The organism is Phenylobacterium sp., assembly GCF_025351295.1.
GTDB lineage: Bacteria > Pseudomonadota > Alphaproteobacteria > Caulobacterales > Caulobacteraceae > Phenylobacterium.
Genome location: NZ_JANXWD010000008.1, coordinates 1 through 55,719, shown reverse-complemented (window position 1 = coordinate 55,719; position 55,719 = coordinate 1). Strand labels below are relative to the sequence as shown.

Annotated in this window: 48 protein-coding genes and 3 pseudogenes (1 of these 51 only partly in view); 26 read left to right on the top strand and 25 right to left on the bottom strand. The window is 70.1% G+C overall.

Features of this window, described 5'->3' with window-relative positions; genetic code table 11:
* Positions 1 to 507: the end of a DNA ligase D gene (gene ligD / locus Q0R13_RS01150; protein WP_293898195.1), read on the top strand. The gene continues 2,007 nt to the left of window position 1, outside the view; 507 of the gene's 2,514 nt are visible here — the last part of the coding sequence; its start codon lies off the left edge, out of view; its stop codon occupies positions 505 to 507.
* A 41-nt stretch (positions 508 to 548) separates the two neighbouring features.
* Here the strand turns inward: ligD and Q0R13_RS01145 are convergent, their stop codons facing one another.
* The 4 genes from Q0R13_RS01145 to Q0R13_RS01130 all read right to left on the bottom strand — a co-directional run bounded on the left by Q0R13_RS01145 (position 549) and on the right by Q0R13_RS01130 (position 4,208).
* On the bottom strand, positions 549 to 842 hold the full coding sequence (locus Q0R13_RS01145; protein ID WP_293898192.1) for a DUF1330 domain-containing protein: 294 nt from the start codon (positions 840 to 842) through the stop codon (positions 549 to 551).
* 43 nt (positions 843 to 885) lie between these two features.
* Positions 886 to 1,719, bottom strand: a complete 834-nt coding sequence (locus tag Q0R13_RS01140) for a Ku protein (protein ID WP_293898190.1) — start codon at positions 1,717 to 1,719, stop codon at positions 886 to 888.
* Positions 1,720 to 1,827: 108 nt separating this feature from the next.
* The gene (locus Q0R13_RS01135) at positions 1,828 to 3,339 is read right to left on the bottom strand and encodes a carboxylesterase family protein (protein WP_293898187.1); all 1,512 of its coding nucleotides are present in this window, start codon (positions 3,337 to 3,339) and stop codon (positions 1,828 to 1,830) included.
* Between the two features lie 152 nt (positions 3,340 to 3,491).
* On the bottom strand, positions 3,492 to 4,208 hold the full coding sequence (locus Q0R13_RS01130) for a GGDEF domain-containing protein (RefSeq protein ID WP_293898184.1): 717 nt from the start codon (positions 4,206 to 4,208) through the stop codon (positions 3,492 to 3,494).
* 152 nt (positions 4,209 to 4,360) lie between these two features.
* Here Q0R13_RS01130 and purE point away from each other — a divergent pair, with 152 nt between their 5' ends.
* The 3 genes from purE to Q0R13_RS01115 all read left to right on the top strand — a co-directional run bounded on the left by purE (position 4,361) and on the right by Q0R13_RS01115 (position 9,011).
* The gene (purE, locus tag Q0R13_RS01125; RefSeq protein WP_293898181.1) at positions 4,361 to 4,840 is read left to right on the top strand and encodes a 5-(carboxyamino)imidazole ribonucleotide mutase; all 480 of its coding nucleotides are present in this window, start codon (positions 4,361 to 4,363) and stop codon (positions 4,838 to 4,840) included.
* A 9-nt stretch (positions 4,841 to 4,849) separates the two neighbouring features.
* On the top strand, positions 4,850 to 5,929 hold the full coding sequence (locus tag Q0R13_RS01120; protein WP_293898178.1) for a 5-(carboxyamino)imidazole ribonucleotide synthase: 1,080 nt from the start codon (positions 4,850 to 4,852) through the stop codon (positions 5,927 to 5,929).
* A 67-nt stretch (positions 5,930 to 5,996) separates the two neighbouring features.
* A complete protein-coding gene (locus Q0R13_RS01115; RefSeq protein WP_293898175.1) occupies positions 5,997 to 9,011 on the top strand; it encodes an adenylate/guanylate cyclase domain-containing protein in 3,015 nt (1,004 codons plus the stop codon).
* A gap of 80 nt (positions 9,012 to 9,091) precedes the next feature.
* Here Q0R13_RS01115 and Q0R13_RS01110 read toward each other — a convergent pair whose 3' ends face one another.
* The 6 genes and pseudogenes from Q0R13_RS01110 to ccmA all read right to left on the bottom strand — a co-directional run bounded on the left by Q0R13_RS01110 (position 9,092) and on the right by ccmA (position 12,200).
* Entirely contained in the window at positions 9,092 to 9,388 is a 297-nt protein-coding gene (locus tag Q0R13_RS01110; protein WP_293898172.1) for a hypothetical protein, read from the bottom strand.
* Between the two features lie 26 nt (positions 9,389 to 9,414).
* Complete coding sequence (locus Q0R13_RS01105) at positions 9,415 to 9,930, bottom strand: redoxin family protein (protein WP_293898169.1); 516 nt, start codon at positions 9,928 to 9,930, stop codon at positions 9,415 to 9,417.
* On the bottom strand, positions 9,927 to 10,064 hold the full coding sequence (gene ccmD, locus Q0R13_RS01100; protein WP_293898166.1) for a heme exporter protein CcmD: 138 nt from the start codon (positions 10,062 to 10,064) through the stop codon (positions 9,927 to 9,929). The genes Q0R13_RS01105 and ccmD overlap by 4 nt, the downstream gene beginning before the upstream one ends.
* A 3-nt stretch (positions 10,065 to 10,067) precedes the next feature.
* Entirely contained in the window at positions 10,068 to 10,796 is a 729-nt protein-coding gene (ccmC, locus tag Q0R13_RS01095) for a heme ABC transporter permease CcmC (protein ID WP_293898164.1), read from the bottom strand.
* Between the two features lie 73 nt (positions 10,797 to 10,869).
* Positions 10,870 to 11,535, bottom strand: coding sequence for a heme exporter protein CcmB (gene ccmB, locus Q0R13_RS01090; RefSeq protein WP_293898161.1), 666 nt, complete (start codon positions 11,533 to 11,535; stop codon positions 10,870 to 10,872).
* A gap of 69 nt (positions 11,536 to 11,604) precedes the next feature.
* Positions 11,605 to 12,200, bottom strand: a pseudogene (gene ccmA / locus Q0R13_RS01085) (heme ABC exporter ATP-binding protein CcmA).
* Positions 12,201 to 12,399: 199 nt separating this feature from the next.
* On the opposite strand from ccmA, the gene acnA reads away from it, so the two are divergent.
* Both acnA and Q0R13_RS01075 read left to right on the top strand, forming a co-directional pair.
* Positions 12,400 to 15,093, top strand: a complete 2,694-nt coding sequence (acnA, locus tag Q0R13_RS01080) for an aconitate hydratase AcnA (protein ID WP_293898158.1) — start codon at positions 12,400 to 12,402, stop codon at positions 15,091 to 15,093.
* A gap of 283 nt (positions 15,094 to 15,376) precedes the next feature.
* Positions 15,377 to 16,063, top strand: coding sequence for a thioredoxin family protein (locus Q0R13_RS01075; RefSeq protein WP_293898156.1), 687 nt, complete (start codon positions 15,377 to 15,379; stop codon positions 16,061 to 16,063).
* Between the two features lie 21 nt (positions 16,064 to 16,084).
* Here the strand turns inward: Q0R13_RS01075 and Q0R13_RS01070 are convergent, their stop codons facing one another.
* From Q0R13_RS01070 to Q0R13_RS01055, 4 genes are all read right to left on the bottom strand, one after another.
* Positions 16,085 to 16,852: a methyltransferase gene (locus tag Q0R13_RS01070; RefSeq protein ID WP_293898153.1), complete on the bottom strand. Its 768-nt coding sequence runs from the start codon at positions 16,850 to 16,852 to the stop codon at positions 16,085 to 16,087.
* A gap of 5 nt (positions 16,853 to 16,857) precedes the next feature.
* Entirely contained in the window at positions 16,858 to 17,367 is a 510-nt protein-coding gene (locus Q0R13_RS01065; protein WP_293898150.1) for an FKBP-type peptidyl-prolyl cis-trans isomerase, read from the bottom strand.
* A gap of 23 nt (positions 17,368 to 17,390) precedes the next feature.
* Positions 17,391 to 18,599 (bottom strand): threonine ammonia-lyase, encoded by a 1,209-nt coding sequence (locus Q0R13_RS01060; protein ID WP_293898147.1) that lies wholly within the window; start codon positions 18,597 to 18,599, stop codon positions 17,391 to 17,393.
* 212 nt (positions 18,600 to 18,811) lie between these two features.
* Positions 18,812 to 20,632 carry a dipeptide ABC transporter ATP-binding protein gene (locus tag Q0R13_RS01055; protein WP_293898144.1) on the bottom strand — a complete coding sequence of 607 codons (1,821 nt, stop codon included), beginning with the start codon at positions 20,630 to 20,632 and terminating at the stop codon, positions 18,812 to 18,814.
* 92 nt (positions 20,633 to 20,724) lie between these two features.
* Here Q0R13_RS01055 and Q0R13_RS01050 point away from each other — a divergent pair, with 92 nt between their 5' ends.
* Positions 20,725 to 21,255: an HAD family hydrolase gene (locus Q0R13_RS01050; protein ID WP_293898141.1), complete on the top strand. Its 531-nt coding sequence runs from the start codon at positions 20,725 to 20,727 to the stop codon at positions 21,253 to 21,255.
* 10 nt (positions 21,256 to 21,265) lie between these two features.
* On the opposite strand, the gene Q0R13_RS01045 is transcribed toward Q0R13_RS01050, so the two are convergent.
* Both Q0R13_RS01045 and Q0R13_RS01040 read right to left on the bottom strand, forming a co-directional pair.
* Entirely contained in the window at positions 21,266 to 22,888 is a 1,623-nt protein-coding gene (locus Q0R13_RS01045; RefSeq protein WP_293898139.1) for a cisplatin damage response ATP-dependent DNA ligase, read from the bottom strand.
* A 36-nt stretch (positions 22,889 to 22,924) separates the two neighbouring features.
* On the bottom strand, positions 22,925 to 23,935 hold the full coding sequence (locus Q0R13_RS01040) for a ligase-associated DNA damage response exonuclease (RefSeq protein WP_293898136.1): 1,011 nt from the start codon (positions 23,933 to 23,935) through the stop codon (positions 22,925 to 22,927).
* An 87-nt stretch (positions 23,936 to 24,022) separates the two neighbouring features.
* Here Q0R13_RS01040 and Q0R13_RS01035 point away from each other — a divergent pair, with 87 nt between their 5' ends.
* Complete coding sequence (locus tag Q0R13_RS01035) at positions 24,023 to 24,454, top strand: PaaI family thioesterase (RefSeq protein WP_293898133.1); 432 nt, start codon at positions 24,023 to 24,025, stop codon at positions 24,452 to 24,454.
* A gap of 4 nt (positions 24,455 to 24,458) precedes the next feature.
* The gene (locus tag Q0R13_RS01030) at positions 24,459 to 24,878 is read left to right on the top strand and encodes a PaaI family thioesterase (protein WP_293898130.1); all 420 of its coding nucleotides are present in this window, start codon (positions 24,459 to 24,461) and stop codon (positions 24,876 to 24,878) included.
* 12 nt (positions 24,879 to 24,890) lie between these two features.
* On the opposite strand, the gene Q0R13_RS01025 is transcribed toward Q0R13_RS01030, so the two are convergent.
* Positions 24,891 to 25,082: a hypothetical protein gene (locus tag Q0R13_RS01025; RefSeq protein WP_293898127.1), complete on the bottom strand. Its 192-nt coding sequence runs from the start codon at positions 25,080 to 25,082 to the stop codon at positions 24,891 to 24,893.
* A gap of 168 nt (positions 25,083 to 25,250) precedes the next feature.
* Between Q0R13_RS01025 and Q0R13_RS01020 the strand changes: the two genes are divergently transcribed.
* The 3 genes from Q0R13_RS01020 (at position 25,251) to Q0R13_RS01010 (ending at position 27,728) form a co-directional block, all read left to right on the top strand.
* The gene (locus tag Q0R13_RS01020; protein WP_293898124.1) at positions 25,251 to 25,667 is read left to right on the top strand and encodes a rubrerythrin family protein; all 417 of its coding nucleotides are present in this window, start codon (positions 25,251 to 25,253) and stop codon (positions 25,665 to 25,667) included.
* A gap of 100 nt (positions 25,668 to 25,767) precedes the next feature.
* A complete protein-coding gene (locus Q0R13_RS01015; RefSeq protein ID WP_293898121.1) occupies positions 25,768 to 27,135 on the top strand; it encodes a heterodisulfide reductase-related iron-sulfur binding cluster in 1,368 nt (455 codons plus the stop codon).
* Positions 27,135 to 27,728: a DUF3501 family protein gene (locus Q0R13_RS01010; RefSeq protein ID WP_293898118.1), complete on the top strand. Its 594-nt coding sequence runs from the start codon at positions 27,135 to 27,137 to the stop codon at positions 27,726 to 27,728. The genes Q0R13_RS01015 and Q0R13_RS01010 overlap by 1 nt, the downstream gene beginning before the upstream one ends.
* A 188-nt stretch (positions 27,729 to 27,916) precedes the next feature.
* Here the strand turns inward: Q0R13_RS01010 and Q0R13_RS01005 are convergent, their stop codons facing one another.
* Positions 27,917 to 29,980 (bottom strand): PQQ-dependent dehydrogenase, methanol/ethanol family, encoded by a 2,064-nt coding sequence (locus Q0R13_RS01005; protein WP_293898115.1) that lies wholly within the window; start codon positions 29,978 to 29,980, stop codon positions 27,917 to 27,919.
* Positions 29,981 to 30,161: 181 nt separating this feature from the next.
* Between Q0R13_RS01005 and Q0R13_RS01000 the strand changes: the two genes are divergently transcribed.
* On the top strand, positions 30,162 to 30,776 hold the full coding sequence (locus Q0R13_RS01000) for a YceI family protein (protein WP_293898112.1): 615 nt from the start codon (positions 30,162 to 30,164) through the stop codon (positions 30,774 to 30,776).
* A 53-nt stretch (positions 30,777 to 30,829) separates the two neighbouring features.
* On the opposite strand, the pseudogene Q0R13_RS00995 reads toward Q0R13_RS01000, so the two are convergent.
* Together Q0R13_RS00995 and Q0R13_RS00990 are read right to left on the bottom strand one after the other, a co-directional pair.
* Positions 30,830 to 31,261: pseudogene (locus Q0R13_RS00995) on the bottom strand (acetyl-CoA C-acyltransferase); the annotation flags it as partial.
* A gap of 149 nt (positions 31,262 to 31,410) precedes the next feature.
* Positions 31,411 to 33,495, bottom strand: a complete 2,085-nt coding sequence (locus Q0R13_RS00990; protein ID WP_293898109.1) for a 3-hydroxyacyl-CoA dehydrogenase NAD-binding domain-containing protein — start codon at positions 33,493 to 33,495, stop codon at positions 31,411 to 31,413.
* Positions 33,496 to 33,675: 180 nt separating this feature from the next.
* On the opposite strand from Q0R13_RS00990, the pseudogene Q0R13_RS00985 reads away from it, so the two are divergent.
* From Q0R13_RS00985 to Q0R13_RS00970, 4 genes and pseudogenes are all read left to right on the top strand, one after another.
* Positions 33,676 to 34,455: pseudogene (locus Q0R13_RS00985) on the top strand (SDR family oxidoreductase).
* A gap of 193 nt (positions 34,456 to 34,648) precedes the next feature.
* Entirely contained in the window at positions 34,649 to 37,645 is a 2,997-nt protein-coding gene (locus tag Q0R13_RS00980; RefSeq protein ID WP_293898106.1) for a YdbH domain-containing protein, read from the top strand.
* A 13-nt stretch (positions 37,646 to 37,658) separates the two neighbouring features.
* Entirely contained in the window at positions 37,659 to 37,832 is a 174-nt protein-coding gene (locus Q0R13_RS00975; RefSeq protein ID WP_293898103.1) for a YnbE family lipoprotein, read from the top strand.
* Positions 37,833 to 37,850: 18 nt separating this feature from the next.
* Positions 37,851 to 38,204 carry a YdbL family protein gene (locus Q0R13_RS00970; RefSeq protein ID WP_293898100.1) on the top strand — a complete coding sequence of 118 codons (354 nt, stop codon included), beginning with the start codon at positions 37,851 to 37,853 and terminating at the stop codon, positions 38,202 to 38,204.
* Positions 38,205 to 38,223: 19 nt separating this feature from the next.
* Here Q0R13_RS00970 and Q0R13_RS00965 read toward each other — a convergent pair whose 3' ends face one another.
* From Q0R13_RS00965 to Q0R13_RS00955, 3 genes are all read right to left on the bottom strand, one after another.
* Positions 38,224 to 40,059, bottom strand: a complete 1,836-nt coding sequence (locus tag Q0R13_RS00965) for an NF038122 family metalloprotease (RefSeq protein ID WP_293898097.1) — start codon at positions 40,057 to 40,059, stop codon at positions 38,224 to 38,226.
* Between the two features lie 134 nt (positions 40,060 to 40,193).
* On the bottom strand, positions 40,194 to 42,347 hold the full coding sequence (locus Q0R13_RS00960) for a malate synthase G (RefSeq protein WP_293898094.1): 2,154 nt from the start codon (positions 42,345 to 42,347) through the stop codon (positions 40,194 to 40,196).
* Between the two features lie 72 nt (positions 42,348 to 42,419).
* Complete coding sequence (locus Q0R13_RS00955; RefSeq protein ID WP_293898091.1) at positions 42,420 to 44,012, bottom strand: isocitrate lyase; 1,593 nt, start codon at positions 44,010 to 44,012, stop codon at positions 42,420 to 42,422.
* Between the two features lie 148 nt (positions 44,013 to 44,160).
* Here Q0R13_RS00955 and Q0R13_RS00950 point away from each other — a divergent pair, with 148 nt between their 5' ends.
* On the top strand, positions 44,161 to 45,573 hold the full coding sequence (locus tag Q0R13_RS00950) for a short-chain fatty acyl-CoA regulator family protein (RefSeq protein WP_293898088.1): 1,413 nt from the start codon (positions 44,161 to 44,163) through the stop codon (positions 45,571 to 45,573).
* Positions 45,574 to 45,685: 112 nt separating this feature from the next.
* Positions 45,686 to 46,918 (top strand): TetR/AcrR family transcriptional regulator, encoded by a 1,233-nt coding sequence (locus tag Q0R13_RS00945; RefSeq protein WP_293898085.1) that lies wholly within the window; start codon positions 45,686 to 45,688, stop codon positions 46,916 to 46,918.
* A gap of 191 nt (positions 46,919 to 47,109) precedes the next feature.
* Here Q0R13_RS00945 and rpmE read toward each other — a convergent pair whose 3' ends face one another.
* The gene (rpmE, locus tag Q0R13_RS00940; RefSeq protein ID WP_293898082.1) at positions 47,110 to 47,334 is read right to left on the bottom strand and encodes a 50S ribosomal protein L31; all 225 of its coding nucleotides are present in this window, start codon (positions 47,332 to 47,334) and stop codon (positions 47,110 to 47,112) included.
* 115 nt (positions 47,335 to 47,449) lie between these two features.
* Here rpmE and Q0R13_RS00935 point away from each other — a divergent pair, with 115 nt between their 5' ends.
* Positions 47,450 to 49,294, top strand: a complete 1,845-nt coding sequence (locus tag Q0R13_RS00935; protein WP_293898079.1) for an ABC transporter transmembrane domain-containing protein — start codon at positions 47,450 to 47,452, stop codon at positions 49,292 to 49,294.
* An 84-nt stretch (positions 49,295 to 49,378) separates the two neighbouring features.
* On the opposite strand, the gene Q0R13_RS00930 is transcribed toward Q0R13_RS00935, so the two are convergent.
* On the bottom strand, positions 49,379 to 50,029 hold the full coding sequence (locus tag Q0R13_RS00930; RefSeq protein WP_293898076.1) for a COQ9 family protein: 651 nt from the start codon (positions 50,027 to 50,029) through the stop codon (positions 49,379 to 49,381).
* A gap of 161 nt (positions 50,030 to 50,190) precedes the next feature.
* Between Q0R13_RS00930 and rpsU the strand changes: the two genes are divergently transcribed.
* From rpsU to folP, 6 genes are all read left to right on the top strand, one after another.
* The gene (gene rpsU, locus Q0R13_RS00925; RefSeq protein ID WP_293898210.1) at positions 50,191 to 50,427 is read left to right on the top strand and encodes a 30S ribosomal protein S21; all 237 of its coding nucleotides are present in this window, start codon (positions 50,191 to 50,193) and stop codon (positions 50,425 to 50,427) included.
* 186 nt (positions 50,428 to 50,613) lie between these two features.
* Positions 50,614 to 52,503 carry an ATP-dependent zinc metalloprotease FtsH gene (ftsH, locus tag Q0R13_RS00920; RefSeq protein WP_293898073.1) on the top strand — a complete coding sequence of 630 codons (1,890 nt, stop codon included), beginning with the start codon at positions 50,614 to 50,616 and terminating at the stop codon, positions 52,501 to 52,503.
* A 126-nt stretch (positions 52,504 to 52,629) separates the two neighbouring features.
* Positions 52,630 to 53,034: a GntR family transcriptional regulator gene (locus tag Q0R13_RS00915; protein ID WP_293898070.1), complete on the top strand. Its 405-nt coding sequence runs from the start codon at positions 52,630 to 52,632 to the stop codon at positions 53,032 to 53,034.
* On the top strand, positions 53,027 to 53,899 hold the full coding sequence (locus Q0R13_RS00910; RefSeq protein WP_293898067.1) for an SPFH domain-containing protein: 873 nt from the start codon (positions 53,027 to 53,029) through the stop codon (positions 53,897 to 53,899). Before Q0R13_RS00915 ends, Q0R13_RS00910 begins: the two co-directional genes overlap by 8 nt.
* A 22-nt stretch (positions 53,900 to 53,921) precedes the next feature.
* Positions 53,922 to 54,542: a hypothetical protein gene (locus Q0R13_RS00905; protein ID WP_293898064.1), complete on the top strand. Its 621-nt coding sequence runs from the start codon at positions 53,922 to 53,924 to the stop codon at positions 54,540 to 54,542.
* A gap of 279 nt (positions 54,543 to 54,821) precedes the next feature.
* On the top strand, positions 54,822 to 55,619 hold the full coding sequence (folP, locus tag Q0R13_RS00900) for a dihydropteroate synthase (RefSeq protein ID WP_293898207.1): 798 nt from the start codon (positions 54,822 to 54,824) through the stop codon (positions 55,617 to 55,619).
* Positions 55,620 to 55,719: the final 100 nt, after the last annotated feature.

Sequence of the window (55,719 nt, the reverse complement as noted above, 5' to 3'; positions counted from 1 at the left end):
CCCGACGAGGCGATCCCGTTCGAGCGGGTGATCGAGGCGGCCAGGGAGGTGAAGGCGCGGCTGCAAAGCCTGGGCCTGGAGGCGTTCTGCAAGACCACCGGCGGCAAGGGGCTGCACGTGGTCACGCCCCTGAAGGACAGGCAGGACGGGCCCGACTGGAAGGCCGCCAAACAGTTCGCCCGGGACCTCTGCCTGGCCATCGCCGCCGACCAGCCGGACCGCTACGTGGTCGCCATGTCCAAGGCCAGGCGGGTGGGCCGCATCTTCCTGGACTACCTGCGCAACGACCGCATGGCGACCGCCGTGGCGCCGCTGTCACCTCGCGCGCGGCCGGGCGCGCCGGTGTCGTTCCCGCTGACCTGGACCCAGGTGAAGACGGGCCTCGACCCCAAGGCCTGGACCGTCCGCACGGCCCCGGCCCTGTTGGCCAGGACCAAGGCCTGGGCGGACTACTGCGACGCCGAGCGCCCCCTGGCCGACGCGATCCGCAGGCTGAAGGCGCGCTGAGGCCCTTCTCCCAACGGCTGTCGTCGCGCTCCCAACGCGCATCATCCGCCATACCCGTCGACGATGTAGACCGTGCTCGTCGAGGTCGCCTCGCGGATCGGCAGGATGGCCAGATACTCCGGCGAATTGCGCCAGCGACGCGCGGCCTCGCGGCTGGCGAACCGCAGGACCACAAGGCGGTCCGGCGGCGCGGGGCCGTCGACCCGTTCCGGCTGGCCGCCGCGCACCACGTACTCGCCGCCATAGGCCGCCAGGATCGCCGGCACCTGGTCGGCGTAGGTCTGGAACCGCGTGGGGTCGGTGATGACGATCTCGTTGATCACATAGGCGGCCATGGGCCCTCCGGACTGGCGCCCCACGTTAGTCGTCCGGGCCGGGCTAAGCCCGCTTCTTCGCCGGCGCCTTGCGAACGGGCGCCTTGGCCGCCGTCTTGCGCGCGCCGCTGTCGCCCAGGCTGCGCTTCAGCGCCTCCATCAGGTCGATGACCTGGGCTTCCTTGGGTTCCTCGACCTTCTTCACGCCGTGGCCCCTTTCCTTTTCCTTGATCAGCGCCCGCAGCGCGTCCTCGTAGCGATCGTTGAACATTGAAGGATCGAACGGTCCCTCCTGCTGGCCGATGATCCTGGCGGCGATCTCGACCATGGCAGGCGGCGGCTTGTGGGCCGGGATGTGGCCGAACACCTCGCTGGCGTCCTTGACCTCGCGGTTGGAGCGCAGGGACCAGGCGACGATGCCCTTCTCGCGCGGCTCCAGCGCCATCAGTCGCTCGCGCTGGTGCATGACCAGCCGGCCCAGGGCGATCTTGCCGGCCTTGGCCATGGCCTGGCGGATCACGGTGAAGGCCTCGACCGCCATGTCGCCGTCGGGGGCCAGGAAATAGGGGTCGTTCCAGTACAGCCGGTCGATGTCGTCGGCGTCCACGAACCGCTCGATGTCCAGGGTCCGGGTGGTCTCCAGCCGGACGTTCTTGATCTCCTCATCGGTGACCACGACGTAGTGGCCCTTCTCGACCTCATAGCCTTTGACGAGGTCGGCGCGGTCCACCGGCCCGGTCTCGGGGTCGGTGGGAACCATCTTGATCCGGTTGTGGGTCTGCTTGTGCAGCATGTTGAAGCTGACATCGCCGCTCCGCTGGGTCGCGGTGTAGAGCGCCACCGGGCAGCTCACGAGCGAGAGCCGCAGGTAGCCCTGCCAGGTGGGACGGGTGGCCATGGGGTCGGACTCCGGAACGCGCGGAGTCGGAAACGCGGCGAAGGCCGAATCGGTTCGCCGACCTCGGCTTGGGTCCCCCGGATCGCTGCGGGACCGTGGGATGACGGGTTATTTCGCTAGCTTCAGGCTTGGCAACGCCGCCGTCTGCTGCGCGTCCAGCTGGACCTTGCGGAAGTTGGTCCGTACGCCGCTGCTCGCGCCGAATTCCATCAGCCGGTCCGTCCTGGGGTCATAGGCCGGCCACGCCGTGCTGCCGCACACCGGCGTCCCGGTCTTCGCGAAGCTGACCCAGCAGGCGTGCATCAGGGCGGCCATGGCCTTGTCCTCGTCGGTGACCACGCTCATCGGCGTGCGGCGGCCCCAGTATTCCCAGACGTACTGGATCTCGGCGGCGTGGGTGGCCCGGGTCATGGCCGGCCGGAACCGGCCGCCGACGTAGGAGAAGTGGTAGAGCCAGGCCGGCTGGCCGCCGGAGGCCTGCGCCGCCACCCAGCGGGCCGGCCCGCCCATGAAGCGGTCGGTGAACATGGCGCGCGCCAGCCTGTCGTCGTCGCCGGCGTCGGCCGGGTAGGCCGCCTTCATGGCATCGGTGACGCCCAGGCGCGCGAAGCTCGCGGACGTCGCCTTGGCCGGTCCCAGCAGCGAGTCCTCGCCGGAGTTGGAGCCGATGATCAGCGGCACGTCGGCGGCGTGTCCGCGCGCCAGGGCCTGCGACGGCGTCTCGGTCATCAGCTTGCCGTCGGTGAAGGGGCCATACTCCGCATCGATGGCGACCAGCTTCTCAACCGGGATGGCCCGCAGGTCGTCGATGGCGGCGGTCTCCGGGACGCCGATCGCGGCCAGCGCCGCGGCGCCCTCCTGCTCCTTGGCGGCCAGGGTCGTGGGCTTGAACCAGCCGGCGCCGCTCTCCACGATGGCCTTCTGGTAGAGCCCCTTGGCCGAGGGCGTGGCGAGCAGGGCCAGGGTGCTCATCCCGCCGGCGCTCTCGCCGAACACGGTGACGTTCTTCGGGTCGCCTCCGAACGCGGCGATATTCCGCTGCACCCATTTCAGCGCCGCGATCTGGTCCATCAGGCCGAAGTTGCCGGTGGGCTGCCCGCCCGCGGCCTTGGTGATCGCCGGGTGGGCGAAGTAGCCCAGGGCGCCCAGGCGGTAGTTGATGGTGACCACCACCACCCCGTCGCGGGCGAAGGCCTGTCCGTCGTAGATCGAGCCGGCGCCGGTCTGGTGGCCGCCGCCGTGGATCCAGACCATCACCGGGGCGCCCTTGGCCGCCTTGGGCGCAAAGACATTGAGCTGCAGGCAGTCCTCGGACTGGGCGCCGTTGGCCCCGCCGCTGTTGGGCGCGCCGTTGGCGTTCATCGGCTGTGGGCAGGAGGGGCCGGGATAGGCGGTCTCGCGAGGCGCGGTCCACGGCGCCACCGGCTGCGGCGGGGCCCAGCGCAGCAGGCCCACCGGCGGGGCGGCGAAGGGGATGTCGCGGAACACATTGGCGGTCTCGTGCACGACGCCGACGATCGGGCCGGAGTCGATCCGGGCGCTCACCAGCGGCAGGCGCGCGCCGCCGGGGTCCTGGGCCCGCGCCGAAACTCCGGCGGCCAGGGCCGCCGCCAGAGCCATCGCTCCGCAAAGGATGGAAACCCGCCGCCGCATGCCCGCCTCCGATCTGGTCCGGCCGCGATTAGCCCGCCTTTTCGTCCGCGCGACAACCGCGCACAGCCGTGTGCCGATCCGGCCGTCAGAACGCGGCCGTTACAAACTTGAGCCCCCGGTCACCCCGCCTTGCGTTGCCGCTTGGCGGTGAACATGGCCGTGTCGGCGGAGGCGATCAGGGCCTCGATATCGGCGTTCGGGGCGATTTCGGCGACGCCGTAGCTCAGCCGCACGCCGATGCGCGCGCCGGCCAGGTCGAGGGGTTCGCGTTCGATGATGTCGGCCAGGGCGGCGGCCTTGGCCTCGGCCGCGGCCCGGTCGGCCTGGAGCAGGACGACGGCGAACTCATCGCCGCCCATGCGGCCGACCACATCGGTGTCGCGCACATTGGCGATCAGGCGCGCCGCCACCTGCTGCAGGGCCGCGTCGCCGGCGGGATGGCCCAGGCGGTCGTTGATCGCCTTGAAGCCGTCGAGGTCGAAATAGACCAGGCTGGCCGCGCCGCCATATCGCTGGGACAGCGAGCTTGCCCGGCCCAGCTCGCGCACGAAGGCGCGGCGGTTGAGCAGCGGGGTGAGCGCGTCGCGGTCAGCCAGGCTCTCGGCCTCGTTCAGGCGCGTCTTCAGCCGGCCCACCTCGCCGCGCAGCTCGTCGAGCTCGCCCAGCAGGGTCCGGATCGCCGCCTTGACCGCCGGGGTCATCTCGACCTCGGGCACCCCCAGGAACTCGGCGGAGTCGACCCGCGCGGCGGCGGCGGCCCCGCGGCTGCCCGTGGGCGCAAGCGCGCGCCGTCGGACGGCCGCAACGGGCTCAGTGCGTGTGCCCCCGATCTTCATTGCCTCAGAGCCCTCCCCGCAAGGTTAACGGCACTCGACACCAAGGCGGTTAACGGATTCTAACCGGCGTCGGTTGTGCGCGCAAAGGCGGCGCCTATACTCCGCCGCCTTCACGACCACTTTCAGCCGAAGTCGACGGGATTCACGAGGATATGAGCGCGCCTGTCGCCATCATCATGGGCAGCCGGTCCGACTGGCCCGTGCTGCGCCATGCCGCCGACATGCTGGACGGGCTGGGCGTGGCCTATGAGGCCAAGGTGGTCTCCGCCCACCGCACGCCGGAGCGGATGTACGCCTTCGCCAAGGGCGCCAAGGCGGCGGGGTTCCAGGTGATCATCGCCGGCGCGGGCGGCGCGGCCCACCTGCCGGGTATGACCGCCTCGCTCACCGACCTGCCGGTGCTGGGGGTGCCGATCGAGTCGAAAGCTCTGAAGGGGATGGATAGCCTGCTGTCCATCGTCCAGATGCCCGGCGGCGTTCCGGTGGGGACCCTGGCGATCGGCGAGCCGGGGGCCAGGAACGCGGGGCTGATGGCGGCCCGGATCCTGGCCCTGGCCGATCCCGCCCTGGCCGAGCGGGTGGCGGCCTTCGCCGCGCAGCAGACCGCCAGCGTGTCCGAGGCGGTCGAGTAGGACGTGGCGATGCCGCAGTTTCCGCTTCCGCCCGGCTCGACCCTCGGCATCCTGGGGGGCGGGCAGCTGGGCCGCATGCTGGCCCTGGCCGCCGCGCGCCTGGGGTTCGACGTGGCCGTGCTGGAGCGCGACGCCGACAGCCCGGCCGGGCGCGTCGCCGCCCACTGCATCGTCGGCGCCTACGCCGACCCCGCCGCGCTGGCGCAGCTGGCCGCCCTGGCCAACGTCGTCACCTATGAGTTCGAGAACGTGCCGGCTGAGGCGGTGCTGACCCTGCAGTCGCTTGGCGTGGTCGTCGCTCCGGGCCCGGAAGCCCTGGCCGTGGCCCAGGACCGGGTGGCCGAGAAGCAGTTCCTGAACGCGAGCGGCGCACCCACCGTCGCCTTCGCCTCCGCCGCCAGCGCCGAGCAGGCCGTGGCCGTGGCCGCCGAGATGGGCCCGCCCGTGCTGATGAAGACCCGGCGCGAGGGCTATGACGGCAAGGGCCAGCGCTGGGTGGAGCACGCCCCGGACGCCGCCGCCGCGTTCAAGGCCCTGGGCGGCGTGCCGGTGATCCTGGAGGCGCCGGCCGACTTCGTGCGCGAGCTGTCGATCATCGCCGCCCGCGGCCGCGACGGCGCGACGGCCATCTATCCCCTGGCCGAGAACCACCATGAGGGCGGCATCCTGCGCCGCAGCCTGGCCCCGGCCACCGTTTCCCCGGCCCTGGCCGACCAGGCCGAGCGGATCGCCGCGCGCATCCTGCAGGGCCTCGACTATGTGGGCGTGGTGGGGATCGAGCTGTTCGAGATGCGCGATGGCCGCCTGCTGGTCAACGAGATCGCGCCGCGCGTCCACAACACCGGCCACTGGACCCAGGACGGCTGCGAGGTCGACCAGTTCGAACAGCACATCCGCGCCGTCGCCGGCTGGCCGCTGGGGCCGACCGCCGCCCACCACCGGGTGGAGATGCTGAACCTGCTGGGCGATGAGGCCGACGCCTGGCCCCGCCTGGCCCATGAGCCGGAGACCCGGCTGCATCTCTACGGCAAGCGCGACGCCAAGCCCGGGCGCAAGATGGGGCATGTGAACAAGCTGAAGCCGTTGTGAGACCTCGCCAGCGCGACGGTGACATCGCCGGAAACCGCATGCGATAGTCCCGGGGGGGGAAATTCGCATGTCGTCGCAGGCCCGCCAGGCCGCAGCTGTCCGGGGATCGGCGGGGCGAACCCAGGGCCGCCGGCTTGGCCTCGCCATCCTGGTGCTGATCGCGCTCTGCGGCGTCTGCGCGCCGTTCTTCGTCGACCTTATCGACCACAGCGCGCCGAAGGCGCGGGACGGGGTGGTCAGCTATGCCGGCCGGGGTCCGCTCAAGGCCCCGGTCGAGCTCGACGGCGACTGGCGGGCGATCTGGCGCTCGGGGCCGGCGGCCGGCGCGCACCTGGTGCTGCCGGTCCCCGGCGGATGGGCCGGGGTCAAGGTCGGCGGCCACACGCTGACGGAGAGCGGCGCGGCGTCCTATTTCCTGCGCCTTCGCGACCTGCCCGCCGGCAGCTACACCCTCTTCGTCCCCAAGGCCTACGCCGGCCTGCGGGTGTTCGTGAACGGGCGGCTGGTGTCGGAGCGCGGGGACTTCGGCGTCACCGCGGCGACCAGCCGCTACTACAGCCGCGCCCAGAACCTGCCGATCATGACGGACGGCGGGGACCTGAACCTGCAGATCGACGCCTCGACCTTCCACCACAAGGACAACGGCATGCCGGAGGCGCCGGTGTTCGGCCTGGCCGATCCGGTGAGCCACTGGCTGCTGTTCGACTGGCTGCGCAGCCTGCTGCTGGCGACGTCGCTGCTGCTGCTGGCCTGCCTGGGGGCGGTGGTGTTCGTGTTCCGGACCGAGGACCGGGCCTCGCTCTACCTGGCCTCCGGCTGCGCCCTGCTGCTGCCGCTGGTGGCCACCATGAGCCACGACAACCTGCTGCTGGTCGCCATGCCGAACCTCGACTTCGGGGTGATGATGGTGGTGCAGTACCTGACAGCCGCCGCGGCCCTGACCATGGCCCTGGCCTATACCCACGAGCTGTTCCCGCAGGAGAGCCCCAGGCTGCCCTACATCGCGCTGCAGGCGATCAACGCCGTGCGGTTCGCGATCTACGCGATCATCGGCGTGACCGGCGACATCCTGCTGCTGTCGCACTATTCGCAGGCCGCGGTCGTGTTCCGCACGATCCTGCTGATCTACATCGTGGGCGTGGTGACCGCTGCCTGCTTCCGCCGCCGCGACGGGGCGATCCTGTTCCTGTTCGGCCTGGGCGCGATGGTGGCCAGCATCATCTACACCGACCTGGTCAGCAACGTCGGCTTCCCGCAGATCTTCGGCCTCAACCTGCTGCCGATCGGCATGCTGCTGCTGCTGTTCTCGCAGCTGGTGATCCTGGCCGAGCGCTGGAGCGTGGCGATCAAGACCGAGGCCCAGGCGAACGGCGACCTGCGCCGCCTGCTGGACGTCAACATCTCGATCACCAGCGAGATGCAGCTGGAGGCGCTGCTGGCCAAGGTGGTCGAGGTCACCTCCAAGGTGATCCGCGCCGACCGCGGCTCGCTGTTCCTGCACGACGCCAAGACCGGTGAGCTGTGGTCGGTGGTCGCCGAGGGGCTGGACGAGCGGCAGATCCGCTTCCCGTCGACCGAAGGGCTGGCGGGCTGGGTGTTCACTCACGGCGAGGCGGTGAACCTGTCGGACGCCTATGAGGACGCGCGCTTCAACCGCGATGTGGACGCCGCCACCGGCTATCGCACCCAGGGCGTGCTGACGGTCCCGGTGACGGCCCGCGACGGCCGCCGCCTGGGGGTAATGCAGGCCCTGAACCGGCTGGACGGCGGGCGGTTCGACACCGCCGACCTGGAGCGGATGAGCGCGTTCGCCGCCCAGGCCGCCGTGGCCATCGACAACGCCATCCTGTTCTCGGAGGTGGCGGCCGAGCGGAACTATAACCAGAGCATCCTGCGCTCGATGTCGAGCGGCGTGGTCACCCTCGACCGGGAGGTGCGCGCGGCCAAGCTGAACCCGGCCGCCGCGCGGATCCTGGAGGCGCCGGTCGACAGCCTGGATGGCGTCGACGTGCACGCCTGGCTGGAGGCCAGCAATCCCGGCCTGCTGGCCGAGATCCAGGCCGTGGGCGTCAGCGGCCGGCCCAAGACCCTGCTGGACGCCGACGTCCGCACGGCGGCCGGCGAGACGATCTCCGCCAACCTCTCCATCGTGCCGCTGGTGGGCGATCAGGGCCCGGCCGGCGTGCTGATCCTCATCGAGGACATCAGCGAGGGCAAGCGCATGCAGGCGGCCATGCGCCGTTTCATGAGCCAGAAGGTCGTCGACCAGGTCATGGAGCACGACGAGGACGAGCTGCTGTTCGGCACCGCCTGCCGCGCCAGCGTCCTGTTCGCCGACATCCGCAACTTCACCTCGCTGGCCGAGACCCTGCAGCCGCGCGAGACGGTGGACATGCTCAACGAGATCTTCACCGACCTGGTCGAGGCGGTGTCCGCCAGCGACGGCGTGCTGGACAAGTTCCTGGGCGACGCGGTGATGGCCGTCTACGGCGCGCCGCTGCCGAGCGCCCGCGACCCGCAGAACGCCGTGGAGAGCGCGGTCAGCATGATGCGCATGGTCGCCGCCCTGAACGTGCGCCGCCGCCACCGCGGGCGCGAGGAGCTGACCCTGGGGGTCGGCATCGCCAGCGGCGAGGTGGTGGCCGGCACCATCGGCTCGCTGAAGCGGATGGACTACACGGTGATCGGCGACAGCGTGAACCTGGCGTCGCGCCTGCAGCAGCTGACCAAGCTGTACCAGGTGGGGGTGATCGTCTGCGAGGCGACCGCCCGGGCCCTGGACGGCGCCGTGCCGCTTCGCGAGCTGGATACCCTACGGGTGCGTGGCCGCCAGCGGCCGGCCAAGCTGTTCCAGGTGCTTACCGACGAGACGCCCTCGCCGGCGCTGGAGCCCTATGGCCGGGGCCGCGACCTGCTGGCGCGCCGGCGCTGGCGCGAGGCGATCGCTGCGTTCCGCGAGGCGGTGGCGGCCGATCCCACCGACCGGCCCTCGGTGCTGATGCTCGAGCGCGCCCAGGACCTGGCCCGCCGGCCGCCGCCGGCCGACTGGGACGGCGTCTGGGGCCTGCCGGACGCGGCATGAGCTTCGACAGCCAGGCGCGGCCGGTGCGCGGGTCGGAGACCTGGCGGGGACAGCTTGGCTGTGGTCCCCGCGTCCGGGCCTCAGACCCGGATGTCGAACAGCGAGCCGGGCCGCATGATCTTCTGCGGCGGCTCGGCCGGCTGGACGGCGGCGCGCATCACGGCGCGGACCGCTGGGGCGGCCGCCTGCGGGGCGGCGGCCTGGGCGACGGCGGCTGGTTGGGCCTGGCCCGACACCATCGCGAAGAACGCCCTCTGGGCGGCCAGCTTGGCGGCGTCCTGGGCCGGGCCGGCCATGGGGGTCAGGCTGGTCGGCGGCTGGGCGGAGGGGCGGATCGGGTTCACGGCGCGCCGAACATGGTTAACTTGCGGGCTCAACTTGACCCTCCCAGCTCAATGCCCGGTTAACGCGCCAGTTTCGCCAGCACATCGGCCTCCGGCTCGGTGAGCGGGCCGGTGTGCTTGGCCAGCACCTTGCCGCCGCGCCCGATGACATAGGTCTCCGGCACGCCGGTGACGCCGAACTCCACCCCGGCCCGGCCGTCGCGGTCCACCAGGGCCTGGACGTAGGGGTCGCCCAGCCGGGTCAACAGCGCCTGGGTGTTGGGCGGGGCGTCCTTGTAGGCGACGCCGACCAGCCGGACCTTCTCGCCCTTCAGGCCCATCAGCACCGGATGCTCGATCTCGCAGGGGGCGCACCAGGAGGCGAAGAAGTTGACGATGATCGGCCCGTCGGCCACGGCCTCGCGCAGCCGCACCGGCCGGCCGCCGGCCAGGTCCGGGAGGGTGAGGTCGGGGATCTCGCGGCCCACCAGGGTCCTGGGCTGGTAGTGCGGGTCGTGCCGCAGGGCGAAGAAATAGAACAGCGCGCCCAGCGCCAGCAGCGCGACAAGCGGCAGGGCGGCGATCCAGCGGCTCACTTTCTGGACAGCTCCTCGTAGCGCTTGCGCCAGCGCCGGGCGTGGTTCAGCGACAAGCCGATCATCGCCACGAAGACCACGGCGGTGACCACGAAGGCCGGGACGATGAACTCGGCGTACTTGAAGGCGAACATGCCTCAGGCCTTCGCCGCGCGCAGCGCCGCGGCCTCGGCGCGCCGGCGCCAGACCTCGCCGCGGATGCCCACCAGCCACAGCGAGCCGAACGCCGAGAGATAGGCCAGGCCCATGATCAGCAGCGGATGCAGGAACACCGGGGCCAGGCTCGATCCGCCCTTTTTGAACACCGAGGCGCCCTGGTGCAGGGTGTTCCACCAGTCGACGCTGTAGTGGACGATCGGCAGGTTGACCGCGCCGACCAGGGCCAGGATCGCCGCGGCGCGGGCGGCCTTGGCCTCGTCGTCCATCGAGGCCCGCAGCGCGATGTAGGCGACGTACAGCAGGAACAGCACCAGCACCGAGGTCAGCCGCGCGTCCCACACCCAGAAGGCGCCCCACATCGGCCGCCCCCACAGCGAGCCGGTGACCAGGGCCAGCAGGGTGAAGGCCGCGCCCAGCGGGGCGGCGGCCTGGGCGGCGGCGTCGGCCAGGGCATGGCGGAAGATCAGCGACAGGAAGCTGGCCACGCCCAGGCAGAGGTAGATGAAGCTGGCCAGCCAGGCGGCCGGCACATGGATGAACATGATCCGCACGGTCTGGCCCTGCTGGTAATCCTCCGGAGCGGTGAAGCCCAGGTAAAGGCCGACCACGGCCAGCACGGCAGCGATGACGCCGAACAGCGGGGCCGCCCAGCGCGAGAACGCCATGAAGCGCTCGGGATTGGCGAGGAAGGCGGGCGCCCAGTTCATGCGTCTCGCATAGAGTTCGCGCGCCCGCCGGGCAAGCCGCCCGCACATGCCACAGCCGGGCGGGGCGGTGGCGTCACGACAGCGCGTTCCGGCACGCGGCCGCCATCGCCAGGGGCCCCAGCGCCACCGCCAGGGCGGCATAGGCGCCGAGCAGGGCGAAGCCGGAGACCCACGGCAGGCCGCTGGAGAAGGCGTCCAGGGCGCCGCCGCCGAAGATCACCGGGGGTACGAACAGCGGCAGCACGATCACCGCGGTCAGCAGGCCGCCGCGCCGCGCGCCCAGGCTGAGCGCCGCCCCGATCCCGCCCACGAAGGCGAAGGCCACGCCGCCCAGCAGGGCGCAGGCGAAGATCAGCGGGGCGAGGTCGGGCTTGGCGCCCAGCGCGATGGCGGCGATGGGCGCGGCGACCGCCAGCGGCGCGCCGGTCGCCAGCCACTGACCGACGCACTTGATAAAGCAGGTCAGCTCGAGCGGGGTGGGCGACAGGGTCAGCAGGTCCAGCGCCCCATCCTCGTAGTCGCGCTCGAACAGCCGCTCCAGGGACAGCAGCGACGCCAGCGCCAGGGCCACCCAGGCCGCGCCGGGCGCGATGGCGGCCAGCCGCGCCGGCTCCGGCCCGATCGCCAGCGGCAGCAGGGTGGCGACCCCGGCGTAGAAGCCCACCGCCACCAGCGGCCCGCCGCCGCGGCCCCAGGCCAGCGCCGTCTCGCGCGACAGCAGGGCGGAGAGCCGGCTCATCCTACTTCGCTCCCTTCAGGAGCTTCGAAAGACGCATGTTTGCCCTCCGAAGCCTTGGCGTAGGAGGGCTCACGCCGAGAGCTCCAGGCGCTTGGCGGCGATCGGCAGCGGGTCGTGGACGGCGGCGACGATCATGCCACCCCCGGCCAGATGCCGGGCCATCAGGACGCCGAACCCCTCGCGCCAGCGGGCGTCCAGTGGGCTCAGCGGCTCGTCCAGCAGCACAGCGGCCGCGGCGCAGCCAGCAGCCGAGCCAGGGCCAGGCGCCGTCGCTGCCCCGCCGACAGCCGCCGCACCTCAAGGTCCAGCAGGGTGGTCAGTTCCAGCGCCTCGGCCGCCTCGCCGATCGCCCCGCCGCCGCACCACCGGCTCCAGAACGCCAGTTCCTCGCGCGCCGTCCGGGCCGCCTTCAGCCCGTCGGCGTGACCCACCAGGTGCAGGCCGTCCCCGCGCGCCTCGGCCGGATCCATGGCCCCGAACCCGATCTCCCCGGCCTCCAGCCGCACCAGTCCGGCCACCGCGCGCAGCAGGCTGGTCTTGCCCGATCCGTTGGCCCCGGTGAGCGCGCAGGCCTCCCCCGCGGCCAGCTCCAGGTCCACGCCGTCGAACAACAGGCGCCCGCCGCGGCGGATGGCGCAGCCCTTGAGCACAAGCTGCGTGATCAAGCGCTGGCCCAACCTTTTGGAAAGCTTCGCAGTGCGGCGCATGGACGCGGCAGAACCACGGGTCTATGAACGAAGCGGCTGCCGCTGCCGGGGGGTATCAACGCCGCGCGGAGACGAACGCTGTGTGTCCGTCTCTGATGGAGCGCGCGATCCGTCCGGGGGGCTTTGGCGGCAGGGAACAGAGAAAGGATCTCCAAAGATGGCGTCCGTGGACACCCTTAAGACCCGCCGTATGCTGACGGTGGGCGACAAGACCTACGCTTACTACAGCCTCCCCGCCGCCGAGGAAGCCGGTCTGACCGGTATTTCGACGCTGCCGATCTCGATGAAGGTGCTTCTCGAGAACCTGCTCCGCAACGAAGACAACGACACGGTGACCGCCGACGACCTAAAGGCGGTCGCCGCCTGGGCCGTGAACCGAGGCTCGGTCGAGCACGAGATCAGCTTCCGGCCCGCCCGGGTGCTGATGCAGGACTTCACCGGCGTACCGGCGGTGGTCGACCTGGCCGCCATGCGCGACGCCATGACCGCGCTGGGCGGCAACCCGGACCTGATAAACCCGCTGAACCCCGTCGACCTGGTCATCGACCACTCGGTGATGGTGGACTTCTTCGGCAACGCCAAGGCGTTCGGCGCGAACGTCGACCGCGAGTACGAGCGCAATATCGAGCGCTACAACTTCCTGCGGTGGGGCTCCTCGGCCTTCAACAATTTCCGCGTCGTGCCGCCCGGCACAGGGATTTGTCACCAGGTGAACCTGGAATACCTGGCCCAGACGGTGTGGACCAACGCCGATGAAGGCCAGGAAGTGGCCTACCCCGACACCGTGGTCGGCACCGACAGCCACACCACCATGATCAACGGCCTGGCGGTGCTGGGCTGGGGCGTGGGCGGCATCGAGGCGGAAGCGGCCATGCTGGGCCAGCCGATCCCGATGCTGATCCCCGAGGTGATCGGCTTCAAGCTGGACGGTGAGCTGAAGGAAGGCACGACGGCCACCGACCTGGTGCTGACCGTCACCCAGATGCTGCGCAAGCGCGGCGTGGTCGGCAAGTTCGTCGAATTCTACGGCCCTGGCCTGGCGAAGATGACCCTGGAAGACCAGGCGACGATCGCCAACATGGCCCCGGAATATGGCGCCACCTGCGGCTTCTTCCCGGTGACGCAAGCCACCATCGACTACCTGGCCGCCACCAACCGGGCGCCCGAGCGGGTCGCCCTGGTCGAGGCCTACGCCAAGGCCCAAGGCATGTGGCGCGAGCCGAGCGATCCGGATCCGGTGTTCACCGACACCCTTGAGCTGGACATGGCGACCGTCGTGCCGTCGATGGCCGGCCCCAAGCGCCCGCAGGACCGGGTGGAGCTGACCTCCGCCGCCGCCGAGTTCAAGGGCGCGATGGAAGGCGAGATGTTCGGCAAGCCGGGCACCCTGACCGATCGCTTCAAGGTCGAGGGCGAGAACTACGACATCGGCAACGGCGACGTGGTCATCGCGGCCATCACCTCCTGCACCAACACCTCCAACCCCGGCGTGCTGATCGCCGCGGGCCTGGTGGCCAAGAAGGCCCTCGAAAAGGGCCTGACCGTGAAGCCTTGGGTCAAGACCTCGCTGGCGCCTGGATCGCAGGTGGTCACCGACTATCTGAAGTCCGCCGGCCTGACCAAGTCGCTGGATGCGCTGGGCTTCAACCTGGTGGGCTACGGCTGCACCACCTGCATCGGCAACTCCGGCCCGCTGGCCGTGGCGATCTCCGAGTCGGTCCAGAAGAACGACGTGGTGGTCTGCTCGGTCACCTCGGGCAACCGCAACTTCGAAGGCCGCGTGAACCCGGACACGCGAGCCAACTACCTGGCCTCGCCGCCGCTGGTGGTGGCCTATGCGCTGGCCGGCTCGATGAACATCGACCTGACCACCGAGCCGCTGGGTGAGGGCAAGGACGGCAAGCCGGTCTACCTGAAGGACATCTGGCCGACGACGGCCGAGGTGACCGCGCTGCAGCGCAAGAACGTCACCAGCAAGATGTTCGCCACCCGCTACGCCGACGTCTTCAAGGGCGACAAGAACTGGCAGGGCATCAAGGTCAAGGGCGGCCAGACCTACGACTGGGACATGACCTCGACCTACGTCGCCAACCCGCCGTACTTCGAGGGGCTGAAGATGGAGCCGACGCCGGTCGTCGACATCGTCGAGGCCCGCGTCCTGGGGGTGTTCGGCGACTCGATCACCACCGATCACATCTCGCCGGCGGGCTCGTTCCGGGCCAATACCCCGGCCGGCGCCTATCTGATCGACCGCCAGGTGCCGGTGTCGGACTTCAACGGCTATGGCGCCCGGCGCGGCAACCACAACGTGATGATGCGCGGCACCTTCGCCAACATCCGCATCCGCAACCGGATCACCCCTGATGTCGAAGGGGGCGTGACCAAGCACTTCCCGTCCGGCGACCAGATGTCGATCTATGACGCGGCCATGCGCTACCAGGGCGAAGGCCGTCCGCTGGTGATCTTCGCGGGCAAGGAATACGGCACCGGCTCGTCGCGCGACTGGGCCGCCAAGGGCACCAAGCTGCTGGGCGTCCGCGCCGTGGTGGCCGAAAGCTTCGAGCGCATCCACCGCTCGAACCTGGTGGGCATGGGCGTGCTGCCGCTGCAGTTCCTGCAGGAAGGCTGGCACAAGCTGGGCCTGACGGGCGAGGAGATCGTCACGATCCGCGGTCTGACAGAGCTGGCGCCCCGCAAGCAGCTGATCGTCGAGATGTACCGCCCCTCGGACGGCCGCATCGCCCGCTTCCCGGTCCGCTGCCGCATCGATACGCCGATGGAGCTCGAGTACTTCAAGAACGGCGGCGTGCTGAACTACGTGCTCCGCAGCCTGGCCAAGCCGGCGGCCTAGCCCGCCGGCGCGTTCGACATGACGGGGGCGGCCGCAGCGATGCGGCCGCCCTTTTCGTTCGCTCCTCCCCTGTCCCGAAGGGGATGGGGGAGGTGGCGGCGAAGCCGACGGATGGGGCGCGAGGCCTCAGGCTCCGCGGATGGAGCTTCGCGCCCCCTCCGTCGCGTGCTGCGCCGAGCCACCTCCCCCGAACTCTACGGTTCGGGGGAGGAGAGGGGGGGCGGAGTCGGAAATATCGCCCTGGGGGCGTAACCTCGCCGCGGTCTGCCGCGAACTAGGTCCCATGAACCTGCACCGCACCCTTCTCAGCGCCGCCGCCGTGATGGCCCTGGCCGCCGCCGCCCAGGCCCAGCCCGCGCAGCCCACCGTGGTCGAGCTGTTCACCAGCCAGGGCTGCTCGTCCTGCCCGCCGGCCGACGTCGCGGTGGCCAAGGTCGCCGACCGGCCGGACGTGATCGCGCTCAGCTTCAACGTCACCTACTGGGACCACCTGGGCTGGAAGGACACCTTCGCCCGCCCCGAGTTCACCGACCGCCAGGTGGCCTACGCCAAGGCCCTGGGCGGCGGGGCCTATACGCCCGAGGTGGTGGCCGGCGGCCGGTCGGCCGGGGTGGGCAACACGCCCCGCGCCGTCGACGACCTGATCGCCCGGGGCCGCACCCAGCCGACCGCCACGGTGACGGCGGCGGCCGGCCAGGTCAGCATCAGCGCGGGCATCGCGCCGCGCCGCGGCGCCGACGTCTGGCTGGTCAGCTACGATCCGCGCGTCATCCAGGTGCCGGTGAAGGCCGGCGAGAACGGCGGCAAGACTCTGCCGCAACGCAATGTCGTCCGCACCCTGAAGCGCCTGGGCAGTTGGACCGGAACGGCGGCCACCTTTGCCGCGCCCGCCGGCGACCCCTCGCTGAAGCGCGTCGTGCTGGTCCAGGGCGCGGGCGGCGGGCCGATCCTGGCGGTGGGGCGGTTGTAGAGCCCGGCCGGCGGGGGTCGCTCAGCGCGCGGTCTTCGGCTTGCGGAACTTGAAGGCGAACTGGTCGGTCTTGCCGCGGATCGCCTTATCGAACACCAGCAGGGTGCGGGCGTCTTCCGGGTTGCGCAGCACCGGGCTCTCGCCGACGAACTCGAAGCCGGCGGCCAGTACCTGGGCCTTTACCGTGGCCTCGTCGATCCGGTGCAGGGTCTCGGTGTCGCGCAGTCCCGAGCCGACCTGGGCGGCGTGGTCGACGATCACGAACAGCCCGCCCGGTTTCAGCGCCTTGTAGACCGCCGCGTTCAGCAGCTTGGGGTCGGTCGGGCCCATGAACTTGTCCGGGTAGTCGTGGTAGTTCTGCGAGGTCCAGACCATGTCCAGGCGCTCGGGCGCGGCGAAGGCGGCGGCCGGTTCGACGATGACAATGATGTTGGCCCACTTGGGATCGGCCGCCTGGGCCTGCAGTTTCTTGACCTCGCCGTCCCCCTCGCTGAGGTATTCCTTCGGGAACACCGCATAGACCTTGCCCTTGGGCCCCACGACCTTGCTCAACAGGCGGGTGAAATAGCCGCCGCCGGGGATCAGGTCGGCGACCTTCTGGCCCGGCCTCACCTCCATGAAGCTCAGCAGTTCGGCGGCATGGCGCAGCCCGTCGCGGGCGACGTCCTCGGCGCGGGACGGATCGGCCAAGGCCTGGGCGATGGGGGCCTGGGCGATGGGGGCCGGCGTGGCGGCCTGGGCGGTGAGGGCGATGCCCATCAACGCGGCGGCGAGGAACAGACGCTTCATCGGAGTCAGCCTTGCTGGATGCGCCCGGGCCCGGGCAGGACGTCGATCAGTTCGATGCGAAAGGTCAGCGGCGCGCCGGGCGGGATCGTGCCGCCGGCCCCGGCGTCGCCATAGCCCAGGTTGGACGGCACATAGAGGATCCACTCGTCGCCGGGGCGCATCAATTGCAACGCCTCCTCCCAGCCGGGGACCAGGTGATCCAGCGGCATCGCGGCCGGCTGGCCGCGCTCATACGAGCTGTCGAACACCGTGCCGTTCTCCAGCTTGCCCTCGTAGTGCACCTTGATCTCGTCGCCCTTGTGCGGGTGCAGCCCGGTGGCCGGGCCGGTGTGGACGATCTTGTAGGCCAGGCCGGACGGCAGGACCGTGACGCCGGCCTGCTTGTCCATCTTCGCCATGAAGGCCTTGCTGGCCTCCGACTGCGCCACGGGCGCGCCGGGCGCCGCCGGCTTGGGCTTCGGGTGGCAGGCGCCCAGCGCCAGGGCCGCCGCCAACAGGACTGCCAAACGCTTCATGGTCGCTCTCTCAGACAACGGGTTCACACGACTCGGGGCGGATAGCCGCGGTCGCGCAGGGCGTCCATGACCTCCTGGGTGTGCTGGGCGTCGCGGGTCTCGATCATCACGTCGAATTCGGCGCCCTTGGCCGGCACGTCCAGGGCCAGGCGGTTGTGCGCCACCTCGATGATGTTGGCGCCCATCTGGCCGATGATCATCGAGACATTGGCCAGCAGGCCCGGCCGGTCGTCGCCGATGATCCTGAGCGAGACGATCCGGCTCTCGCGCACCAGTTCGCGGGTGAGCACCGAGGCCAGTAGGCGGGTGTCGATATTGCCGCCGGTGATCACCAGGCCGCATTTCTTGCCGCGGAACTTGTCCGGATAGGCCAGCAGCGCCGCCAGCGACGCGGCCCCGGCGCCCTCGGCCACGGTCTTCTCGACGTTGCAGTAGAGGGCGATGCCGCGCTCGAAATAGGGCTCCTCGATCAGCAGCACCTCATCGATCAGCGGCCGCGCGACGGCATAGGTCAGCTCGCCCACCGACTTCACAGCGATCCCCTCGGCGATGGTCGAGGCGCCGCCGTTTTGCGCCGTCTTCACGCCGCGCATCTTGGCGGTGAACGAGGGGATGATCGCCGGCTCCAGGCCGATGATCCGGATGTCCTTGTTCAGGTGCTTGGCCGCCGTCGCCATGCCGGCGATCAGCCCGCCGCCGCCGATCGGGATCGGCAACACCTCCAGGTCCGGCACGTCCTCCAGCATCTCCAGCGCCACCGTGCCCTGGCCGGCCATCACGTCCAGGTCGTCGAACGGGTGGACGAAGGTCAGTTCGCGCTCGTCGCAGATCGACCGCGCCTTGGCAGCAGCCTCGTCATAGCCGTCGCCCTCGATCACCACCTCGGCCCCGTGGGCGCGGGTCTGCTGCACCTTCATGAACGGCGTCGCCTTGGGCATGACGATGGTCACCGGGATGCCCAGCCGCGCAGCGTGGTAGGCCAGCCCCTGGCTATGGTTGCCGGCCGAGGCGGCGATCACCCCGCGGGCCTTCACATTGTCGCCCAGTTGCAGCAGCTTGTTCAGCGCGCCGCGCTCCTTGTAGGCCGCCGTGAACTGCAGGTTCTCGAACTTCACCCAGACCTGGGCGCCGGTGATCTCCGACAGGGTGCGGGAGTACCGGCAGGGCGTTCGCTCAATATGACCCTTCAGCCGCGCTTGGGCGGCGAGGATGTCGTCGAAGGCGAGGGTCATGGGAGAGGCCGGGGTTCCAGAAGGCGCGCAACCTAACGGCGCCGGTTCGTCGGGGCAATCTTCGCTTCCTCTCCCCCCGCGAAGCGGAGAGGGAGAGGGTCGGCTGAGCGTCTGAATCTCTCCCGTTGGCAGCCCAAGGATCCGCCGTGGCGCCGTGATGGGATCTTGGCTGGACCAACGGCGGATCACGTTCTCACGCGCCGGCCCTCTCCCTACCCTCTCCCTCTCGCTTCGCGGGGGAGAGGAGACTCGGCGTCGAACTCCGAGACCAGGTGCCCGGCCGCCACCTCGCGCAGGGCCGGCGCCTGGCCGCCCGCCCGCCGCGAGGGCGCGAACCGGAACGCGGCGTCCGGGTCCATCGAGCTGGGCGGCTCGCCGGTGAGCTTCAGCCGCACCCGCGTGCGTTCGACGGCCGGGTCGGGGATCGGGGCGGCCGACAGCAGGGCCTTGGTGTAGGGGTGCTGCGGCGCCTGCCAGATGGTGTCGCGGTCGGCCAGCTCCATCACCCGGCCCAGGTACAGCACCAGCACCCGGTGGCTGATCTCGCGCACCACCGCCAGGTCGTGGCTGATGAAGATCATCGCCAGGCCCATCTGCGCCTGCAGCTGGATCAGCAGGTCGATGATCTGGGCGCGGATCGAGACGTCCAGCGCCGACACCGCCTCGTCGCAGATCACCAGTCGGGGCCGCAGGATCATCGCCCGGGCGATCCCCACCCGCTGGTTCTGGCCGCCCGACAGCTCGTGCGGATAGCGGTTGATCAGCGCCGGATCCAGCTCCACCCGCGCCATCGTCGCCCTCACCTCGGCTTCGCGCGCCGCGCCGTTCAGCTCGGGCCGGAACGCGGTCAGCGGCTCGGCGATCGACGTGCCGACGGTCATCCGCGGGTCGAGGCTGGCCAGCGGGTCCTGGAACACGATCTGCAGATCTTTCCGGGCCGCCCGCATCGCCTCGCGCTCGGCGTGGGTGATGTCGCGGCCCATCAGCGTCACCGCCCCGGCCGTGGCCGGCAGCAGGTTCAGCACCGCCCGCGCCAGGGTGGACTTGCCCGACCCGCTCTCGCCGACCACGCCCAGGGTCTCGCCCTGCCGCACCGCGAACGACACGCCGTCGACCGCCCGCAGCATCCGCGGATGGCCGAACCAGCCGTCGCGGACGGGAAAATGCACCTTCACGTCGCGCCCCTCGACCACCGTCGGCGCATCGGCCGCCACCGGCGCGATCTGCGGCCGTCCGCCCCGGTCGGCGCGGTCCAGGCGCGGGATCGCCGCCAGCAGGGCGCGGGTATAGTCCGTCCGCGGCCGGGCGAAGATGTCCCCCACCGGCCCAGCCTCCGCATAGGCGCCGTCCTTCATCACACAGACCCGGTCGGCCAGCCGCGCGATCACGCCCATGTCGTGGGTGATCAGCACCATGGCGGTCCCGGTGTCGCGCTGCAACTCGGCCATCAGGTCCAGGATTTCGGCCTGCACCGTGACGTCCAGCGCGGTGGTGGGCTCGTCGGCGATCAGCAGTTCGGGTCCCGGCGCCATGGCCGCGGCGATCATCACCCGCTGGCGCATGCCACCCGACAGCTCGTGCGGGTACTGCCGCATGCGCCGGCGCGCGTCGGGGATGCGCACCTTCTCCAGCCATTCGAGCGCCTGCGCGTCGGCCTGCGCGCGGCCGAGCCCCAGGTGCAGGCGCAGGGGCTCGGCGATCTGCTCGCCGATCCGCACGTGCGGGGTCAGCGCGGTCAGCGGGTCCTGGAAGATCATGGTCATCTTCGAGCCGCGCAACCGGTTGAGCTCGCGGGTCTTCAGTCCCAGCAACTCCTGGCCATGCAGCGTCGCCGAGCCGGAGGCGCGGCCGTTCTGGGCCAGCAGGCCCATCACCGCCATGAAGGTCTGGCTCTTGCCCGACCCGCTCTCGCCGACCACCCCCAGGGTCTCGCCGCGCCCGACCGAAAGGGACACGCCGCGCACCGCGCGCACCGCCCCGTCATGGGTCTCGAAGTCGACCTTCAGGTCGTGCAGCGTCAGGACGTCGGCCAACCGGACCTCGCGGTGATGGGGCCCGCGAGTCTTGGCGCAGAATTCGCGCTTTTGAAATCCGTCCCCTCGCCGCCAGCCGCTATAGTCCGGCGGTGCCCGCTTCCCCGACGGACCCGATCCAGCGCCCGGCGCTCTTCCTCGACCGCGACGGCGTGCTGAACGAGGACCAGGGCTATGTCTACCGCTGGGAGGACTTCCGCTGGATTCCCGGCGCGCGGGAGGCCGTCGCCGCCTTCAACCGCGCCGGCTGGCTGGTGATCGTGGTGACCAACCAGTCGGGGGTGGGCCGCGGCTTCTACACGGAAGACGCCGTGCATGCCCTGCACGCCGCCATGGCCGCCGACCTGGCCACGGCCGGGGCCCACATCGACGCCTTCTACCACGCCCCCCAGCACCCTGACGCCGAGGCCGCCGCCTACCGCCACCCCGATCCGCCACTGCGTAAGCCTAACCCCGGCATGATCCTCCAGGCCTTGGCCGACTGGCCCATCGACCGCGAAGCCTCCCTGCTGATCGGCGACAAGCCGTCCGACCTGGAGGCGGCGCTGCGCGCGGGCATCCGCGGCTTGCTGTTCGAGGGCGGGGATCTGAAGGCGTTCCTGGAAACCATTTCCCTCCCTTAACGGGGAGAGATCAACGCCCTTCCATCTGCACCAGCAGCCGCTCCAGGGCCGCGATCTCGTCCGCCTCGCCGGGGGGCTTGTCCCAGCGGATGCGGTGGATGCGCGGGAAGCGCATGGCCACCCCGGACTTGTGCCGGGTCGAGCGTTGCAGCCCCTCGAACGCCACCTCGAACACCAGGCCGTGGTGCGGCTCGGCGCGGACTGAGCGGACCGGGCCGAACCGTTCGACGGTGTTGTCGCGGACGAACTTATCGATCGCCAGCAACTCCTCGTCGGTGAAGCCGAAATAGGCCTTGCCCACCGGGGTCAGGCTGCGCTGGCCGGCGGCGTCCTGCGTCCACACGCCGAAGGTGTAGTCGGAGTAGTAGCTCGACCGCTTGCCGTGGCCGCGCTGGGCGTACATCAGCACGGCGTCCACCAGGAACGGGTCGCGCTTCCACTTGAACCAGGGCCCCTTCGGCCGCCCGGCCTCGTAGATCGAATCCCAGCGCTTCAGCATCAGCCCTTCGGCGATCTGCGGGTCGCCTTCGGGCGGCCGGGCGCGCAGCGCCGCCAATTCCGCCCAGGTCGCGAACGGCTGCACCGGCGACAGGTCGATCCGCGGGCTGGCCTGACGCGCCACGAAGGCCTCCAGCCTGCGTCGCCGCTCGACGAACGGCCGGGGGCGCATGTCATGCGCGCCTTCCTGCAACAGGTCGTAGGCGCGGATCGCCGCCGGGAAGGCCGCCATCAGCCTGGCGTCCACGGTCTTGCGGTTCAGCCGCTGCTGCAGGTCGGCGAAGGGCGCCACCTTGCCGTCGCGGATCACCAGCAGCTCGCCGTCGATCACGCCGTCGTCGGTCAGCGCGTCCAGGATGTCGGGGAAGGTGCGCGAGATGTCGTCGCCGGTCCGCGTGTAGAGCCGCCGCTGGCCGCCCTCGTGCGCCGCCTGCACCCGGATGCCGTCCCATTTCCACTCGGCGGCATAGGCGGTCGGGTCCAGCTTGCCGAAGTCCACCGCCTCGTCGATCGCCTGGGCCAGCATCGCCGGCCGGAAGCGGGCCGGGTTCGCCGACGACGGCTTCTCCGAGCGCCCCTCCAGCCAGGCGAACAGGTCCTCGTAGGGCGGCCGGAGTGCGTGCCACAGCTCCTCGACCTCGGCCACTGGGACGTCGCCGAGGTCGGCCGTCGCCTGCTTGGCCAGCCGGGCCGACAGCCCGACCCGCAAGCCGCCGGTCACCAGCTTCAGCAGCGCCCAGCGTTCCCGCGCCTGCGGCAGGGCGTCCAGCCAGGCCTCGATCCGCCCCTGGGCCTCGGCGCGGGTGGCGGTCCGCAACCCCTCGATCACCTCCGACAGGTCCGGCTCGCGGTTGGCCCCGGGCTGGGCGGGCCAGACCAGGGAGACCGCCTCGGCCAGGTCGCCCACATAGTCGTAGGACCAAGCGAACAGCTGGGGGTCCATCCGCGCCTCGACGGCCTTGCGGATGAACGCCGGCTTGACCGCATCGAAGCTGAGCTCGCCGGTCAGGGCCGCCAGGGCCCAGCCCCGGTCCGGATCCGGCGTCGCGCGCAGATAATCCCGCACCATCGTCAGCTTGGCGTTGCGGGAGGACGTCAGCGACAGCCGGTCCAGCAGGTCGGCGAAGGCGCGCATCAGGAAGCCCGCGCTGGGATGGGCGGAATCAGGCTGTCAGTCATCCCCCTCGTCCTCGTACCCCACCAAGGCCAGCGCCCGGGCCGGGATGTCGTGCAGGGTGGCCCAGCGGGCAAGGGCCTCCTCGCGGCCGTGGGTGATCCACAGCTCGCCTGGCCGCAGCTCCTCGACCGTGGCGGTCAGCTCGTCCCAGTCGGCGTGGTCGGAGATCACCAGCGGCAGCTCCACGCCCCGCTGGCGGGCCCGCGCGCGGATCTGCATCCAGCCCGAGGCGAAGGCGCCCACCGGATCGGGAAACCGCCGGCTCCAGCGGTCCTGCAGCGCGGAGGGCGGGGCGATGACGATGGCGCCGGCGAAGTCCGCCTTCCGGGCCGTCGTCGCCGGCTCGAGCGGGCCGAGCTCGATGCCATGCCGCCCATAGAGCGCGTTCAGCCGTTCCAGGGCGCCGTGGACGTGGATGACCTGGTCCCAGCCGGCCTCTCGCAGCAGCCGGATGATCCGCTGCGCCTTGCCCAGCGCATAGGCGCCGACGAGGTGGCTGCGCTCCGGGAACTGGGCCACCGAGCGCAGCAGGCGCGCGATCTCCTCGCGGTCGTCCGGATGGCGGAACACCGGCAGGCCGAATGTGGCCTCGGAGATGAACACGTCGCAGGGGATCGGCTCGAACGGCGGGCAGGTCGGGTCGCGCCGGCGCTTGTAGTCGCCGCTCACCACCATCGTCAGGCCCTTCCAGCGCACCACGGCCTGGGCGGAGCCCAGCACATGGCCGGCCGGGACCAGGGTCACCTCGACGTCGTCACGGGTCGTGGGCTGGCCATAGGCTGCGGCCTGCCGCGCCCCGGCGAAGTCCAGGCCGTAGCGCTCGCCCATGATCTCCAGGGTCTCCGGCGTCGCCAGCACCGCGCCGTGGCCGGCGCGGGCGTGGTCGGCATGGCCGTGGGTGATCACCGCGCGGTCCACCGGCCGCACCGGGTCGATGTAGAAATCGCCGGGGGCGCAGTAGAGCCCCTCGGGCCGGGGGCAGAGCAGGTCCTGGGGCCGGATCATCGCACCCTAATGTAGGGCGGCGACGATGGCTCCGCCCACGCCTCTTTCGATTGACTTCCGCGGGCGTCACGCCCCTACCCGAACGCCATGTCCGACAGCTACGACAACGCCCCGCTCGCCGCCCGCATGACCGAGCATGTGCCGCACGCCCACGCGCTGGGCATGACCCTGATCTCCGTGGGCGAGGGCCGCGGCTCGATGCGGGTGGAGTGGCGCGAGGACCTGGTCGGCGACCCCGACACCGGCGTCATCGCCAGCGGGGTGGTCACGGCGCTGATCGACCACACCTGCGGCCTGGCGATCAACGCCGCCTTCGCGACCCCGGCCCCGATCGCCACCCTGGATCTGCGGATCGACTACCTGCGACCGGCCGCGCCGCGGGCCGGGGTGACCTGCGAGGCGTTCGGCTACAAGACCACCCGCTCGATCGGCTTCGTGCGGGCGGAGGCCTGGGACGTCGACCGCGGCGACCTGATCGCCACCGCCCAGGCGGCCTTCATGCTCAATCCGCGGGGCTAGGGGCATGGACGACGCCGCCATCCAGAGCCTGGACGCCTTCCTGCAGCGCGTCCCCTACGTCCGCTTCCTCGGCATGCGGGTGGAAATGGCGGGCGACGAGATGACCGCGGTGCTGCCGTTCTCGCCCCCGCTGATCGGCAACCCGACGCTCCCGGCGCTGCACGGCGGGGTCATCGGCGCGTTCCTGGAGATGACGGCGCTGGCCCAGCTCGCCCTGGCCCAGCCGGCCAGGCGCGTGCCGAAGACCATCGACATCACGATCGAATATCTGCGGCCGGCGCGCGCGGTCGAGACCTATGCCCGCGCCACCTTGCGCAAGGTCGGCCGCCGCATCGCCAACGTCCAGGTCGAGGCCTGGCAAGAGAGCCACGCCCAGCCGGTCGCCGGCCTGACGGGGCACTTCCTGCTGCGCGGCGATCGCTAGTCCGAGATCGGCCTAGCGTATCTTGCCTTCGCCGGTCTCCCTGCGGGCCTTCTCCAGCTCGGCGCCTTCCGGCCCATCGAGCGCCTCTTCGGCCTCGCGGGCCTTCTGCTCCACGGGGCCCTTCTCGGCGAACTCGTGCTGGGCCTCCTGGTATTTCTTGCCCGAGATGTAGTCGCCTTCACCCTGGATCTTGTTGTCGGCCATGACCGTCTCCTTCGCGTTCGCCAGGAGAACCCGCAAGGCGCCGGTTGGGCTCCATAGAGCGGGTCGATGGCCAGCATAGAGCTAATCATGTTGATCCCCCGGAGCCGGCGTCCATAGTCCGCCGGCGCGGCGCCGAGGCTGGGTCTTGGCGCCCCAAGGGAGATGAAGATGTCGCTCGCGAGCAGCAAGACGATCGAGAACCTGAAGGCCGCCTTCGCCGGCGAGAGCCAGGCGAACCGCCGCTATCTCTACTTCGCCCAGAAGGCCGACGTGGAAGGCTATAACGACGTGGCCGCGGTGTTCCGCTCGACCGCGGAAGGCGAGACCGGCCACGCCCACGGCCACCTGGAGTTCATGGAAAGCGTCGGCGACCCGGCCACAGGCCTGCCCATCGGCCCGACCGGCGACAACCTCAAGGCCGCCATCGCCGGCGAGACCCACGAATATACCGACATGTACCCCGGCATGGCGCGCACCGCCCGCGAGGAAGGCTACGACGAGATCGCCGACTGGTTCGAGACCCTCGCCAAGGCCGAAAAGTCCCACGCCGGCCGCTTCCAGCGCGCCCTCGACACGCTGGACTGACCCGTCATCCCGGACGGCCGCAGGCCGATCCGGGACCCAGTAGGGAGAGCCGCGGCCCCTGGGTCCCGGCTCTCCGCTTCGCTACGGCCGGGATGACGGAATGAGTGAAACGCCAACAGCGCCACCGCGCGAGGGCAGCCTTGACGCGCCGTTCCGCCGCCCCATCCTGTGGCGGGACGCCGAATACTATGACCTGGACAAGGTCCACGACGAGCTGCAGCGGCAGTTCGACGTCTGTCACACCTGCCGGCGCTGCTTCAACCTGTGCGACAGCTTCCCGCGCATGTTCGACGCCATCGACGAGAGCGCCACCGGCGAGGTCGACGGCATCGGGGCCAAGGACCACGCCCACGTCGCCGAGGCCTGCACACTCTGCGACATGTGCTTCCTGACCAAATGCCCCTACGTCCCGCCGCACCCCTTCGACATCGACATCCCGCACCTGATCCTGCGCTACCGGGCCGCCAAGCGCCGCGCCGGCGAGACCGAGTTCGTGCGCGAGCAGCTGGGCAAGACCGACCGCAACGGCAAGCTGGCCAAGCCGGTCGCCGGCCTCGCCAACTGGGCCTCGGCGCGAGAGAACACCCCGCTGCGCAAGCTGCTGGAGGCGATCGCCAAGATCGACGCCGAGGTCGAGTTGCCGAAGTACCATTCCAGGACCGCCACCGACCGGCTGAAGAGCCCGCTGGCGCCCGACCCGGCCGGCCCGGCGTTCGGCCAGCGCAAGGTGGCGCTCTATGCCACCTGCTTCGTCGACTACAACGAGCCCGACACCGCGGTCGCCGCCGCCCGGGTGCTGGCGCTGCAGGGCGTCGAGGTGAAGCTGGTCTATCCGGAGTGCTGCGGCATGCCGCAGCTGGAGGCCGGCGACCTGAAGGACGTGGCCGGCAAGGCCGAACGCGTCGCCGCCGCCTTCGCCCCCTACATCGACGACGGCTATGAAGTGGTCGCGCTGACCGCCTCCTGCGGCCTGATGATGAAGTTCGAGTGGCCGCTGATATCGCCTGAGGACCCGGCCATCGCCCGGCTGTCGGCGGCCACCAAGGACATCGCCGAATATGTCGTCGGCCTCTCCAAGACCTTCGGCCTGGCGGCGGGCCTGACCCCCGTCCCCGGCGGTGTCACCCTGCACCACGCCTGCCACGCCCGGGCCCAAAACATGGGCGCCAAGTCGGCCGAGATGCTGCGGCTGATCCCGGAGACGCGGGTGGAGCTGGTCGAACGCTGCTCCGGCCACGGCGGCACCTTCGGGGTGATGAAGGAGACCCACCAGGTCGCCAACAAGGTCGGCCGTCCCGCCGCCCGCCAGGTCGCCGCCAAGGGCAACGACACCCTGTGCTCGGACTGCCCGCTGGCCTGCAAGCACTTGGGCCAACTGCTCACCGCGGAGACCTCCGCCCAGGGCCAGGCCGCGCCGCGGCAGGCCCATCCCATCGAGATCTTCGCCCGCGCGTACGGAGCCCTGTGATGCCGCTCACCCTGCGCAAGATCGCGCCCGAGGACCTGATCCCGGACACCGAGTTCGCCAAGGTCCGCAAGACCTGGCGCGCCGAACTGCTGCCGGTGAAGCGACTGCGGCGCATCGAGCTCGGCCCCTCCTGCACCTTCTACTTCGAGAGCTATGACACCATGCTCTTCCAGGTGCAGGAGATGCTGCTGATCGAGAAGGGCGGCGCGGCCCAGGTCCCCGATGAACTGGCGGCCTACAACCCGCTGATCCCGAACGGTTCGGAACTGGTCGCCACCATCATGTTCGAGATCGACGATCCGGTGCGCCGCGAGGCGGTGCTGAACCGCCTGGGCGGGGTCGAGGACTGCTTCTTCGTCCAGATCGGCGCCGACAAGGTGATGGGCGTCCCGGAGGGCGACATCGAGCGCACGCGGGAGGACGGCAAGACCTCCTCGGTCCACTTCCTGCGTTTCCCGCTGGAGGCCAGGCACATCGCGGTGTTCCGCGACCCGGGCACCGGGATCATGATCGGCTGCAGCCACGAGCGCTACAGCCACCTGGCCGGCCTCTCCCCCGCCTCCCGCGCCGAACTGGCCCGGGACTTCGCTTAGGATCGCCCGCGCGGTCATTGCTCATCGGCTTCCCCCGCTCGCGGGGGAAATGTCGCCAACGCCGAAGGCGGGCGACAATGGGGAAAACGTCGCGCCTGACCTGCACGTTCCCCCATCAACCCTCGACCTGCGGTCCTCGGGAATGGTTTCCCCCGCTTGCGGGGGAAGGATTGGCCGCCGTGGAGCCCCTACCGCCCGTGGGTCATCTGCGGCGCGCCGGTCGGCGGGGGCTTGGCGGCCTCGCTCAGCAGGTAGGCGCGCAGGTCCTCGGCGCTGGTTTCGTCGAAGAAGCGGCGGAACGGGGCCATGCCGTGGGGCTTCTTGGCGCCCTCCAGCACGATGGCCTTGAAGCCCACCGGGTCCAAGATTACCGGCGAGCGCGCAAGCACCGGCAGGTAGCCGCCCGCGCCGTGGCAGGTGACGCAGAACTGCTGGCTCAGCGCCGCGCCCTTGGTGACATCGCCCTTCGACGGCGTGGCCGTGGCCAGGTCCAGCGGCGGCTGCACAATCGGAGCCGGGAACGGCGTGGGCACGACCTTGGCGTCCAGCTTGAACACCAGCAGGCGGCCCTTGCGGCGCGGCTCCCCGCCGCCCATGCCGCCGGCCCCGCCGAACCCCACCATCAGGGCCACGTACTGGTCGCCATCGATGGAATAGGTCGAGGAGGCGGCGATCGGAGCGGCCCCGGTGTCATAGCTCCACAGCGCCTTGCCGGTGGCGGCGTCGAAGGCGATGAACTTGTGGCCGGCCGCGTGGAACACCAGCCCGCCGGCCGTGGCCAGCACGCCGCTGCGCCAGGGCTCGGCGAAGTCGGCCTTCCAGCGCGCCGTCTTGGCCACCGGGTCCCAGGCGATCAGCTGGCCGAACGGCGCCGGCTGGGCATGCGACGGCGACAGGGTGGCCGGGCCCAGGCCCAGGTTCCACGCGCCGGGGATGAACTTGAATTCCTTCGGGTCGGCGTAGTCCATGTAGAGGGTCTGGGCCGGGATGAAGACCAGCCCCTCCTTCGGGCTGAAGGCCATGGGCTGCCAGTTGTGGCCGCCAAGCGCGCCGGGGGTCTGCTCCTGCTCCTTGCCGTTCTCATAGCGCGCGCCCGCCGCCTCGACCGGCCGTCCGGTGGCCAGGTCGACCTTGTCGGCCCAGGTGGTCAGCACGAACTTGTCGGCCGACACCAGCTTCCCGGTGGCCGCGTCCAGCACATAGAAGAAGCCGTTCTTGTTGGCCTGCATGACCACGTGCTGGGTCTTGCCGCCGATCGGCAGGTCGGCGACCATCAGGTGCTGGACGGCGTCGAAGTCCCAGTCGTCGCGCGGCGTGGTCTGGTAGTGCCAGACGTACTCGCCGGTGTCGGGCCGCAGCGCCACGATGGACGCCGCGAACAGGTTGTCGCCCTTGCCGCCCGAGCGGACCTTGCTGTTCCAGGGGCCGGCGTTGCCGGTGCCGACGTAGACCAGGTCGGTCTTGGGGTCGTAGGTGATGGCGTCCCAGGGGGTGGCCCCGCCGCCGCCCTCCTTCCAGGCGCCGTCGGACCAGGTCTTGGAGGCGACGTCCTTCATGATCTTGTCGGAGGCCGCGCCGTCCGGCGCGCCGGTCGGGTTGGGGGTCATCTGGAAGCGCCAGTCCAGCTTGCCGGTGTCGGCGTCATAAGCCGACACGTAGCCGCGGACGGGATATTCCGCCCCGCCGTTACCGATCAGGATCTTGCCCTTGATCGCCCGGGGCGCGCCAGTGATCGTGTAGGGCAGCTTGGGGTCGGTGGTCTGCACGGTCCAGGCGACCTTGCCGGTCTTGGCGTCTAGCGCGATCAGCCGGCCGTCCAGGGTTCCGACATAGGCCCGGCCCTTCCACAGGGCGACGCCGCGGTTGACCACGTCGCAGCAGGCGTTGAAGCCCTTCTCGCCGGGCACCTCGGGATCGTAGCTCCACAGCGGCTTGCCGCTCTTGGCGTCGAAGGCGAACACCTTGGACCAGGTGGTGGTGGTGTAGAGGATGCCGTCGGCCACCAGCGGCGTCGCCTCCTGGCCGCGGTCGGTGTCGAAGCTGGCCCACCAGGCCACGCCCAGGCGCCCAACCGTGTCCTTGTTGACCTGGTCGAGCGGGCTGAACCGCTGCTCGTCATAGGTGCGGCCATAGGTGAGCCAGTCGCTGGCCTTGGCGGCCTCGATCCGCTTGGCGTCGACCCCGGCCTTGCCGCAGGCGGTGACACTCAAGGCGATGCACAGCACCGCCGCCCAGCGCAGCATCCGATTCATAGGCGTTTCCCCGAATATTTTCGTCATTCTTGCAGAGGTTCGGCGCGGGCGCGAGCCGGTCATTTCCCCTGCGGTGAAACACTTGCGCGCCGAAGTGCGATTATCGGGAGACGCCGCAGGGTCTAGATTGCGGTTGCGCCGTCGCTGACGACGCCTCGCCACGTCCTTCGAAAGGCCACCTGTGCGCCAGACCTCCAAGCTCGCCGCCTTCGGCCTTGCCGCCGCCGTCCTCCTCGCCCCGGCCGCCTGGGCGCAGTCCAGCCCCAGCCCCGCCGACGTCAAGGCCGGGTCCTTCGCCGCCGATCCCGGTCACACCAAGGTCACCTGGTCGATCAATCACTTCGGATTCTCGACCTACGTCGGCCAGTTCAACGGCGTCGCGGCGACCCTGAAGCTGGACCCCAAGGCCCTGGCGAACACTAGCCTGGAGGCCACCATACAGACGGCCTCGGTCGGAACCTTCAATCCCGCCCTCGACAACCACTTGAAGTCGCCCGATTTCCTGGACGTCGCCAAGTTCCCGACCGCGACCTTCAAGGCTACCTCGGTGAAGACTACCGGGGAACGCACCGCCGACATCACCGGCGACCTCACCCTGCATGGGGTGACCAAGCCGGTGGTGATCCAGGCGACCTTCAACCGCGGCGGCGCCAACCCGGCCGACAAGACCTATCGCCTGGGCTTCGCCGGCAAGACGGTGATCAAGCGCACCGAGTTCGGCATCAAGAGCTACGCGCCGGCGCTCGGTGACGAGGTGACCCTGGAAATCGAAGCCGAGTTCAAGGTCACGTCCTGACGTGAAAAGGGCCGCCCCCGCAGGCGGCCCCTAATGTCGACCATCACCGGGATCTAGAAGATCTCGAAGAGACCCGCGGCGCCCATCCCGCCGCCGACGCACATGGTGACGACGCCGTATTTGGCCCCACGGCGCTTGCCCTCGTACATCAGGTGGGCGGTGCATCGCGCGCCGGTCATCCCCTAGGGGTGGCCGATCGAAATCGAGCCGCCGGAGACGTTGTACTTCGCCGGGTCGATGCCCAGCTTGTCGCGGCAGTACAGCACCTGGCTGGCGAACGCCTCGTTCAGCTCCCAGATGTCGATGTCGCCGACGGTCAGGCCGTTGCGCTGCAGCAGCTTGGGGATCGCGAACACCGGCCCGATGCCCGTCTCCTCAGGGCCGCAGCCGGCCACCGCCATGCCGCGATAGGCGCCCAGGGCCTGCAGGCCGCGCTTCTCGGCTTCCTTGCGCTCCATCAGCACGATCGCCGCGGCGCCGTCCGAGAAAATCATGGTCCGCTCATCCCGGCGAAGGCCGGGACCCAGAGCGAAGGACGCCGATCGGGGAATGGATGACCGCGGAGCCTCTCCAGCCCACATCGAAGCCATTCCATCTGGGTCCCGGCGTTCGCCGGGATGAGCGGAATATAGGGTCAGCCCTTCAGGTCGGCGAATTTCTTGCCGTCGGCGACCAGCTTCTCGAGCAGGGCGGCGGGCTTGAACTGTTCACCCATCTTGGCCTCGAATTCCTTCATCTTCTCCAGGACCTTGGCCGGGCCGACCAGGTCGCCGTAGAACATCGGGCCGCCGCGGTAGACCGGCCAGCCGTAGCCGTTGACCCAGACCACATCGACGTCGGAGGCGCGGATCGCCTTGCCCTCTTCGAGGATCTTCACGGCCTCGTTGATCATCGGGAAGATGCAGCGTTCCAGGATCTCCTCGTCGGAGATCTTGCGCGGGTTGGCGCCCGACTTGACGATGAAGTCGTGGATCACCTGCTCGGTGAACGGGCTGGGCTTGGCGTTGCGGTTCTCGTCGTAGTCGTAGTAGCCGGCGCCGGTCTTCTGGCCGCGGCGGTCGGCTTCGCACAGCACATCGCGGATGGTCTCGCCGTGCGACTTTTCCTTGACCCAGCCGATGTCGAGGCCGGCCAGGTCGCTCATGGCGAACGGCCCCATGGGGAAGCCGAAGTCGTAGAGCACGCGGTCCACGTCCCAGGGCATGGCGCCTTCCAGAACCAGCTTCTGCGCCTCGCGCTGGCGCTGGCCCAGGATGCGGTTGCCGACGAAACCGGGGGTGACGCCCACCAGTACCGCGATCTTGCCGATCTTCTTGGCCAGCTTCATCGAAGTCTGGATCACGTCGTCGGCGGTGTGGTCGGCGCGGACGATCTCCAGCAGCTTCATGACGTTGGCGGGCGAGAAGAAGTGCAGGCCGATCACGTCCTGCGGCCGCTTGGTCACCGAGGCGATCTCGTCGATGTTCAAGGCGGAGGTGTTGGTGGCCAGGATCGCGCCCGGCTTACAGATCGCGTCCAGCTTGGTGAAGATGTCCTTCTTGATGTCCATCCGCTCGAACACCGCCTCGATGACGAGATCGACGTCCTTGAACGCCTCTTCCATCGACAGCGAGCCGGTGATCAGCCCGACGCGCTTCGCGGTCTCCTCCGGCTTGGCGGTGCGCGAGCGCTCGTAGTTGCTGCGGATCGTGGCCAGGCCCTTGTCCAGCGGCGCCTGCTGCTGTTCCACGATCACCACTTGGATGCCGACGTTGGCGAAGTTCATGGCGATGCCGCCGCCCATGGTGCCGGCGCCGATGATGCCGACCTTGTTGATCGGGCGCACCGGGGTGTCGTCGGCGATGCCCGGGATCTTGTTGGCCTGGCGTTCGGCGAAGAAATAGTAGCGCTGGGCCGCCGATTGGACGCCGCTCATCAGGCCGCCGAACAGGGTGCGCTCGGCCTTCAGACCCTCCTCGAACGTCGCCGAGTTCACGGCGGCCTCGATGCACTTGATGTTGGCTTCCGGGGCTTCGAAGCCCCGGAACTTGCGCGCATTGGCCTTGCGGAAGTTCGCGAAAATCTCGGGGTGGCCCTTGGCGGCCTCCAGCTTGGTGTTGTTGTCGCTGATCTTCACCAGCGGCCTGTTCTCGGCGACGCACTTGTTGGCGAAGGCGATGGCCGCCGCGCGCAGCTCGCCCTCCGGCGCCAGTTCGTCGACCAGGCCAAGCTTGAACGCTTCCGGGGCCGGCACGTGGCGGCCGGAGGTCATCATCTCCAGGGCGGTCTCGACGCCGACCACGCGCGGCAGGCGCTGGGTGCCGCCGGCCCCGGGCAGCAGGCCCAGCGCCACCTCCGGCAGGCCGAGGCGGGCGGAGGGGACGGCCACGCGGTAGTGGGCGCACAGCGCCACTTCCAGGCCGCCGCCCAGGGCCGTGCCGTGGATCGCGGCGATCACTGGAACCGGCGAGTCTTCCATCATCGTCTGGACGTCGAACAGCGAGGCGGTGGGCGTGCCGGCGGGTGCGCCGAACTCGGTGATGTCGGCGCCGGCGATGAAGGTGCGGCCATCGCAGATCAGCACGATGGCCTTGGCGTCCGAGGCGCCGGCGGCCTTGAACCCGTCATACAGGCCCTGGCGCACCGCGGCCGACAACGCGTTCACCGGCGGCGAGTTCAGGGTGATGACGGCCACGTCGCCGTCGCGGGTCAGGGTGGTCACCGCGTTGATTTCGGTCATGAGCTTCCTCGAAAAACGTTGCGGACCGCCCAATCCCTTGAAGAAAAGGGGGCAAATATCTGGCGGCCGTGAAATTCAAACGCGTGTTATAGGCCTCGCCGGACAGGGCCAAGTCAATTGTGCCGCAAGGGATTGCGAGCGCATCCGGCCCTGCGGCAATCACAGGAAGGGGACGTTCGCATGGCATCCAATCTGTTCTCGCTCGACGGCCGCGTGGCCCTGGTCACCGGCGGCTCGCGCGGTATCGGCAAGATGATCGCCAAGGGCTTCCTCGAGGCCGGCGCGGCCAAGGTCTACATCTCGTCGCGCAAGGCCCCGGCTTGTATCGAGACCGCCGAGGAGCTGGGGCCGCAGTGCATACCGCTGCCGCAGGACGTCTCCACCCTCGACGGGATCAAGGCCCTGACCGCCGCCTACCTGGCCAGGGAAGACAAGCTCGACATCCTGCTGAACAACGCCGGTGCGGCCTGGGGCGCGGCGTTCGACGAATTCCCGGAGAGCGGCTGGGACAAGGTCGTGGACCTGAACCTGAAGTCGCCCTTCTTCCTGACCCAGGCCCTGCACGGCGCGCTGAAGGCCGCCGCCAGCCATGAGAAGCCGGCCAAGGTGATCAACATCGCCTCGATCGACGGCATCCGCCTGAACCCGCAGGAGACCTATTCCTACCACGCGTCCAAGGCCGGCCTGATCTACCTGACCCGTCGGATGGCTGCGACGCTGATCGCCGACAGCATCGTGATGAGCGCCATCGCCCCCGGCGCCTTCGCCTCGGAGATGAACCGGGTGGCCCGCGACCAGGGCGACGTGATCGCCAAGCGCATCCCGTAGCGCCGCATCGGCACGGACGAGGACATGCAGGGCGTCGCCATCTACCTGGCCAGCCGGGCCGGCGACTATGTGGTCGGCGAGACCATCGCGGTGGACGGCGGCGTCGCCATGGCCAGCTTCGGCGGGCTGTAGCCGCATCCTTGGCCGTGGCCGCCGCGTAGATGCTGAAGGAGGGGGACCTCTCGCCGCAAGGCGAACGGTGGAGCGGACGAGCCGGCTGCTCCGAGCCTGATCTCACCCCCTCCACCAGGCTCTCTGCGTCGCGAGCGCATCGTTCCGCCGCCTTCTGCGCTATCTAGGGCGAAGCTTCCGCCGAGCCCCTGCCTTGCCCGACCCGAAACCCGCCAAAGCCCGCTGCCTGCGCGTCGTCCTAGCGATCGCCGGCCTGGTGCTGATCGTGGCCGCGGGGTTCGCGTGGCTGAACCGCAAGGCGCTGGCGCGGGACGCGCTGACCGGCTGGCTGAAGTCCAAGGGGGTCGCGGCCCAGGCTCGGGTCGATGCGGTCGGGCCCACCACCTTCGTCGCGCGCCTGACCCTGGGCGATCCCCGTCACCCGGACTTCACCGCCGAGCGGGCGGAGATCCACTACCGCATCGGCCTCGGCGGCCTGACCCTGACATCGGTCACCCTGAAGCAGCCGGTGCTGCGGGCGTCGCTGCATGACGGCAAGCTGGGGCTCGGCGCGCTGGATCCGCTGGTCCGGGACTTTCTGAGCCGCCCGCCGCCGCCGAACTTCAAGCTGCCGGCGATCCACATCGATGGCGGCGTCCTGGTCCTTTCGACGGACTACGGCCCGATGCGGCTGAACGGCGACGTCCGGGTGGACGACGGCCAGCTGCAGCAGTTGACCGCCACCTCGGCCCCGACCCGGTTGAAAGGCGCCGCACTCGACATCACGCTGGGCCAGGGGTCGCTGCGGGAGACCGCCCGGGGCAGCCGGGTCAACCTCAGCCTCGACGCGCCCGCGAGCCACGTCGCGGCGGGCGGCGCCTCGGCCAAGGACGCCCGGCTGCGGATCGATCTCGAGGCCCCCTATCCTGACCTGGTGAAGCACCGCGGCGACGGGGCGCTGCTGGCGCGGGTCGAGCTGGCCGGGCGGCAGGTGGCGATGGGCGGCCGCAGCTTCGGCCAGGCCGGCCTCTCGGGCGTGTTCACCGGTCGGTCCACGGGCTGGATGTCCGGCCTCGCCGTCACCGGCCGGGCAACCGGCGACCTGCGGGCCGACGGCGGATCGCTCGGCGGCGCCCGGCTCGGCCGGCTCCGCGCCGCCCTGCTCGCCGAGGACGTCCGCTGGACCCGCGTCGGCGGCGACCGGGTGAGCGCCAAGGTCGAGGTGGCCGGCTCGGCCGATGGGGTCGAGGCCGGCGGGCTGTCGGTCGACCGGCTGGCGGCCAAGATGTCGGGTCCGCTGAGCGCCGCGCGCAACGATGTCAGGCTGTCCGTCGCCGGTTCTGTCGAGGGCCACGGCCGCTGGACCGGCCTCGGCGCGCCGTTGGCTGGGGACGCCGCCCAGGTCGCGGCGGTGAAGCGCGCGGCGCACGGCTTCCGGTTCGCCGCGCCGGCCATCTCCGCCCAGCTGGCCCTGGCCAAGGCCCAGACCTTCACGGCCAAGCTGCTCCGGCCTGTGAGCTTGCGTCCCGATACCGGCGGCGAGGTGCGGCTGGCGCAGGATGGCGGGGGCCTGACCCTCACTGTCGCCGGCGGCGGCCTGCCTCAGGTCGAGGCCACGGTCCGATCGTGGACGCTGGGCGCCGAGACCACTGCGGACCTGGCCGTGAAGGCGCAGGTCTCGGCCGGCCTGGCCCGGGACGCGCAGCTGGACGCGGCCGGCCGGCTGCGGATCGCGGGGGGCGCCACGACCTTCACCGCCTCCCGGTGCGCCGCGTTCAAGGTGGCGCAGCTGGACTTCGGGGCCAACGACATCGAAGGGCTCTCGGGCCAGTTATGCCCGGCCGACGCCCCGCTGGCCAGCACGGGCGGCGGCGACTGGCGGCTCACCGGCCGGGCCGCGGGGGTCGCCGCGGCCGTTCCGTTCGCCCAGGTCCGGCTGGCGGACGGCGCCGGGCGGGTCATGGTCGGCAGCCGCCGCGGCCGCCTGAGCGCCGTGGCCGAGGTGGCCGCCGCGCGCCTGGAGGACAGCTCACCGCAAGGCCGGTTCCATCCCCTGGCGGTGTCCGGCCGGGCCACGCTGGCCGACCTGCTCTGGACCGCCGACTTCGCGTTCCGCCAGCCGAAGGGCGTGCCGGTGGGCCGGGCGCACCTGGCGCATGACGGCGGTCTTGGCGTCGGGTTCGTGACGCTCGCGACCGACACCCTGACTTTCGCCGACGGCGGCCTGCAGCCGGTCCAGCTGTCGCCGCTGGCCGGGGCCGTCGGTTCGCCCGCCACCGGGCAGGCGCGCTTCGAGGGACGCTTCGACTGGGCGCGCGTCGGTGTCAGCAGCAGCGGGAGCCTCTCGCTCAGGAACCTCGGCTTCCAGAGCCCGGCCGGCCGCGTCGAGGGCCTCAACGGCGAGCTTGCCTTCACCAGCCTCGCGCCGCTTGTCGCCGCGCCCGGCCAGTTGCTGAACGTGGCCTCGGTCCAGGCCATCGTCCCGCTGACCAACCTCCACGGGACCTTCTCGCTGGCCGACAACGTCCTGAAGATCGCGGGCGGCGAGGCAGAGGTGGGCGGGGGCCGCATTCGTATTGAGAGCCTGGACCTGCCCCTAGCGCCCGGCGCGCCCACCCGCGGTGTGCTCAGCCTCGAGGACGTGCAGCTCCACGACCTGGTCGAGGCCTCGCCATTCGGCGACAAGGTCGACCTGGACGCGCGGGTCAGCGGGCGGATCGCCTTCGAGGCGACCGGCAACAAGGTGCGGATCGGCGCGGGCGAGCTGAAGGCGACCCGGCCCGGGCGGATCTCCATCGACCGCTCGGCCCTCACCGGGATGACCGCCGACACCACGATCGCGGCCCCCGCGGCGGTGGCCAATCCCAACGACACCTTCACCGACTTCGCCTACCAGGCCATGGAGAACCTGGCCTTCGACACGCTGGAGGCCACGGTCGCCAGCCGCGACGACGGCCGCCTGGGCGTGCTGTTCCACATCGTCGGCCGCCACGATCCGCCGACCAAGCAGCGCATCAGGCTGACCATCATGGACCTGATCCAGAAGCGCTTCCTGGGCCGCAAGCTGCCCCTGCCCTCGGGCACCGGCGTGAACCTTACGCTCGACACGACGCTGAACCTGGACGATCTGCTGAAGGACTACGCCGACTATCGGGCCCTGCACGGTTCAGCTGCGGTTCAGCCGCGACCGTTCACCCTGCAACCAAGATGATGGAGACCCTGGGATGAGAGGATTGCTGGCCGCGCTGGCGTTAGCGACGCTTTGCGGTGCGTGCACCCCGACCGTGCGGGTCGAGGTGGCGCCGATCACCATTTACGCCAAGCTGGACGCCAACGTCCGGCTGCAGCTGGACCAGGACGTCAAAGACCTGATCCAGAAGAACCCCAACCTCTTCTAGACGAGGAGGAGAAAGCTCATGCGACACACCCTCAGCATCACCGCCGCCGTACTCGCTGCGCTCGCGCTTGCGCCAGCCGCGGCGATCGCCATGGACGCCAAGTCCGCCGTCGACGCCGCCAAGTCTGCTGGCGTGGTCGGCGAGCAGGCCGATGGCTACCTGGGCTTCGTGAAGCCTTCCAGCGACACCGCGTTGAAGGCGGCCGTCCAGGAGATCAACGACGGTCGCGGCGCGCTCTACCGCCAGGCGGCCGCCAAGAACGGCGTCTCGGTCGAGGCGGCCGGCGGCTCGGCCTATACGGCCATCGTCCAGGCCAAGCTGAAGCCGGGCGATTATTACAAGCCGGCCGGCGGCGGCTGGATGAAGAAATAGCGGACGTCGGCCGGCCCGCTCAGCCGACGAAGATCCAGCCGTCCGGCAGGGTGCTCAGGCTGACCCCGACCAGGGTCATCTGGGCACCGCCGGCGATGCTGATCACCGTGTCGGCGCCCACCTGAGCCACTGTGTAGGTGGAGCCGGGATCCAGCATCACCCGGTCGCCCTCGGCGACGCTGAAGTCGGTCACACGGTCGATTCCTGCGTCGCCGAAACTGTGGAACAGGTCCGCGCCCGGCCCGCCGGTCATGGTGTCGTCGCCGCGGTCGCCGGAGACATAGTCGTTTCCGGCGCCGCCGGAGAGGATGTCGTTGCCCTGGCCGCCGCGCACGATGTCGTTCCCGGCGTCTCCGCTCAGGGTGTCGTCGCCCAGGTTGCCCAGCACCACGTCGGCGCCGTCGCCGCCGAACTGCAGGTCGTTGCCCTTGCCGCCCACCACCCAGTCGTCGCCGGCCCCGCCGTGCAGGGTGTCGTCGCCCATGTTGCCGTTGATGTCGTCGAAGCCGCCACCACCCCCGATGGCGTCGTTGCCGTCGCCGCCGCGCAGGTAGTTCGGGCCGTTGCCGCCGGTGATGGTGTCGTTGCCCGCCAGCCCGTCGATCGTCGCCCCGCCGGTGGCGCCCACCAGGGCGTCGTCGCCGGCGGTCGGCGTGGCCGCGCCCTGGGTCAGGTCCAGGCGGTACGTGCCGGTGTAGCCGTCCACGAAACTGCCGGCCTCGACATAGTAGGTCCCGCCGGTCGTGGCGGTGAACACGATGCGGGAGTCCGGCTGGCCGCCGCTGACGACATCGTCGTTGAAGGCCAGCAGGCCGCCGCTCGCGTCGTGCAGCCGCAGGAAGCTGTCGGCCACCGTCCCGCCGCCGCCCCCCCGGGCGACCTGGTTGATGGTGTAGGTGACGCCCGGCTCGAGGGTCACCTTGAACCAGTCGCGGTCCCCCGCCGACTGCAGCGCCCCGCTGGCCGAGCCGCCGACCGCCAGCAGGCCGAACGGCGCGGTGGTGTCGGTGAGGCTGGAGGCGAACTCGTCCGGCGGCGGCACGTAGGGTGCCCCCGCCACCGCCGGCCCCCAGCCCAGGATGTCGAGGATCTGCACGTCGGTCGGCGTCAGCGCCGTGGGTGTCCCCGCCGACACCGGGCCGAAGGCGTCGCCGCGGGTATGGTCCCAGTCCGCCAGGTCGAAGCCGTCGTCCCGGCCCGCGGCGTCGATGGCGCTATGGTACTGCGGCCCGGTCACGTGGGCGCCGTCGATGCCGAAGAAGGTCGGGACCCCGTCGGCCCCGCCGGTGACGTCGCGCTGGCCGCTGGCGGCGAACCGGAACAGGTCCATCGGCTTCCAGCGGACGCCCTGCAGGCCCAGGCCGCCGATGCGGCCGAACACGCCCTCGGTGATCTCGTGCAGCAGCGTGCCGACCGCATCCGCGCCGTAGTCGAACGCCACGTCGTTGTTCAGGGTGATGCTGTCGTCAACCGAATTGGTCTGGACCGCCAGACCCAGCACCCGGGCCTCGGCGAACGGCAGCGAAAACCCCACGCCGTTCGAGGGATCGACCGCGGGCAGGCCGGCGACGGCGGCGAAGTCGTCGGCGCTGGTGGCGTGCGCCTGCAGCGCGTCCACCAGTGTGGTGTAGCTGACCGGCGTGGTGGAAAACGTGTTGTAGGCGGCGAAGGCGCCGCTCAGCGGGCCCAGGTCGAACCGCATGCCGACCGTGGTCGCGTCGGTAAACAGGCCCTGCAGTATGTGCTCGGCGTCAAGCACGGCGCCCCGATAGGCGTCGCTCACCCCGGAGCCGTAATAGTTCACGAAGACGAGGCCGCTGCCCGCCAGGGTCACGCTTTCGGTGGGTAGCGACATGCCCGGCTTTCTTCACTCTGGACTGGCCAGCCAGTGGTCGCGGGACTTGTGGTCGCTGTCAATGCACGCCCGGCGTGAACACCGGGTCTCGCCGACCGCCGACCGCTGGGGGCGGGCCGGGGTCGGCGCCATGTCTACCGGCTCAGGCTCCCGATCTGCGCCTTCCGCTCGCGGCGGCGGCGCGTGAGGATGTGCTCGGTGTAGCCGTTGGGCTGGGCGCGGGCTTCGAACACCAGCTCCAGAGCGGCCTGGTAGGCGATGCTGTCCGGGTTGCCGGCCATGGGCTGGTACAGCGGGTCGCCGGCGTTCTGGCCGTCGACCACCTTGGCCATCCGGCCCAGGGTCTCGCGCACCTGCGCCTCGGTGCAGACCCCGTGGTGCAGCCAGTTGGCGATGTGCTGGCTGGAGATCCGCAGGGTGGCGCGGTCCTCCATCAGGCCCACGTCGTGGATGTCGGGCACCTTGGAACAGCCGACCCCCTGGTCGATCCAGCGCACGACATAGCCCAGGATGCCCTGGGCGTTGTTGTCCAGCTCCTGCTGCACGTCGGCGGGGCTCCAGTTGGACTTGGCCAGCGGCGGGGTCAGCAGGTCGGTGAGGCCGGTGGGCTCGCCGGCCTTGGCCATCTCAGTCTGAAGCGCCGGCACGTCGACCTCATGGTAGTGCAGGGCGTGCAGCACGGCTGCGGTGGGCGAGGGCACCCAGGCGGTGTTGGCGCCGGCGCGGGGGTGGCCGCCCTTGGTCGCCAGCATCGAGGCCATCAGGTCGGGCGCCGCCCACATGCCCTTACCGATCTGGGCATGGCCGGGGAAGCCGGTGGCCAGGCCGATCTCGACGTTGCGCTGCTCATAGGCCGGCAGCCAGGGCTCGGCCTTGATGGCGTCCTTGCGGGCGACCGGGCCGGCTTCCATGGCGGTGTGGATCTCGTCGCCGGTGCGGTCGAGGAAGCCGGTGTTGATGAACACCACCCGGTCCCGGGCGGCGAAGATGCAGGCCTTGAGGTTGGCGCTGGTGCGCCGCTCCTCGTCCATGATCCCAAGCTTGACGGTGTTGCGGGCCAGGCCCAGGGCGTCCTCGACCAGGTCGAACAGACGCACGGCCAGCGCCACCTCGTCGGGGCCGTGCATCTTGGGCTTGACGATATAGACCGAGCCGGCCGGGCTGTTGCGGCCGGCCTGCAGGTCGTGCAGGGCGGCGGTGACGGTGATCAGGGCGTCGATCGCGGTCTCATAGGCCGGCTGGCCATCGTAGCGGACCATGTCGGTGAGCATGTGGTGGCCGACGTTGCGGACCAGCATCAGCGAGCGCCCGCGCAGGCTGAGCGCGCCGCCGTCGGGCGCCACATAGCGGCGATCCTCGTCCAGGCGCCGGATTTCGGTGCGGCCGCCCTTGGCGAAGCTGGCCGAGAGGTCGCCGCGCATCAGTCCCAGCCAGTTGCGGTAGACGCCGACCTTGTCCTCGGCGTCCACGGCGGCGACCGAGTCCTCGCAGTCCTGGATGGCGGTCAGCGCCGCCTCGACCAGCACGTCGGCGACCCCGGCCGGGTCGTCCTGGCCGATGGGATGCTGGCGATCGACCAGGATTTCGAGGTGCAGCCCGTTATGGCGCAGCAGCAGACCGTCCGGGGCGATGGCCGCGCCGCGATAACCGGCGAACTGGCCCGGGTCGGCGAGGAAGGACTCCTGCCCGCCCGCCAGGTGCGCCGCCAGGTTCTCGCCGATCACCGTGTAGGCGACCGCGTCGGCGTGCGAGCCGTTGGAGAGCGGCGCGACCCGGTCCAGCAGCTCGCGCGCGAACGCGATCACCTTGCCGCCGCGCACCGGGTCGTAGCCCTTGGCGCCGGTCGGCGGCTCGATGGCGTCGGTGCCGTAGAGGGCGTCATAGAGACTGCCCCAGCGGGCATTGGCGGCATTCAGCGCATAGCGGCCGTTGGACACCGGCACCACCAGTTGCGGCCCGGCCAGCCTGGCGATCTCGGGATCGACGTTGCGGGTGCCGATCTGGAAGGCCGGCGGCTCGGGCAGCAGGTAGCCGATCTCCCGCAGGAAGGCGATCTCCTCGGCGACGTCCATGGCCTGGCCGCGCCGCGCGCGCCACCAGCCGTCGATCTTGGCCTGCAGCGCGTCGCGCCGCGCCAGCAGGGCCGCGTTGCGCGGGCCGAAGTCCGCCAGGATGGCCTCCAGCGCCACCCAGAACGCCTGCGGGCCGATGCCGGCGCCCGGCAGCAGTTCCTGCTCCACGAAGGCGTGCAGGATATCGTCGACGGCCAGGGTGTTGCTGATGTCCATTCGCGCACCGGATAGCAAAGTGGCCTGAGGCGAAAGCCCCAGGCCACCGAGTTTCGAGCCGAACCGCTCGCGCTAGGCGAACTGGCCCATCGTATTGTGCACGCCGCCCGCCTTGAGGGCAGCTTCGCCGGCGAAGTATTCCTTGTGGTCGTCGCCGATGTCCGAGCCGGACATGTTCTGGTGCCGCACGCAGGCGATGCCCTGGCGGATTTCCTGGCGCTGGACGTTCTTGACGTAGCCCAGCATGCCCTGGGTCCCGAAGTACTCCTTGGCCAGGTTGTCGGTCGACAGCGCAGCGGTGTGGTAGGTCGGCAGCGTGATCAGGTGGTGGAAGATGCCGGCCCGCTTGGCGCCGTCGGCCTGGAAGGTGCGGATGCGCTCGTCGGCCTCGACGGCCAGTTCGGTGACGTCGTACTGGGCGCTCATCAGGCCCTCGCGGTCGTAGGCCGACACGTCCTTGCCCGCCTTGGCCCAGGCGTCATAGACCTGCTGGCGGAAGTTCAGCGTCCAGTTGAACGACGGCGAGTTGTTGTAGGCCAGCTTGGCGTTCGGCACGACGGCGCGGATGCGGTCCATCATCCCGGCGATCTGCTCGACGTGCGGCTTCTCGGTCTCGATCCACAGGATGTCGGCGCCGTTCTGCAGCGAGGTGATGCTGTCGAGAACGCAGCGGTCCTCGCCCGAGCCGGCGCGGAACTGGAACAGGTTGGAGGCCAGGCGCTTGGGCCGCAGCAGCTTGCCGCCGCGGTTCAGCACCACGTCGCCGTTCTTCATGTCGGCCGGCGAGATCTCCTCGCAGTCGAGGAAGCTGTTGTACTGGTCGCCGATGTCGCCGGGCGTGTGGCTGACCGCGATCTGCTTGGTCAGGCCGGCGCCAAGGCTGTCGGTGCGGGTGACGATGATGCCGTTGTCGACGCCCAGTTCCAGGAAGGCGTAGCGGCAGGCGCGCACCTTCGCCAGGAAGTCCTCGTGCGGGACCGTGACCTTGCCGTCCTGGTGGCCGCACTGTTTCTCGTCGGAGACCTGATTCTCGATCTGCAGGGCGCAGGCCCCGGCCTCGATCATCTTCTTGGCCAGCAGGTAGGTGGCTTCCGCGTTGCCGAAGCCGGCGTCGATGTCGGCGATGATTGGTACGACATGGGTCTCGAAGCCGTCGATGGCGTCCTGCAGCGTCTGTTCCCTGGCCTTGTCGCCGGCCGCGCGGGCGGCGTCGAGGTCGCGGAACATCAGGTTCAGCTCACGGGCGTCGGCCTGCTTCAGGAAGGTGTAGATCTCCTCGATCAGCGCCGGCACCGAGGTCTTCTCGTGCATCGACTGGTCCGGCAGCGGGCCGAAGTCGGAGCGCAGGGCCGCGACCATCCAGCCGGAAAGATAGATGTACTTCCCCTTGGTGGTGCCGAAGTGCTTCTTGATCGAGATCATCTTCTGCTGGGCGACGAAGCCGTGCCAGCAGCCCAGCGACTGGGTGTAGTTGGCCGGGTCCGCATCGTAGGCGGCCATGTCGGCGCGCATGATGCCGGCGGTGTAGCGGGCGATCTCCAGCCCGGTCTTGAACCGGTTCTGCAGCCGCATGCGCGCCACGGCCTCCGGGTCGATCCCGCCCCAGGGGCCCTTCTTGCTCGCAATGAGCTGGCTCATCTCGATGATGTGGTCTTGGTAGGCCATCGTGGCGATCCCCGATATCAGACAGGCTGGATTGATCTGGCCGGTAGCGTGCAAGCCGCGTGCCTGGGGAGTCTGTTCGGGGTCTAACTGTCATACTTTACAAGGTTTCTCTGTAATGTTGTAAGGATTGACAGATTGGAGGCCTGACATGCCGACCGACCGCCGCCTGTATGTGGGACCCAGCCTTCGGCGCCTGCGGCGCGACTTGGGCCTGACCCAGGCCGACATGGCCTCCGACCTGGAAGTCTCGGCCTCCTATATCGCGCTGCTGGAGCGTAATCACCGCCCGCTCAGCGCCGAGGTGCTGCTGCGGCTGGCCCAGACCTACAAGATGGACATGGCGGCGCTGGCGGCCGGTGGCGGCGCCGAGGAGACCGCGCGGCTGCAGGCGGTGCTGAAGGACCCGATGTTCGCCGACATCGACCTGCCGTCGCTGGAAACCGCCGACGTCACCACCAACTTCCCGGGGGTCACCGAGGCGCTGCTGCGCCTCTATACCGCCTATAAGGAAGAACAGCTGGCGCTGGCCGACCGCGGCGCCGAGTCGGGCCCGGCGGGAACGGCCGGCGGCCTGGACGCCTCCGACCCGATCGCCGAGTCGCGCCGCTTCCTGGAAGCCCGCCGCAACTGCTTCCCCAGCCTGGACGACCCCGCCGAGCGCCTGGCCCAGACGGTCGCCGACCACGACAGCCTGACCGGCTACTTCAGGGCCCGCCACAACCTGCGGGTCCGCCGCATGCCGCCCGAGGTGATGGTCGGCTCCATCCGTCGCCTGGATCGCCACCGGCGCGAGATCCTGCTGAGCGACGAGCTGGACCACGCCAGCCAGACCTTCCAGCTGGCCCTGCAGCTGGCCTATCTGGAGCTGGACGCCGATATCGCCGCCGTAGTCGCCGAGGGGTCGTTCACCGAGAGCGGCGAGCGCCTGACCCGCCGCGCCCTGGCCAGCTACGCGGCGGCGGCCCTGCTGATGCCCTACTCGGCCTTCGCCCGCGCGGTGGAGGCCCGGCGCTACGACCTGGAGGCGCTGGCGCGGCAGTTCGGGGCCAGCTTCGAACAGGTCGCCCACCGCCTCACCACCCTGCAGAAGCCCGGCCAGGAGCGGGTGCCGTTCTTCTTCATCCGCGTGGATGAGGCTGGGAACGTCTCCAAACGGCTGGACGGCGCCGGCTTCCCCTTCGCGCGGCACGGCGGGGGCTGTCCGCTGTGGAATGTCCACGCGGCGTTCCGCACCCCCCGCCTGATTGTGACCCAATGGCTGGAGCTGCCCGACGGCCAACGGTTCTTCTCCGTCGCCCGCACCGTCACCGCCGGCGGCGGCGGGTTCGGCAAGGTCAGGGTCGAGCGCGCCATCGCCCTGGGCTGCGCGGCCGAGCACGCCGGGCGCCTGATCTACACCGATGGCCAGCCCGGACCGGAGACGGCGACCCCCATCGGCGTCACCTGCCGCATCTGCCATCGCACCGAATGCACGGCCCGGTCGGCGCCGCCGATCGGCCGCCAGATCCTGCCCGACGACATCCGTCGCACCAGCGCGCCGTTCGGCTTCTCCGACAGCTGACCCGCCAGGCGGTCGAGACTGCTGGTCTTGCCGCGAACTTCCGCAACGGAACCGCTTGGCGGAGCGGTGCTTTCAGGGTCAAAAGGACCCTCCAGGGGGGAAATACGCGTCCATGGCCCAGCGCAGCGCCGCGGCGAAGTCCACGGACCGGTTCGAACGCAAGCGCGAGGCCATCCTGGACGCGGCGACCCGCATCCTGAACCGCAAGGGGATCAAGGGCCTGACGCTGGGCGACACCGCCGCCGCGGTCGACCTTTCCACCACCAGCGTCACCTACTATTTCAAGCGCAAGGACGACCTGGCGGCCGCCTGCATAACCCGCGGGATCGAGACCCTGCACGATATCGCCGACGCGGCGATCCGCGCGCCGAGTCCGTCCGAGCGGCTGCACGCCTTCCTGACCGGCTACCTCGACACCCTGAAGCGGATCGACGAGGGCCAGGCCCCGCCGCTGCCGATCATCTCCGAATTGCGCGCCCTCAGCTCGCCGCGCCGCGAGGAGGTGGCGCAGTCCTATGGCCGGCTGTTCCGCAAGGCGCGGCAGATGTTCGACCATCCCGACATGCTGTGGATGTCGCGCGGCCGGCGTACGGCGCGCACGCGGATGCTGCTGGAGCAGGTGTTCTGGGGTGGCGCGTGGCTGGTCCGCTACGAGACCGAGGACTATCCGCGCATCCGCGACCGGATCGTCGACATCCTGCTGAACGGCGTCGCGCCGGAGGGCAGTTCCTGGGAGCCGGCCGCCATCTCCATGGCCAGGCTGGCGGCGCGCGAGGGGCCGGAAACTTCGCGCGAGACCTTCCTGCTGGCCGCCACCCGGCTGATCAACCGGCGCGGCTACCGCGGCGCCTCGGTGGACAAGATCTCCGCCGAGCTGAACGTCACCAAGGGCAGCTTCTACCACCACAACGAGGCCAAGGACGACCTGGTGGTGGCCTGTTTCGAGCGCAGCTTCGAGGTGATGCGCCGCGCCCAGCGGCTGGCCATGGAGCTGCCGGGCAACCAGTGGGACAAGCTGTCGGCCTGCGCCGCGGCCCTGGCCGAGTTCCAGCTCTCCGAACACGGCCCGCTGCTGCGCACCCTGGCGCTCACCGCCCTGCCGGAACAGATGCGCCGGGTGATGATGGACCACGCCAACCGCATCTCCGAGCGCTTCGCCTCGATGATCTCCGACGGCATCGCGGAGGGCTCGATCCGCCCGGTCGACCCGGCCATCGCCGCCCAGATGCTGAATGCCACGCTGAACGCCTGCGCCGAACTGGGCTACCTGGTCCCCGACGTCCGCCCCAAGGCCGCCGCCTCGGTCTTCGTCCGCCCGCTGCTCATGGGAATCTTCGAGACGTAAGCGCGCGCCGAAGGCGTTTTGCATGACCTCAGAAAACGCAGAATGCGCAGAAAGAGGCCGCGACGCTGGCCCAGCCCTTCTGCGTTTTCTGCGTCTTCTGCGGTTCAACTCCCTGGCGCTTCGCGCCGAAACGAGCAACGCCGCGAAGGTTGCCCCTCGCGGCGTCTGCAGCGCGTCGAAGCGGCCGATGCCTATTTGCGCGTGAAGGCGCCGAACTTGGCGTTGAAGCGCGAAACGCGGCCGGCGCGGTCCAGCAGGTGGTGGCCGCCGCCGGTCCAGGCCGGGTGGGTCTTCGGGTCGATGTCCAGGTTCAGGGTGTCGCCCGGCTTCCCGTAGGTCGACTTGGTCTGATAGCTGCTGCCGTCCGTCATGACGACGGTGATGAAGTGATAGTCGGGGTGGATGTCTTGTTTCATCGAACGGGCGCCTGACATAAGGGATCGGCCGAATTGGGCCGGCCGCCGGTGAGGGCGGCAAATTGGAAGCCGCGCGTATAGAGAAACGCCGGCGGGAATGCAAGGTGCGACGCCGATGAGTGACCCCGGCTCCGAGTCTTCCACGCCGGGTCGGCCCAGCGCGGGCCAGGCCCTGGCGCAGACCCTCTCCGAGGCTGCCGGCAAGCGGGGCAAGAGCCGCAACGTCGGCGCGCTCAGCCGGCTGTTGCCGTTCGCGCGGGCGCATTGGCGCCATGCGGTGTTCGCCGCGGTGTTCCTGCTGCTCTCCACCGCCTCGACCCTGGGGATCTCCTGGGCGGTGCGCCAGGTCGTCGATCACCTGGGCGAGGCCAAGCTCGACGCCTCGACGGTGGATCGCCGCTTCCTGTGGGTGTGGGCGGTGGCGGGGACCCTGGCGGTGGCCACGGCGCTGCGCTTCTACTTCGTCACCAAGCTGGGCGAGCGGATCGTCGCCGACATGAGGAAGGCGACCTATGCCCATATCCTCACCTTGGACCCGTCGTTCTTCCTGCAGACCCGCACCGGCGAGGTGCTGTCGCGGCTGACCACCGACATCGCCATCGTCGAGAACCTGCTGGCCACCTCGGTCTCGGTGGCGCTGCGCAACCTGCTGACCCTGATCGGGGCCCTGATCCTGCTGGTGTTCGTCAGCCCGCACCTGACCGGCCTGGTGCTGCTGACCTTCCCGTTCGTGATCGCGCCGCTGTTCCTGTTCGGCCGCCGGGTGCGTAGGCTGACCGCCTCGGCCCAGGACCGGTTCGCCGACGCGGTGGGCTCGGCCGGCGAGAGCCTGGACGCCCTGGAGACGGTACAGGCCTTCGGCCGCGAGCGCGCCGCCGCCGACCGGTTCGGCGCCGCCGTGGAACAGGCCTTCGCCGCCCAGCTGCGCCGGATCACCACCCGCGCGACCATGACCGCGGCGGTGATCGTCCTGGTGTTCGGCGGCATCGTCGGAGTGTTCTGGCTGGGCGTGCACGCCGGCCTGCGGGGCGAGATCAGCTGGGGGGCGCTGTTCCAGTTCGCCTTCCTGTCGGTGATGGCCGCGGGTTCCGTGGGCGCGCTTGGCGAGACCTGGGGCGATGTGCAGAAGGCCGCCGGGGCCATGGAGCGGGTCGGCGAGTTGCTGGATGCGCGGCCCGGCGTCGCCCCGCCGGCCTATCCCGTCGCCCTGCCCGACCCGCCACGCGGCGAGGTGGCCTTCGACGGCGTGACCTTCGCCTATCCGGGCCGCCCGGACCTGCCGGCGCTCAGGAACTTCTCGCTCCACGTCCGCCCCGGCGAGCGTGTGGCGCTCGTGGGCCCGTCCGGCGCGGGCAAGAGCACCGTCTTCCGCCTGCTGCTGCGCTTCTACGATCCGCAGCTCGGCCGGGTGCTGGTGGACGGGGTGGCGCTCACCGACGCCGATCCGACGGCGGTGCGCGCCCGCATGGCCCTGGTGGCCCAGGAGAGCCCGCTGTTCTCCGGCTCGGCCAGCGACAACGTCCGCTTCGGCCGCGAGGGGGCCACCGACCTGGAGGTCCACGCGGCGGTCCGCGCCGCCCAGGCCGAGGGGTTCCTGAACGCCCTGCCGGAGGGGCTGGAGACTCTGGTCGGCGACCGCGCCCGCACCCTCTCCGGCGGCCAGCGCCAGCGCCTGGCCATCGCCCGGGCCCTGATCCGCGAGGCGCCGATCCTGTTGCTGGACGAGGCCACCAGCGCGCTCGACGCCGAGAACGAGCACCTGGTCCAGCGCGCCCTGGACGTGGCCATGCAGGGCCATACGACGCTGGTCATCGCCCACCGCCTGGCGACCGTGCTCAAGGCCGATCGCATCGTGGTGATGGACGAGGGCCGCGTGGTCGAGGAGGGCACGCATGCGGCCCTGGTCGCGAAGAACGGCCTCTACGCCCGCCTGGCCGCGCTGCAGTTCGAGGCGGCGTAGCGCTCACCCGGGCTGCGAACCCTCTCGAATGCCAACCGCAGGTTCGCCGACCGCAGGTTTGTCGACCTCGGGGGCGCCGTGTCTTCAGGCGCCGTAGCGTCGACGCCCCAGGCGCTGGGCCACGTCGGCCAGCCAGGTTTCCGGCCGAAAGGTGGTGGTCGCCTTCCACTTTTCGAAGGCCATGACGTTCTCGATCCGGCGGTCGGTGAACTCCAGCGCCGCCTGGCGGCCGGCGCTCATCCGGACCGCCATGGCGCCGGTCAGGATGCCGGCCAGCAGCGCGCGCTTGGTATAGTGGTTCTCGTCGGTGGCGGTGTCGCCGGCCCAGCACCAGAGGACGTCGGCGCTCTCCCAGGCCAGCCGGGCGCCCAGGGCCAGGTTCTGCGGCAGGGCCAGGTGGCCCATCCAGCGCCGCGTGGCCGGCGCGTCCGCGTCGGCGGCGTCCAGCCGCGCCTCCACCGCCCTTCTGATGCGCTCGCGGATCTTCAGGTTGGAGGCGTGGACCTCCGCCAGGGCCGCCAGGGCCCGGTCGTCGTGGCGGCGCGACAGCAGGGCGGCGAGGTCTGCCGGGCCATGCGGGATCAGCAGCTCCGTCTCCCCCGCTGATAGCCCCAGGGCCTTGCCGGCCAGCTTGGCGGTGCGCCCGGTCCAGCCGTGGAGGGGCGCCAGCTTCAAGGTCTCGTCCAGCAGCGCCTGCTCGGTCGCGGCGGGCCAGTCGGCGGGGGTTTCGCTCATGGCCGCAATGTAGCGGAGTGCGTGGACATCCCACACCCCTTCTGCTATCTGCCCGCGCTCAAACCCGAGGGGTCACACCTTCGGGCTATTGGTTTTTTGTACGCTCGCCGCCTTTCAGCCGGCACGAGGTGGGCGGCTAGCGCGCAACAGGAGAGTCAACCCTGGTTCAGATTTTCGTCCGCGACAACAACGTCGACCAAGCCCTCAAGGCGCTGAAGAAGAAGATGCAGCGCGAAGGCTCGTTCCGCGAGATGAAGCGCCACGTCCACTACGAGAAGCCCTCCGAGAAGCGCGCGCGCCAGAAGGCGGAAGCCGTTCGCCGGGCCCGCAAGCTGGCCCGCAAGCGCGCCCAGCGCGAAGGCCTGATCGCGGCTCCGAAGAAGCCGGTAAGAACTTAAGGGCCCGGGGCCTAAAACTGGCACGGAAGATGCTTATTTGAAGGGCTGCGCCACCGGCGCGGCCCTTTTTGCGTACTACGGTCTGGACGCGATGTTCCGTCGCGACGGACCGGCGTTAAGTGGTCTATCACCGGTTGGCGTCCTATCTTGGCTTCTTACGCCGCCTGTTTGGGAACGGTCCGCACCATGAATCTCCGCAATCTCGTCATCTGGGGCGTCATTGTCGTCGTCCTGATCGGGCTCTACTCCATGATGACCGGCGGCGGCCGCGCTAGCGGCGCCGGGGCCCATGAAGCCACCTATTCGCAGTTGTTGAGCAAGGTCAGCGCCGGCGAGGTCAAGAAGGCCTCGATCCGCGGCGACATGGTCGAGGTCACCGACCAGAGCAACCGCACCTTCACCACCGTCACCCCGGACAACCAGGATGACCTGGTCAAGCGCCTCGAGGCGCAGGGCGCGGACATCACCGTCAAGCCGGCCGGCGGCTTCACCCTGATCGGCTTCCTGCTGAACTCGCTGCCGATCCTGCTGCTGATCGGCGTCTGGATCTTCTTCATGCGCCAGATGCAGGGCGGGACCCGCGGGGCCATGGGCTTCGGCAAGTCCAAGGCGCGGCTGCTGACCGAGAACAAGAACCGCGTCACTTTCGACGACGTGGCCGGCGTTGAAGAGGCCAAGGAAGAGGTCGTCGAGATCGTCGACTTCCTGAAGGACCCGCAGAAGTTCCAGCGCCTGGGCGGCAAGATCCCCAAGGGCGCCCTGCTGATCGGCCCTCCCGGCACCGGCAAGACCCTGCTGGCCCGCGCCATCGCCGGTGAGGCGGGCGTGCCGTTCTTCACCATCTCGGGCTCGGACTTCGTGGAAATGTTCGTGGGCGTCGGCGCCTCCCGTGTGCGCGACATGTTCGAACAGGCCAAGAAGAACGCCCCCTGCATCATCTTCATCGACGAGATCGACGCGGTCGGTCGTCACCGGGGCGCGGGCCTGGGTGGCGGCAACGACGAGCGCGAGCAGACCCTGAACCAGCTGCTGGTCGAGATGGACGGCTTCGAATCCAATGAAGGCATCATCCTGATCGCCGCCACCAACCGTCCCGACGTGCTGGACCCCGCCCTGCTGCGTCCGGGCCGCTTCGATCGCCAGGTCGTGGTGCCGAATCCTGACGTCAACGGCCGCGAACGCATCCTGCGCGTGCACATGAAGAACGTGCCCCTGGCCGCCGACGTCGACGTCAAGGTCACGGCCCGCGGGACGCCGGGCTTCTCCGGCGCCGACCTGGCTAACCTGGTCAATGAGGCCGCCCTGATGGCCGCGCGCAAGAACCGCCGCATGGTCACCCAGCGCGACTTCGAGGACGCCAAGGACAAGGTCATGATGGGCGCCGAGCGCCGGTCGATGGTTATGACCGAGGAAGAGAAGACCAACACCGCCTACCACGAGGGCGGCCACGCCCTGGTGGCGCTGACGGTCCCCGCCGCCGACCCGGTGCACAAGGCCACCATCATCCCGCGGGGCCGCGCGCTCGGCATGGTGATGCAGCTGCCGGAGGGCGACCGCTACTCGGTCAACTTCCAGCAGATGACCTCGCGCCTGGCGATCATGATGGGCGGCCGGGTCGCCGAGGAGCTGATCTTCGGCAAGGACAAGATCACCTCCGGCGCCTCCAGCGACATCCAGGCCGCCACCGGCCTGGCCCGCAATATGGTCACCCGCTGGGGCTACTCGGACAAGCTGGGCCTGGTCTCCTATGGCGACAACCAGGAAGAGGTGTTCCTGGGCCACTCGGTGAGCCGCACCCAGAACGTCTCGGAAGAGACCGCCAAGGTGATCGACGCCGAGGTGAAGCGCCTGGTCCAGGCCGGCTACGAGGAAGCCAAGCGCATCCTGACCGAAAAGCTGGCCGACCTGCACACCCTGGCCAAGGCGCTGCTGGAGTACGAGACCCTGAGCGGCGACGAGATCATCGGCGCGCTGAAGGGCGTGAAGCCCAACCGCGACGAGAGCGAAAGCAAGCGGCCCAGCGGCCCCTCGCTGGGCGTCCCGATCTCGCCACGCCCGAGCGCCGAGCCGGCGTAAGCGCCGCGCTCAGACTGAACGTCAAAGGGCGGTCGCAGCGATGCGGCCGCCCTTTTCGCTGGGCGCTACCGCGCCCTTGACGGCCACGCACCCCAGGCTTAATTGTATGATTGTATGAATACACACATGCAATCCTTGCTCGGCGACCTCGCCCTCTCCAGGGGCGGCGTGCCGATCTATCTGCAACTTCGGGATCAGATCCTGCGGGCGTTGGGGGAGGGCCGGCTCAGGCCCGGCGACCAGATGCCGACCATGCGGCAGATCGCGGTGGCGCTCCGGATTGACCTCAACACCGCGCGCCGCGCCTATGACGAGCTGGAGGCCATGGGGGTCATTCGTCTTGAGCGCGGCCGCGGCAGCTTCGTGGCCCAGCCGCCGGCCGCGCCGGACCCGCAACAGCACGACCGCGCCGTCGAGGAGGTCGCCCGCCAAGCGATCGGCCTGGCCCAGGCGCGTGGCGTCCAACCCCTTGCCCTGGCGAAGCGCATCGCCGCGCTCGCCCAGACCACGAAGGAGACCCTCCATGGGTAGAACCACAGGCGCCAATCCCCTGGCGACGCTGCTCACCGTCCTGACGGCGCTCGCCGCGGCGGGGGCCTTCGCGCTGGCGGCAGGCGACGGCTGGTCGATCGGCTACGGGCTGGGCGGGGTGCTGATCGTCGTCGCCATCCTGATCCCCATGTCGCTGAAGATGGCCAACCAGTGGGAGCGCGCGGTGGTGCTGCGGCTGGGCCGGCTGCAGGGCATCCGCGGTCCCGGCGTGTTCGTGATCATTCCCTTCATCGACCAGGTGTCCTCCTGGCTGGACCAGCGTATCCAGACCACCGAGTTCAACGCCGAGCAGGCGCTCTCCAAGGACACCGTGCCGGTCGATGTGGACGCGGTGGTGTTCTGGCAGATCCACGACGCCGAGCGCGCCGCGCTGGAGATCACCGACTACCGCCAGGCGATCAGCCGGGTGGCCCAGACCTCGCTTCGCGAGATGGTGGGCTCGTCCCTGCTGTCCACCCTGCTCTCCGACCGCAAGCTCGGCGACGAGCGGCTGCGCGACGAGATCGGCCGCAAGACCGCCGAGTGGGGCGTGACCGCCATGTCCGTGGAAATCCGCGACATCAGCGTGCCCGACGCTTTGCAGGACGCCATGAGCCGCGAGGCCCAGGCCCAGCGCGAGGCCGCCGCCCGCATCCACCTGGGCGACGCGGAACTGGCCGTGGCGCAGAAGTTCGTCGAGGCGGCGGACATCTACGCCAAGAGCCCCACAGCCCTGCAACTGCGGGCCATGAACATCATCTACGAGACCACCAAGGAGCGCGGGGCGACGATCCTGATCCCCACGGCCATGGTCGACGCCATGAACCCGGCGAGCCTGATCGCGGCCGCCGCCAAGGCCCGCTGAGGCCGGCAGGGGAGGAACCCATATGCTCAGGACCTGGATGCTCGCGGCTGTGATCGCCGCCGGCCCATCGGCCGCGGCGATGGCGCAGGACGCCACCGGCGACTGGATCGGCAAGGTGAAGGCAGGCGGCGACGTGGAGCTGACCATCGCCACCCAAATCAAGGCCGGCCCGGGCGGGGCGCTGGAGAGCTTCGCCGAAAGCCCCGACCAGACGCCGATGCCGCTGGCGATGACCGACATCGCGGTGAAGGACGGCGTGCTCAGCTTCAAGGCGCCGATCGCCAACGCGACCTATTCCGGCAAGTGGGATGCGGCCGTCGGCGGCTGGGTGGGAGCCCTGTCGCAGGGCGGGGCCGAGATGCCGCTGACCCTGGTCCACGGCAGGGCCGGCCCGCGGCCGGTGGTGACGGGGCTCGACGGCGACTGGTCGGGCGTGCTGGCCGTGCCGCAGGGCGACCTGCATCTGGTCATGCATGTGAAGACCGACGCCAACGGCGCCCTGGCGATGTTCTCTTCGCCGGACCAGAGCCCGATCGAAATGGCGGCGGTCCTCACCCACCAGGGCGAGGCGGTGACCATCCAGACTGATGGCTGCCGCAGGATCGGTCGGTGGAACCCGGGGAGCCATGCTCGCCCTTCATAAGGCCGGAGACTCGCGGTGCGAAAGCCTTACCCGTAGACTCCGGTCAGTTCAGGCCACCCCCGACGTCGAGGCTGCTGCTTGGCCAGACGAAAATCGTAACGCAAAATCGAACGCAAGACTGCGCGCGAAGCGGCCGAAGTCTATGAATTTTCAGTGCGTCGAACGCGTCGTGGAATATCAAGTGGCTCGCCGGTGGCAATATCTTTGCGCTGGCGAAGACCAACCGCGCGTCGGAGTCCCGTGAGTCGCACCGCCAGCCACATCGTCCGTCCGCGCGTGATGGGGATCGTGAACACGACCCCCGACAGCTTTTTCGACGGCGGCCGCCACCTGGCGCCGGCCGCGGCGCTGGTCCAGGCCCGCCGTCTCATCGCCGGTGGGGCGGATATCCTCGACCTCGGCGCGGAGTCCACCCGGCCGGGCGCCGCGCCGGTTCCGGCCGCGGTGGAGATCGAGCGGCTGGTTCCGCTGATCTCGGCGATCCGCGCCGAGAGCCCGATCCCGATCTCTGTCGACACCATGAAGCCCCAGGTGGCCCGCGCCGCGATGGCGGCCGGCGCCTCGATCTGGAACGACGTCACCGCCCTGCGCCACGCGCCGCGGAGCCTGGCGGCCGCCGCGGAGCTGGGCTGCGAGGTCGTGCTGATGCACATGCAGGGCGAGCCGCGCACCATGCAGGCCGAGCCGCACTACGATGACGTCGTGGCCGAGGTCGCCGCTTTCCTGGCCGCCCGCGCCGAGGCGGCGATGGCGGCGGGGGTGGCGCGGGGGCGGATCTGGCTCGATCCCGGCCTGGGGTTCGGCAAGCACATGATCCGCCACAACCTGCCGCTGCTGGCCGGGCTGGACCGCATCGTGGCCCTGGGGTTCCCGGTGCTGCTGGGCGCCAGCCGCAAGGCCTTCATCGGCGCCCTGGACGGTGGCGCCAACGCCGACGCCCGGCTGGGCGGCTCGATCGCCGCGGCCCTGGCGGGGGCGGCGGCCGGGGTGGCGGCGGTGCGGGTCCACGACGTGCGCGAGACAGTGCAGGCGCTGGGCGTCTGGAGCGCGATCCAGGGGGCGGGGAGGCGTACCTAGAGCGCGTCAGGCGAAAGTGGATCCCGGTTTCGCCGCCCGACGCGCTCTAATTCAAAGAGGTAGAGCCTTTTTATCTGGTTCAAGTGACTCCACTTGAACC

What these genes read in the sequence shown, in the direction of transcription:
- Q0R13_RS00945 (WP_293898085.1), top strand. Translation starts at nt 45,686, where the DNA reads ATGGCCCAGCGCAGCGCCGCGGCGAAGTCCACGGACCGGTTCGAACGC.
- Q0R13_RS00910 (WP_293898067.1), top strand. Translation starts at nt 53,027, where the DNA reads ATGGGTAGAACCACAGGCGCCAATCCCCTGGCGACGCTGCTCACCGTC.
- Q0R13_RS01120 (WP_293898178.1), top strand. Translation starts at nt 4,850, where the DNA reads ATGCCGCAGTTTCCGCTTCCGCCCGGCTCGACCCTCGGCATCCTGGGG.
- acnA (WP_293898158.1), top strand. Translation starts at nt 12,400, where the DNA reads ATGGCGTCCGTGGACACCCTTAAGACCCGCCGTATGCTGACGGTGGGC.
- Q0R13_RS00990 (WP_293898109.1), bottom strand. Translation starts at nt 33,495, where the DNA reads ATGACCGAAATCAACGCGGTGACCACCCTGACCCGCGACGGCGACGTG.
- Q0R13_RS01130 (WP_293898184.1), bottom strand. Translation starts at nt 4,208, where the DNA reads ATGAAGATCGGGGGCACACGCACTGAGCCCGTTGCGGCCGTCCGACGG.
- Q0R13_RS01065 (WP_293898150.1), bottom strand. Translation starts at nt 17,367, where the DNA reads ATGAAGCGTTTGGCAGTCCTGTTGGCGGCGGCCCTGGCGCTGGGCGCC.
- Q0R13_RS01010 (WP_293898118.1), top strand. Translation starts at nt 27,135, where the DNA reads ATGCCGCTCACCCTGCGCAAGATCGCGCCCGAGGACCTGATCCCGGAC.
- Q0R13_RS01045 (WP_293898139.1), bottom strand. Translation starts at nt 22,888, where the DNA reads ATGCGCGCCTTCGCCGACCTGCTGGACCGGCTGTCGCTGACGTCCTCC.
- rpmE (WP_293898082.1), bottom strand. Translation starts at nt 47,334, where the DNA reads ATGAAACAAGACATCCACCCCGACTATCACTTCATCACCGTCGTCATG.
- Q0R13_RS01015 (WP_293898121.1), top strand. Translation starts at nt 25,768, where the DNA reads ATGAGTGAAACGCCAACAGCGCCACCGCGCGAGGGCAGCCTTGACGCG.
- Q0R13_RS00905 (WP_293898064.1), top strand. Translation starts at nt 53,922, where the DNA reads ATGCTCAGGACCTGGATGCTCGCGGCTGTGATCGCCGCCGGCCCATCG.
- Q0R13_RS00950 (WP_293898088.1), top strand. Translation starts at nt 44,161, where the DNA reads ATGCCGACCGACCGCCGCCTGTATGTGGGACCCAGCCTTCGGCGCCTG.
- Q0R13_RS01135 (WP_293898187.1), bottom strand. Translation starts at nt 3,339, where the DNA reads ATGGCTCTGGCGGCGGCCCTGGCCGCCGGAGTTTCGGCGCGGGCCCAG.
- Q0R13_RS00935 (WP_293898079.1), top strand. Translation starts at nt 47,450, where the DNA reads ATGAGTGACCCCGGCTCCGAGTCTTCCACGCCGGGTCGGCCCAGCGCG.
- purE (WP_293898181.1), top strand. Translation starts at nt 4,361, where the DNA reads ATGAGCGCGCCTGTCGCCATCATCATGGGCAGCCGGTCCGACTGGCCC.
- Q0R13_RS01145 (WP_293898192.1), bottom strand. Translation starts at nt 842, where the DNA reads ATGGCCGCCTATGTGATCAACGAGATCGTCATCACCGACCCCACGCGG.
- Q0R13_RS00955 (WP_293898091.1), bottom strand. Translation starts at nt 44,012, where the DNA reads ATGGCCTACCAAGACCACATCATCGAGATGAGCCAGCTCATTGCGAGC.
- ccmD (WP_293898166.1), bottom strand. Translation starts at nt 10,064, where the DNA reads ATGTTCGCCTTCAAGTACGCCGAGTTCATCGTCCCGGCCTTCGTGGTC.
- folP (WP_293898207.1), top strand. Translation starts at nt 54,822, where the DNA reads ATGGGGATCGTGAACACGACCCCCGACAGCTTTTTCGACGGCGGCCGC.
- Q0R13_RS01040 (WP_293898136.1), bottom strand. Translation starts at nt 23,935, where the DNA reads ATGATCCGGCCCCAGGACCTGCTCTGCCCCCGGCCCGAGGGGCTCTAC.
- Q0R13_RS01035 (WP_293898133.1), top strand. Translation starts at nt 24,023, where the DNA reads ATGTCCGACAGCTACGACAACGCCCCGCTCGCCGCCCGCATGACCGAG.
- Q0R13_RS01075 (WP_293898156.1), top strand. Translation starts at nt 15,377, where the DNA reads ATGAACCTGCACCGCACCCTTCTCAGCGCCGCCGCCGTGATGGCCCTG.
- Q0R13_RS01020 (WP_293898124.1), top strand. Translation starts at nt 25,251, where the DNA reads ATGTCGCTCGCGAGCAGCAAGACGATCGAGAACCTGAAGGCCGCCTTC.
- Q0R13_RS01030 (WP_293898130.1), top strand. Translation starts at nt 24,459, where the DNA reads ATGGACGACGCCGCCATCCAGAGCCTGGACGCCTTCCTGCAGCGCGTC.
- Q0R13_RS01115 (WP_293898175.1), top strand. Translation starts at nt 5,997, where the DNA reads ATGTCGTCGCAGGCCCGCCAGGCCGCAGCTGTCCGGGGATCGGCGGGG.
- Q0R13_RS01060 (WP_293898147.1), bottom strand. Translation starts at nt 18,599, where the DNA reads ATGACCCTCGCCTTCGACGACATCCTCGCCGCCCAAGCGCGGCTGAAG.
- Q0R13_RS01005 (WP_293898115.1), bottom strand. Translation starts at nt 29,980, where the DNA reads ATGAATCGGATGCTGCGCTGGGCGGCGGTGCTGTGCATCGCCTTGAGT.
- ccmC (WP_293898164.1), bottom strand. Translation starts at nt 10,796, where the DNA reads ATGAACTGGGCGCCCGCCTTCCTCGCCAATCCCGAGCGCTTCATGGCG.
- Q0R13_RS00975 (WP_293898103.1), top strand. Translation starts at nt 37,659, where the DNA reads ATGAGAGGATTGCTGGCCGCGCTGGCGTTAGCGACGCTTTGCGGTGCG.
- Q0R13_RS01140 (WP_293898190.1), bottom strand. Translation starts at nt 1,719, where the DNA reads ATGGCCACCCGTCCCACCTGGCAGGGCTACCTGCGGCTCTCGCTCGTG.
- Q0R13_RS00915 (WP_293898070.1), top strand. Translation starts at nt 52,630, where the DNA reads ATGCAATCCTTGCTCGGCGACCTCGCCCTCTCCAGGGGCGGCGTGCCG.
- Q0R13_RS01070 (WP_293898153.1), bottom strand. Translation starts at nt 16,852, where the DNA reads ATGAAGCGTCTGTTCCTCGCCGCCGCGTTGATGGGCATCGCCCTCACC.
- Q0R13_RS00960 (WP_293898094.1), bottom strand. Translation starts at nt 42,347, where the DNA reads ATGGACATCAGCAACACCCTGGCCGTCGACGATATCCTGCACGCCTTC.
- Q0R13_RS00970 (WP_293898100.1), top strand. Translation starts at nt 37,851, where the DNA reads ATGCGACACACCCTCAGCATCACCGCCGCCGTACTCGCTGCGCTCGCG.
- Q0R13_RS00930 (WP_293898076.1), bottom strand. Translation starts at nt 50,029, where the DNA reads ATGAGCGAAACCCCCGCCGACTGGCCCGCCGCGACCGAGCAGGCGCTG.
- Q0R13_RS00965 (WP_293898097.1), bottom strand. Translation starts at nt 40,059, where the DNA reads ATGTCGCTACCCACCGAAAGCGTGACCCTGGCGGGCAGCGGCCTCGTC.
- Q0R13_RS01025 (WP_293898127.1), bottom strand. Translation starts at nt 25,082, where the DNA reads ATGGCCGACAACAAGATCCAGGGTGAAGGCGACTACATCTCGGGCAAG.
- ftsH (WP_293898073.1), top strand. Translation starts at nt 50,614, where the DNA reads ATGAATCTCCGCAATCTCGTCATCTGGGGCGTCATTGTCGTCGTCCTG.
- ccmB (WP_293898161.1), bottom strand. Translation starts at nt 11,535, where the DNA reads ATGAGCCGGCTCTCCGCCCTGCTGTCGCGCGAGACGGCGCTGGCCTGG.